At 27.9% G+C, this 57,671-nt stretch carries 59 protein-coding genes and 3 tRNA genes (1 of these 62 running past the window's edge); 51 read left to right on the top strand and 11 right to left on the bottom strand.

What is annotated here, in order from left to right:
• Window positions 1-177: 177 nt before the first annotated feature.
• Both AMN80_RS02265 and AMN80_RS02270 read left to right on the top strand, forming a co-directional pair.
• Window positions 178-825 (top strand): DUF3047 domain-containing protein, encoded by a 648-nt coding sequence (locus AMN80_RS02265; RefSeq protein ID WP_075520378.1) that lies wholly within the window; start codon window positions 178-180, stop codon window positions 823-825.
• An 11-nt stretch (window positions 826-836) separates the two neighbouring features.
• The gene (locus AMN80_RS02270; RefSeq protein ID WP_075520379.1) at window positions 837-1,232 is read left to right on the top strand and encodes a YbgC/FadM family acyl-CoA thioesterase; all 396 of its coding nucleotides are present in this window, start codon (window positions 837-839) and stop codon (window positions 1,230-1,232) included.
• On the opposite strand, the gene AMN80_RS02275 is transcribed toward AMN80_RS02270, so the two are convergent.
• Window positions 1,229-1,903, bottom strand: a complete 675-nt coding sequence (locus AMN80_RS02275) for a uracil-DNA glycosylase (protein ID WP_075520380.1) — start codon at window positions 1,901-1,903, stop codon at window positions 1,229-1,231. The genes AMN80_RS02270 and AMN80_RS02275 overlap by 4 nt on opposite strands.
• Window position 1,904: 1 nt before the next feature.
• Here AMN80_RS02275 and AMN80_RS02280 point away from each other — a divergent pair, with 1 nt between their 5' ends.
• On the top strand, window positions 1,905-2,456 hold the full coding sequence (locus AMN80_RS02280; RefSeq protein ID WP_075520738.1) for a histidine phosphatase family protein: 552 nt from the start codon (window positions 1,905-1,907) through the stop codon (window positions 2,454-2,456).
• Here the strand turns inward: AMN80_RS02280 and AMN80_RS02285 are convergent, their stop codons facing one another.
• From AMN80_RS02285 to AMN80_RS02290, 3 genes are read right to left on the bottom strand one after another with little or no spacing between them, the layout of a single operon-like run.
• Complete coding sequence (locus AMN80_RS02285; protein ID WP_075520381.1) at window positions 2,457-3,134, bottom strand: glycosyltransferase family 2 protein; 678 nt, start codon at window positions 3,132-3,134, stop codon at window positions 2,457-2,459.
• 25 nt (window positions 3,135-3,159) lie between these two features.
• Complete coding sequence (locus AMN80_RS05540; protein ID WP_179850274.1) at window positions 3,160-3,336, bottom strand: hypothetical protein; 177 nt, start codon at window positions 3,334-3,336, stop codon at window positions 3,160-3,162.
• Window positions 3,329-3,586 carry a DUF1289 domain-containing protein gene (locus AMN80_RS02290; protein ID WP_075520382.1) on the bottom strand — a complete coding sequence of 86 codons (258 nt, stop codon included), beginning with the start codon at window positions 3,584-3,586 and terminating at the stop codon, window positions 3,329-3,331. The genes AMN80_RS05540 and AMN80_RS02290 overlap by 8 nt, the downstream gene beginning before the upstream one ends.
• An 81-nt stretch (window positions 3,587-3,667) precedes the next feature.
• On the opposite strand from AMN80_RS02290, the gene AMN80_RS02295 reads away from it, so the two are divergent.
• From AMN80_RS02295 to lpxB, 42 genes are all read left to right on the top strand, one after another.
• A tRNA-Leu gene (locus AMN80_RS02295) sits at window positions 3,668-3,752 on the top strand.
• A gap of 6 nt (window positions 3,753-3,758) precedes the next feature.
• On the top strand, window positions 3,759-5,174 hold the full coding sequence (gene tig / locus AMN80_RS02300; RefSeq protein WP_075520383.1) for a trigger factor: 1,416 nt from the start codon (window positions 3,759-3,761) through the stop codon (window positions 5,172-5,174).
• A gap of 32 nt (window positions 5,175-5,206) precedes the next feature.
• Window positions 5,207-5,818: an ATP-dependent Clp endopeptidase proteolytic subunit ClpP gene (gene clpP, locus AMN80_RS02305; protein WP_075520384.1), complete on the top strand. Its 612-nt coding sequence runs from the start codon at window positions 5,207-5,209 to the stop codon at window positions 5,816-5,818.
• 92 nt (window positions 5,819-5,910) lie between these two features.
• Window positions 5,911-7,176 carry an ATP-dependent Clp protease ATP-binding subunit ClpX gene (gene clpX, locus AMN80_RS02310; RefSeq protein ID WP_075520385.1) on the top strand — a complete coding sequence of 422 codons (1,266 nt, stop codon included), beginning with the start codon at window positions 5,911-5,913 and terminating at the stop codon, window positions 7,174-7,176.
• Window positions 7,177-7,241: 65 nt separating this feature from the next.
• Window positions 7,242-9,629 (top strand): endopeptidase La, encoded by a 2,388-nt coding sequence (gene lon / locus AMN80_RS02315; protein WP_075520386.1) that lies wholly within the window; start codon window positions 7,242-7,244, stop codon window positions 9,627-9,629.
• A 50-nt stretch (window positions 9,630-9,679) separates the two neighbouring features.
• Window positions 9,680-9,755, top strand: a tRNA-Val gene (locus AMN80_RS02320).
• Between the two features lie 19 nt (window positions 9,756-9,774).
• Window positions 9,775-9,851: transfer RNA gene (locus AMN80_RS02325), tRNA-Asp, on the top strand.
• A gap of 104 nt (window positions 9,852-9,955) precedes the next feature.
• On the top strand, window positions 9,956-10,324 hold the full coding sequence (locus tag AMN80_RS02330; protein ID WP_075520387.1) for an NADH-quinone oxidoreductase subunit A: 369 nt from the start codon (window positions 9,956-9,958) through the stop codon (window positions 10,322-10,324).
• A 1-nt stretch (window position 10,325) separates the two neighbouring features.
• A complete protein-coding gene (locus AMN80_RS02335) occupies window positions 10,326-10,847 on the top strand; it encodes a NuoB/complex I 20 kDa subunit family protein (RefSeq protein ID WP_075520388.1) in 522 nt (173 codons plus the stop codon).
• Between the two features lies 1 nt (window position 10,848).
• Window positions 10,849-11,442: an NADH-quinone oxidoreductase subunit C gene (locus tag AMN80_RS02340; RefSeq protein WP_075520389.1), complete on the top strand. Its 594-nt coding sequence runs from the start codon at window positions 10,849-10,851 to the stop codon at window positions 11,440-11,442.
• Window positions 11,435-12,610, top strand: a complete 1,176-nt coding sequence (locus tag AMN80_RS02345) for an NADH-quinone oxidoreductase subunit D (RefSeq protein WP_075520390.1) — start codon at window positions 11,435-11,437, stop codon at window positions 12,608-12,610. Before AMN80_RS02340 ends, AMN80_RS02345 begins: the two co-directional genes overlap by 8 nt.
• Entirely contained in the window at window positions 12,607-13,215 is a 609-nt protein-coding gene (gene nuoE / locus AMN80_RS02350; RefSeq protein ID WP_075520391.1) for an NADH-quinone oxidoreductase subunit NuoE, read from the top strand. The genes AMN80_RS02345 and nuoE overlap by 4 nt, the downstream gene beginning before the upstream one ends.
• A complete protein-coding gene (gene nuoF, locus AMN80_RS02355; protein WP_075520392.1) occupies window positions 13,208-14,551 on the top strand; it encodes an NADH-quinone oxidoreductase subunit NuoF in 1,344 nt (447 codons plus the stop codon). Before nuoE ends, nuoF begins: the two co-directional genes overlap by 8 nt.
• A complete protein-coding gene (nuoG, locus tag AMN80_RS02360; protein WP_075520393.1) occupies window positions 14,538-16,559 on the top strand; it encodes an NADH-quinone oxidoreductase subunit NuoG in 2,022 nt (673 codons plus the stop codon). The genes nuoF and nuoG overlap by 14 nt, the downstream gene beginning before the upstream one ends.
• A gap of 1 nt (window position 16,560) precedes the next feature.
• Window positions 16,561-17,559 (top strand): NADH-quinone oxidoreductase subunit NuoH, encoded by a 999-nt coding sequence (gene nuoH / locus AMN80_RS02365; protein WP_075520394.1) that lies wholly within the window; start codon window positions 16,561-16,563, stop codon window positions 17,557-17,559.
• Window positions 17,560-17,561: 2 nt separating this feature from the next.
• A complete protein-coding gene (gene nuoI, locus AMN80_RS02370; RefSeq protein WP_075520395.1) occupies window positions 17,562-18,047 on the top strand; it encodes an NADH-quinone oxidoreductase subunit NuoI in 486 nt (161 codons plus the stop codon).
• Between the two features lie 8 nt (window positions 18,048-18,055).
• A complete protein-coding gene (locus AMN80_RS02375; RefSeq protein WP_075520396.1) occupies window positions 18,056-18,688 on the top strand; it encodes an NADH-quinone oxidoreductase subunit J in 633 nt (210 codons plus the stop codon).
• Window positions 18,681-18,992, top strand: coding sequence for an NADH-quinone oxidoreductase subunit NuoK (nuoK, locus tag AMN80_RS02380; protein ID WP_075520397.1), 312 nt, complete (start codon window positions 18,681-18,683; stop codon window positions 18,990-18,992). Before AMN80_RS02375 ends, nuoK begins: the two co-directional genes overlap by 8 nt.
• A 1-nt stretch (window position 18,993) precedes the next feature.
• Window positions 18,994-20,907, top strand: coding sequence for an NADH-quinone oxidoreductase subunit L (nuoL, locus tag AMN80_RS02385; RefSeq protein WP_075520398.1), 1,914 nt, complete (start codon window positions 18,994-18,996; stop codon window positions 20,905-20,907).
• Between the two features lie 2 nt (window positions 20,908-20,909).
• Entirely contained in the window at window positions 20,910-22,406 is a 1,497-nt protein-coding gene (locus tag AMN80_RS02390; RefSeq protein ID WP_075520399.1) for an NADH-quinone oxidoreductase subunit M, read from the top strand.
• Window positions 22,403-23,815 carry an NADH-quinone oxidoreductase subunit NuoN gene (gene nuoN, locus AMN80_RS02395; RefSeq protein WP_075520400.1) on the top strand — a complete coding sequence of 471 codons (1,413 nt, stop codon included), beginning with the start codon at window positions 22,403-22,405 and terminating at the stop codon, window positions 23,813-23,815. Before AMN80_RS02390 ends, nuoN begins: the two co-directional genes overlap by 4 nt.
• Window positions 23,815-24,327, top strand: a complete 513-nt coding sequence (locus tag AMN80_RS02400) for a biotin--[acetyl-CoA-carboxylase] ligase (protein WP_075520401.1) — start codon at window positions 23,815-23,817, stop codon at window positions 24,325-24,327. The genes nuoN and AMN80_RS02400 overlap by 1 nt, the downstream gene beginning before the upstream one ends.
• On the top strand, window positions 24,324-25,064 hold the full coding sequence (locus tag AMN80_RS02405; RefSeq protein ID WP_075520402.1) for a type III pantothenate kinase: 741 nt from the start codon (window positions 24,324-24,326) through the stop codon (window positions 25,062-25,064). The genes AMN80_RS02400 and AMN80_RS02405 overlap by 4 nt, the downstream gene beginning before the upstream one ends.
• The gene (locus tag AMN80_RS02410) at window positions 25,061-26,719 is read left to right on the top strand and encodes a ribonuclease J (RefSeq protein ID WP_075520403.1); all 1,659 of its coding nucleotides are present in this window, start codon (window positions 25,061-25,063) and stop codon (window positions 26,717-26,719) included. The genes AMN80_RS02405 and AMN80_RS02410 overlap by 4 nt, the downstream gene beginning before the upstream one ends.
• 1 nt (window position 26,720) lies before the next feature.
• On the top strand, window positions 26,721-26,966 hold the full coding sequence (locus AMN80_RS02415) for a DUF1467 family protein (RefSeq protein WP_075520404.1): 246 nt from the start codon (window positions 26,721-26,723) through the stop codon (window positions 26,964-26,966).
• Entirely contained in the window at window positions 26,966-28,294 is a 1,329-nt protein-coding gene (proS, locus tag AMN80_RS02420) for a proline--tRNA ligase (protein WP_075520405.1), read from the top strand. Before AMN80_RS02415 ends, proS begins: the two co-directional genes overlap by 1 nt.
• A complete protein-coding gene (locus tag AMN80_RS02425) occupies window positions 28,291-29,520 on the top strand; it encodes an FtsX-like permease family protein (RefSeq protein WP_075520406.1) in 1,230 nt (409 codons plus the stop codon). The genes proS and AMN80_RS02425 overlap by 4 nt, the downstream gene beginning before the upstream one ends.
• Entirely contained in the window at window positions 29,513-30,196 is a 684-nt protein-coding gene (locus AMN80_RS02430; protein ID WP_075520407.1) for an ABC transporter ATP-binding protein, read from the top strand. Before AMN80_RS02425 ends, AMN80_RS02430 begins: the two co-directional genes overlap by 8 nt.
• Entirely contained in the window at window positions 30,183-33,575 is a 3,393-nt protein-coding gene (gene dnaE / locus AMN80_RS02435; protein WP_075520408.1) for a DNA polymerase III subunit alpha, read from the top strand. The genes AMN80_RS02430 and dnaE overlap by 14 nt, the downstream gene beginning before the upstream one ends.
• Window positions 33,576-33,699: 124 nt before the next feature.
• Window positions 33,700-34,464: a 30S ribosomal protein S2 gene (gene rpsB / locus AMN80_RS02440; protein ID WP_075520409.1), complete on the top strand. Its 765-nt coding sequence runs from the start codon at window positions 33,700-33,702 to the stop codon at window positions 34,462-34,464.
• Between the two features lie 10 nt (window positions 34,465-34,474).
• Window positions 34,475-35,326 (top strand): translation elongation factor Ts, encoded by an 852-nt coding sequence (gene tsf, locus AMN80_RS02445; protein ID WP_075520410.1) that lies wholly within the window; start codon window positions 34,475-34,477, stop codon window positions 35,324-35,326.
• Window positions 35,327-35,878, top strand: coding sequence for a ribosome recycling factor (frr, locus tag AMN80_RS02450; protein WP_075520411.1), 552 nt, complete (start codon window positions 35,327-35,329; stop codon window positions 35,876-35,878).
• Window positions 35,875-36,549, top strand: coding sequence for a polyprenyl diphosphate synthase (gene uppS, locus AMN80_RS02455; RefSeq protein WP_075520412.1), 675 nt, complete (start codon window positions 35,875-35,877; stop codon window positions 36,547-36,549). The genes frr and uppS overlap by 4 nt, the downstream gene beginning before the upstream one ends.
• Window positions 36,546-37,190 carry a phosphatidate cytidylyltransferase gene (locus tag AMN80_RS02460; RefSeq protein ID WP_075520413.1) on the top strand — a complete coding sequence of 215 codons (645 nt, stop codon included), beginning with the start codon at window positions 36,546-36,548 and terminating at the stop codon, window positions 37,188-37,190. The genes uppS and AMN80_RS02460 overlap by 4 nt, the downstream gene beginning before the upstream one ends.
• Complete coding sequence (locus tag AMN80_RS02465; protein ID WP_075520414.1) at window positions 37,191-38,363, top strand: 1-deoxy-D-xylulose 5-phosphate reductoisomerase; 1,173 nt, start codon at window positions 37,191-37,193, stop codon at window positions 38,361-38,363.
• Complete coding sequence (gene bamA, locus AMN80_RS02470) at window positions 38,356-40,587, top strand: outer membrane protein assembly factor BamA (RefSeq protein ID WP_075520415.1); 2,232 nt, start codon at window positions 38,356-38,358, stop codon at window positions 40,585-40,587. The genes AMN80_RS02465 and bamA overlap by 8 nt, the downstream gene beginning before the upstream one ends.
• A complete protein-coding gene (locus tag AMN80_RS02475; protein WP_082256547.1) occupies window positions 40,587-41,108 on the top strand; it encodes an OmpH/Skp family outer membrane protein in 522 nt (173 codons plus the stop codon). The genes bamA and AMN80_RS02475 overlap by 1 nt, the downstream gene beginning before the upstream one ends.
• A gap of 3 nt (window positions 41,109-41,111) precedes the next feature.
• Window positions 41,112-41,558: a 3-hydroxyacyl-ACP dehydratase FabZ gene (fabZ, locus tag AMN80_RS02480; protein WP_075520416.1), complete on the top strand. Its 447-nt coding sequence runs from the start codon at window positions 41,112-41,114 to the stop codon at window positions 41,556-41,558.
• Between the two features lie 54 nt (window positions 41,559-41,612).
• On the top strand, window positions 41,613-42,590 hold the full coding sequence (gene lpxD / locus AMN80_RS02485) for a UDP-3-O-(3-hydroxymyristoyl)glucosamine N-acyltransferase (protein WP_075520417.1): 978 nt from the start codon (window positions 41,613-41,615) through the stop codon (window positions 42,588-42,590).
• The gene (gene lpxA / locus AMN80_RS02490; protein ID WP_075520418.1) at window positions 42,587-43,366 is read left to right on the top strand and encodes an acyl-ACP--UDP-N-acetylglucosamine O-acyltransferase; all 780 of its coding nucleotides are present in this window, start codon (window positions 42,587-42,589) and stop codon (window positions 43,364-43,366) included. The genes lpxD and lpxA overlap by 4 nt, the downstream gene beginning before the upstream one ends.
• A gap of 1 nt (window position 43,367) precedes the next feature.
• Window positions 43,368-44,162: an LpxI family protein gene (locus tag AMN80_RS02495; RefSeq protein ID WP_075520740.1), complete on the top strand. Its 795-nt coding sequence runs from the start codon at window positions 43,368-43,370 to the stop codon at window positions 44,160-44,162.
• Window positions 44,159-45,295, top strand: a complete 1,137-nt coding sequence (lpxB, locus tag AMN80_RS02500; protein WP_075520419.1) for a lipid-A-disaccharide synthase — start codon at window positions 44,159-44,161, stop codon at window positions 45,293-45,295. Before AMN80_RS02495 ends, lpxB begins: the two co-directional genes overlap by 4 nt.
• Here the strand turns inward: lpxB and gltX are convergent.
• From gltX to AMN80_RS02535, 7 genes are all read right to left on the bottom strand, one after another.
• Window positions 45,275-46,672, bottom strand: a complete 1,398-nt coding sequence (gene gltX / locus AMN80_RS02505) for a glutamate--tRNA ligase (RefSeq protein ID WP_075520420.1) — start codon at window positions 46,670-46,672, stop codon at window positions 45,275-45,277. The genes lpxB and gltX overlap by 21 nt on opposite strands.
• 22 nt (window positions 46,673-46,694) lie before the next feature.
• The gene (gene lexA / locus AMN80_RS02510; RefSeq protein WP_075520421.1) at window positions 46,695-47,366 is read right to left on the bottom strand and encodes a transcriptional repressor LexA; all 672 of its coding nucleotides are present in this window, start codon (window positions 47,364-47,366) and stop codon (window positions 46,695-46,697) included.
• A gap of 88 nt (window positions 47,367-47,454) precedes the next feature.
• Window positions 47,455-48,246 (bottom strand): indole-3-glycerol phosphate synthase TrpC, encoded by a 792-nt coding sequence (locus AMN80_RS02515; protein ID WP_075520422.1) that lies wholly within the window; start codon window positions 48,244-48,246, stop codon window positions 47,455-47,457.
• Window positions 48,239-49,231: an anthranilate phosphoribosyltransferase gene (gene trpD / locus AMN80_RS02520; protein ID WP_075520423.1), complete on the bottom strand. Its 993-nt coding sequence runs from the start codon at window positions 49,229-49,231 to the stop codon at window positions 48,239-48,241. The genes AMN80_RS02515 and trpD overlap by 8 nt, the downstream gene beginning before the upstream one ends.
• Window positions 49,228-49,803 carry an anthranilate synthase component II gene (locus AMN80_RS02525; protein WP_075520424.1) on the bottom strand — a complete coding sequence of 192 codons (576 nt, stop codon included), beginning with the start codon at window positions 49,801-49,803 and terminating at the stop codon, window positions 49,228-49,230. Before AMN80_RS02525 ends, trpD begins: the two co-directional genes overlap by 4 nt.
• Entirely contained in the window at window positions 49,804-51,255 is a 1,452-nt protein-coding gene (gene trpE / locus AMN80_RS02530; RefSeq protein WP_075520425.1) for an anthranilate synthase component I, read from the bottom strand.
• Window positions 51,255-52,670: a SurA N-terminal domain-containing protein gene (locus AMN80_RS02535; RefSeq protein WP_075520426.1), complete on the bottom strand. Its 1,416-nt coding sequence runs from the start codon at window positions 52,668-52,670 to the stop codon at window positions 51,255-51,257. The genes trpE and AMN80_RS02535 overlap by 1 nt, the downstream gene beginning before the upstream one ends.
• Before the next feature lie 56 nt (window positions 52,671-52,726).
• Between AMN80_RS02535 and AMN80_RS02540 the strand changes: the two genes are divergently transcribed.
• The 6 genes in view from AMN80_RS02540 to AMN80_RS02565 are tightly spaced (at most 44 nt apart) and all read left to right on the top strand, a layout consistent with a single transcriptional unit that may run on beyond the window.
• Window positions 52,727-53,476, top strand: coding sequence for a triose-phosphate isomerase (locus tag AMN80_RS02540; RefSeq protein WP_075520427.1), 750 nt, complete (start codon window positions 52,727-52,729; stop codon window positions 53,474-53,476).
• A 5-nt stretch (window positions 53,477-53,481) separates the two neighbouring features.
• A complete protein-coding gene (gene secG, locus AMN80_RS02545) occupies window positions 53,482-53,784 on the top strand; it encodes a preprotein translocase subunit SecG (protein ID WP_075520428.1) in 303 nt (100 codons plus the stop codon).
• Window positions 53,785-53,828: 44 nt separating this feature from the next.
• Window positions 53,829-55,463, top strand: coding sequence for a CTP synthase (locus AMN80_RS02550; RefSeq protein WP_075520429.1), 1,635 nt, complete (start codon window positions 53,829-53,831; stop codon window positions 55,461-55,463).
• Window positions 55,444-56,268 carry a 3-deoxy-8-phosphooctulonate synthase gene (gene kdsA, locus AMN80_RS02555; protein WP_075520741.1) on the top strand — a complete coding sequence of 275 codons (825 nt, stop codon included), beginning with the start codon at window positions 55,444-55,446 and terminating at the stop codon, window positions 56,266-56,268. The genes AMN80_RS02550 and kdsA overlap by 20 nt, the downstream gene beginning before the upstream one ends.
• Before the next feature lie 9 nt (window positions 56,269-56,277).
• A complete protein-coding gene (gene eno, locus AMN80_RS02560; RefSeq protein WP_075520430.1) occupies window positions 56,278-57,534 on the top strand; it encodes a phosphopyruvate hydratase in 1,257 nt (418 codons plus the stop codon).
• Window positions 57,531-57,671 carry the start of an FtsB family cell division protein gene (locus tag AMN80_RS02565; protein WP_075520431.1) on the top strand. Its footprint extends 156 nt past the window's final position, so 141 of the gene's 297 nt are visible here — the first part of the coding sequence; it begins with the start codon at window positions 57,531-57,533; its stop codon lies beyond the right edge, outside the window. The genes eno and AMN80_RS02565 overlap by 4 nt, the downstream gene beginning before the upstream one ends.

Below are 57,671 nucleotides of genomic sequence, written 5' to 3' on the forward strand. Positions count from 1 at the left end.
CAAGTTTAACTGAATGTGTTGAGCATCCAGTCAGAACTAATAGTAATATAAAGGGTATTAAAAGTTTCATGGGCAATAAATAGCCTTAAATAATGAATTTCGAATGTCTGAAAAATGTCAAAAGTAAGATTTTCAAATTATTTGAATTTTTTTTTTTTTAGTCTATAGCTTCCAAAAATGAAAAAAATTTTAATATTAATTATCTCAATTTTCTTTTTTAACAATGTATATGGGGATAATTTAGAAATATTTCAGTTTAATAATGAGGAGTTAGATACTTTAAAAGTAAGAAAAATTAGAGGCGCTAAAAATCTCACCAATTATAGCCTCGGTAATAATGAAAAAGGTAATTATCTGAGGGCTGAAGTTGAAGATGGGGGGTCAGGTTTAGGAAAAGAAGTTTTAGTGGATCTTAATAAAACCCCATTTTTAAATATTACCTGGAAAGTTGAAAAAGACTTAAGCGGCATTAATGAGAAAACAAAAAAAGGGCATGATTTTGCTGCGAGATTCTTCGTAGTTAAAAAAACTGGTCTAACACCACTTTCAAACAAAGCGATAAACTACGTTTTTTCAAGTAATGAAGAAATTGGAGACCATTGGACTAGCCCTTATACTAAAAGTTCGATTGATTATGTGTTATCATCTACGAAAAATAGCTTGAATGAGTGGGTTACAGTGAAAACTAATGTTAAAGAAGATTATAAAAAATTGCATAATTTAGATGTCGATATATTAGATGGGGTTGCGATAATGGCCGATACTGATCAGTCAAATAAGCAATCAATTTCTTACTTCCAAAGTATATATTTTTCAGCCGATTAATAACTTTATAGATGAGTGAATTTAGTTATAAATTAAAAGTTTTTTATGAGGATACTGACTCAGGTGGTGTGGTTTATTATGCAAATTATTTAAAGTTTTTTGAGAGAGCAAGAACCGAAGCAATTGCAGAAATTGGCTTGAGCAACAAAAAATTATTAGAGGAAAACGGAATTCTCATTATAGTAAAATCTTGTAATATCGAATACAAAAGACCTGCTAAACTTGAAGACCAACTTGAAATAAAATCTAGCATAATTTCAATATCTAATACATCCTTTAAGATGAGACAAAAGGCTTTCAGAGATAATGAATTAATAACTGATTGTGAAATACACTTAGTTATAGTTGATAAAAAAGGAAAACCATCCAAAATACCAGAAATGCTAAAACAAAAATTGGAGAATTAATTCAATTCAAGCGCCTTTTTAAAAAGGTGTTTCATTTTTTTTTCATTAATTCTTCCAGTATTAACGTTTCTTGGACTTGGGTGATAACATGCAACTAAATAAATATTTTCTGGTAGAGTATAAATTTTGCCATGAGAAAAATGTACTTTGTCTTTAAAGTTATAATTTTCTTTAAAAAACAATACACAACTATCGAAAGCAATTTTTCCTAATGCAATAATTGTTTTAAGATTTTTAAGATTTTTTATTTCATTACGAAAAAAACTAAAACAATTGTTCAATTCATCTCTATAGGGCTTATCTCCAGGAGGCACGCACTTAAGAGCTGTGGTTATATAAGCATTTTTTAATTCCAATCCATCTTTAATGTTATCTGAATATGGATGATTTGAAATTTTAACACCATACAGGCATTTATATAAAAAATCTGATGATCTATCTCCAGTAAAAACTCTGCCAGTTCTTGTTCCACCATGAGCAGCTGGTGCCAATCCCACAAAAAGTAATTTTCCATCAACATCACCAAATCCTGTTATAGGTTTGCCCCAATAGGTTTCATTTTGGTATTGTTTCCTTTTCTTATTTGATATTTTATTTCTAAATTTTACCAATCTTGGACATTTACTACATTTAATTATAGATTTATTTAGTTTAACAAAACCTAAATTCATGATGAAACATTTTAAAATAATATTTCTAATTTTTCTATTTCTTTTTAATCATAAAAGTTATGCCGATGAAAATATTGTGGAAATCTTAAAAAAAAACAATAATATAATTTTCATAAGGCATTCCATTGCACCAGGCTCAGGAGATCCAGAAAATATAAATTTAAAGGATTGCAAAACACAAAGAAATTTAAATAGCGAAGGAATTAAACAATCAAAAAAAATTGGTAATTTTTTTAAAAAAAATAATATTGAAGTTGAACATATTTTTTCAAGTGAATGGTGCAGATGTAAAGATACTGCTTTTCATGCATTCAATAGTTATAAAACATTTGATGCACTTAACTCATTTTATAGTGAAAAATTTTATAAAAATAAAAATAAACAAATAAAGAATCTTAAAAAATTTATTATTAATTGGGATAATAATTCGAATTTAGTTTTAGTGACACATTATGTTGTAATATCAGAAATATTAGGAATTGCAGCTGGATCGGGAGAAATTATAGTTTCTAACAAAAAATATGAAATAATAGATAGAATTGAAATCAATTAACTATTTAAAATAAATATAAAAAAAGCTTTTAATAATTTCGTAAGAAATCAATAGGCCATCTTTAATTACATTTACTTTTTTCTTACCGTCAAATCTTTTTCTCTCAAACATTTCTAAATCCACATAGGTATGATTATTTTTTTTTACTTTTACAGGTAGCTCAATACAAAGTTTAAAATCATTATTTTTTAAATTTAGATTGTTAAATTTATCTACATTACAAAGTACATAAGTATATAAAATATCTGATAAGTTTATTCTTAATATAAATCTTGTAATAAAAGTAAAAATTTTATTACCAATATAAGTAACGATATCATCATCGTCACTACCACCAGAACCCTTATATCTGCTTCCAAATATAAAATCGTAATTTTTTGATAATTTAATTAGCTCATCAAAATATTTTGGATCAAAAGAGTGATCTGCGTTATATATGCATCCAAAGTTATTTTTAGCGTTTTTAAATCCCTCTACAATAGCTGAGCCATATCCTTTACTTTTTTGGATTATCAATTTGCAGTTAAATTTTCGAGTAATAGGTATTGAATTATCTTGCTCACCATCAACAACTACAATAATTTCGTCAACAAACTTATTATCGTTAACTTCCTCAAGAACAGCCCCTAATGACTCTACCTCGTTTTTACAAGGAATTATTAAAGAAATCTTTTCCATCATTAAATATTTTTAAAAGAGTTGATTAGTTCTCTTCTTTATTTTTTTCTACAAATATTAAAGCAACTAAAAATAATGCAGTCCAAAACATTGCGATTAAACCTTTTTTGATGTTGGTTTCAGCTCCCCATATGTCTAGAAACACGGCACCAAATAATATTCCAAGAATATATAAGATTACAACATGTTTTATCTTAATCATTTAATTCCATTTTTCTTTTTTTTTCTAAAGAAATTCCATGTTTGCATTTATGGTTATATGACTTTTCAAAACTTTCTAATTGCCAACCCTTCATCCTAGATTTTATCTCTATTAAATTTTTTAATTTCCAATTATTTGAAGTATTTTTATCTTTCCACTGAAGTTTTTCCTCAGAATTTCTCGCACAACCGTAACAAAAATCTGTTACTGGGTCAGATTTACAAATACTAATACACGGTGAAACTATCATAAATTTAATGGATTATTTATTGCACAAATATTCTAATTGGACAATTTTAATCTATCATATATAAGTCTTTTTAAAATAAATGGGCGAGTGGCGGAATTGGTAGACGCGTTGGTCTTAGGAACCAATATGGCAACATGTGAAGGTTCGAGTCCTTTCTCGCCTACCATATATTATGAAAGTAACAGTAGAAAATAAAAAAAATTTAGAAAAGAATTTAAAAGTTCTAATTGATAAAACAATTATTAATAAAGAGCTTGAGCAAAGATATGAACAACTCAAAAAAGACGTCATTCTTAAAGGCTTTAGACCTGGAAAAGTGCCAACAGATATTATTAAAAAACAATTTGGAAAAGCAGTATACGGGGAGGTTATTGATAAGATATTAAAAGAGAGTTCGGCAAAAGCTCTTGACGAAAAAAAAATTAGACCAGCATTACAGCCAAAAATTGATCTTAAAAGCTTTGGAGAAGGAAAAGATTTAGAATACACAATAAGTATTACAGAATTTCCTGAGGTAAAATTAGATACTTTAGACAAAATTAAGTTTGATGAATATGAAATAAAAATTGAGGACTCAGATGCAAATAAAAGAATTAAGGAAATAGCAAAAAACCAAAAAAATTTTATTGAGGTTGATGCTGCTAAAGTGGCAAATGATGGAGATCTTATATCATTTGATTATAAGGCTACAGTTGACGGGAATGAATTTGAAGGTAACGAAGGAAAAAATACACAAATTGAAATTGGCAAAGATTTATTTATTAATGGATTTGATAAACAATTGCTGAAAGCCAAAAAAGGTGATGAGATTAATGTTGAAGTAATATTGCCAGAAAATTTTCCTAAGAAAGAACTTGTTGGAAAAAAAAGTATTTTTAAATGTAAAATCAATTATGTGAAAAAACCTAAGGAAGTAGAAATTAATGATGAATTTGCGAAAACTTTAGGAGCTAAAGATTTAAATGATTTGAAAAAAATTATGTCAAAACAAATTAACGATGAATTCAAAAATTCTCTGAATATGATTTCAAAAAATCAAATATTAAAAGGATTAGAGCAAATTAAAGTAGAAGATGTACCACAAGCGCTCATAGACGAAGAAATAAAAGTGTTAGGTCAAGGTCAAACAGAGGAAGATTTAAAAAAAAATAAAATAAGTTTAGAAAAAAATGCTTCTAAAAGAATTAAACTTGGATTAATTTTAAATGAAATAGGTGAAAAAAATAAAATTAGGGTTGACCCTAATGAAATACAAGCTGAGATTCAAAAACAATTAAGCATGATGCCTGGTCAAGAAAAAATAATTATGGATTATTATAAAAAAAATCCATCAGCCTCAGCTAGTTTAAGAGGAACACTTTATGAAGAAAAAATAATTGATTTCATAAAATCAAAAGCAAAATCAAAAAAAATTGTTTTAAATAAGTTTGAGGCTGAAAAAATCATAAAAGCAGAGAATGAAAAAAATTTAGAAGAACAAAACAAAACCATAAAGGCTTCAAGATTAAATAAAGATAAAAATAAAACTAAAAAAAAAGAAAATAAAGCTCCTCTCACAAAAAAAACAAAAAAAGTTAGCAAAAAGTAATTACAAGTTGTATAAGTAATTGATTCGCAAATATGAGCATTAAAATATCAGAGCATATGAACACACTTATTCCAATGGTTGTCGAGCAATCATCTAGAGGAGAACGAGCATATGACATATATTCAAGACTTTTAAAAGAGAGAATTATTTTTTTAGTAGGCGCTATAAATGACAATGTAGCATCGTTGGTCACAGCCCAATTGCTATTCTTAGAATCAGAGAATCCAAAAAAAGAAATTTTTTTGTATATTAATAGTCCGGGTGGTCTAGTTACAGCTGGATTAGGTATTTACGATACAATGCAATACATAAAACCAGATGTATCAACACTCTGTATTGGTCAAGCAGCTTCAATGGGTTCTTTTTTGTTAGCTGCTGGTAAAAAGGGAAAAAGATTTTCTTTACCCAACTCACGAATAATGGTCCATCAACCTTCCGCAGGATTTCAAGGGCAAGTTACAGATATAGAAATTCATGCTAATGAAGTTTTGTCATTAAAGAAAAGATTAAATGAAATATACTCTAAACACACAGGTAAAAATGTTGACCAAATAAAGGATGCTTTAGAAAGAGACAATTTCATGACACCTGATAATGCAAAAGATTTTGGTTTGATTGATCAAGTAGTAGAAAAAAGAATTTAGTTTTCTACTATATCTAGTTTTAGCATTATACTTAACTTGAAATGAGTACACTACTTATAATAAAGTATTAATATTGATTCGTTATAAATTCTATGAGTAATAACAAAAACATTTTGTACTGTTCTTTCTGTGGCAAGAGCCAACACGAAGTAAGAAAATTAATTGCAGGACCTACAGTTTTCATTTGTGATGAGTGTGTAGAACTCTGCATGGATATTATTAAAGAAGAAAATAAAGATACTTTCGTAAAACATCAGGATGGATTGCCTTCTCCAAAACACATTTGTTCAGTGTTAGATGATTATGTTATAGGCCAAGATTTGGCAAAAAAAGTTTTATCTGTTGCTGTTCATAATCACTACAAAAGATTGAATTATGAAAACAAAACATCAAAAAATGTTGAACTTGCTAAATCAAATATACTTTTAATAGGTCCAACTGGTTGTGGAAAAACTCTATTAGCGCAAACTTTAGCAAGAATTTTAGATGTTCCTTTTACAATGGCTGATGCAACCACTCTTACTGAAGCTGGATACGTAGGAGAGGATGTAGAAAACATTATACTAAAGTTATTACAGGCTGCAGATTATAATGTTGAGAAAGCTCAAAGAGGAATAGTTTATATAGATGAAGTGGACAAAATTAGTAGGAAATCTGAAAATCCCTCAATTACGCGAGATGTTTCTGGAGAAGGGGTTCAACAGGCATTACTTAAAATTATGGAAGGTACTGTTGCAAGTGTACCTCCACAAGGAGGAAGAAAACATCCTCAACAAGAATTTTTACAAGTGGATACAACAAACATTTTATTTATTTGTGGAGGAGCCTTCGCTGGATTAGATAAAATAATTTCACAAAGAGACAAAGGATCTTCTATCGGTTTTGGCGCTAAAGTAAAATCCATGGAAGATAAAAAAACTGGGGAGTGGATTAAAAGTTTAGAACCTGAGGACTTATTAAAATATGGCCTTATACCTGAATTTATTGGAAGACTTCCAATAACAGCTACATTAGATGATTTAGATGAAAAATCTTTGATTAAAATTTTACAGGAACCTAAAAATTCTTTAATAAAACAATATCAAGAATTATTCAAACTTGAAGGTGTAAAACTTAATTTTAAAGATAATGCAATAAAAGAAATTGCTATAAAAGCCATCAAGAAGAAAACTGGGGCGAGGGGTTTGAGATCAATACTTGAGAATGTTTTATTAAAAAGCATGTTTGAAATACCAAGTTTAGAAAATGTTAGTGAAGTTATTGTAGATGTTAACTCTGTAAGAGGAGAATCCCAGCCAATTATTGTTCATTCAAAGAATAAACAAGATAAAGACAAATCAAAAACCTCAGCTGCGTAATATTGCACTTAATAAAAGATAAAAAACTATTGCATTATTTACTTTAATATCCATATAATTAGAATATGGAAGTTAAATTTAATTCTGCATTATTGCCCTTAAGAGACATTGTCGTATTTCCGCACATGGTTATTCCTTTGTTTGTTGGAAGAGATAAGTCAATCACAGCTCTAAATGAAGTTATGAAAAAAGATAAAAAAATTGTTTTAATAACCCAAAAAAATTCGGAAGTTGATGATCCAAAGAAAAATGACATTTTTAATTATGGATGTGAGAGTACTATTTTACAATTACTTAAATTACCTGATGGAACTGTTAAAGTTTTAGTAGAAGGTCTTACTAGAGTAAAAATTAATGAATTCCATGATAATAATGAATTTTTATCTTGCTCTTATGAAAAACTTTCTGAAATTATCAACAAAGATGAAGATTTGTTAGAACTTGCATTAAATTCTATCAAAAAATTAGAAAAACTTACATCAATAAATAAAAAAATTTCTAATGAGACAATTAATAATATTAAACTTTTAAAAGATCCATCAAAAATTTCAGATAATATTGCATCGCATTTGAATGCAACAATTTCTGAAAAACAACAAGTATTCGAAACACTAGATTTAAAAAAAAGACTTAATTTAATTAATAAAATTATGGACAACGAAACTAGTATAATTGGTGTTGAAAAAAGAATACGTGGAAGAGTTAAAACTCAAATGGAAAAAACACAAAGAGAATATTATTTAAATGAACAACTTAAAGCTATCCAAAAAGAGTTAGGTGAAATTGAAGACGGTAAAGATGAAACATCAAGTTTAAATAAAGCCATAATAAGATCAAAAATGCCAAAAGAAGTTGAAAAAAAATGTATGTCTGAATTAAAAAAACTAAAAAATATGAGCCCAATGTCTGCCGAAGCGACAGTCGTGCGAAATTATTTAGATTGGATGGTTGACTTACCATGGTTTAAAAAAGACAAAGTGGACATTGATCTTAATAAAGCGCTCAAAATTTTAGATGAGGATCATTTTGGTCTAGAAAAAGTTAAAGAAAGGATCGTTGAATTTCTAGCAGTTCAAAAGAGAATGAATAAAATTAGAGGACCAATTTTATGTTTGGTGGGTCCTCCTGGCGTAGGAAAAACATCACTTGGAAAATCTATTGCAAAGGCAACTAATAGACAATTTGTAAGAATGTCATTAGGCGGTGTTAGAGACGAAGCAGAAATAAGAGGTCATAGGAGAACTTATATAGGATCGCTTCCAGGAAAAATAATTCAAATGATGAAAAAAGCTGGAACAAAAAATCCTTTGTTTTTACTTGATGAGATCGATAAAGTTGGCAATGATTACAGAGGCGATCCTTCTTCAGCATTGCTAGAGGCTTTAGACCCTGAACAGAACACAACATTTAATGATCATTATCTTGAGGTTGATTACGATCTTTCAGATGTATTATTTGTAACAACAGCAAATACATTAAACATACTTCCGCCTCTCCTTGATAGAATGGAAGTGATTAGAATACCTGGGTATACTGAAGATGAAAAAATTAATATTGCTAATAAATATTTATTACCAAAGCAAATCAAAGATAATGGTATTAAAGAAGGAGAAATGAATTTTGGAGATGATACAATTAAAGATGTAATTAGATATTATACAAAAGAGTCAGGTGTGAGAAACTTAGAAAGAGAAATATCTAAAATATCAAGAAAAGTTGTCAAAAAGGTTGTTAATAAAGAGACAGAAAAAGTTAAAGTTGATAATAATAATTTATCTGAATTTTTAGGTGTAAGAAAATATAAATTTGGTGAAATTGAGGATAAAAACAAAGTTGGCATTGTGACAGGTTTAGCTTGGACTGAGTTTGGAGGTGAGATTTTAAAAATTGAAACAGTCAATATGCCCGGTAAAGGGAGAATGCAAATTACTGGAAAACTTGGAGATGTAATGCAGGAATCTGTAAAAGCAGCCAAATCTTATGTAAGATCAAAATGTTTAGATTTTGGTATAATTCCACCAACTTTTGAAAAAAAAGATTTTCATATTCATGTCCCAGAGGGAGCAACACCAAAAGATGGACCATCTGCTGGTATAGCCATGGTAACATCAATAGTTTCTTCAATAAGTAAAATCCCAGTTAATAAAGACGTGGCGATGACAGGAGAAGTAACCATTACAGGTCAGGTTTTGCCAATTGGTGGTTTGAAGGAAAAACTCCTTGCAGCTCATAGAGCGGGCATTAAAGAAGTTTTAATTCCAAAAGATAACAAAAAAGATCTTGTTGATGTTCCTAAAAAAGTTAAAGATGATATAAAGATTACAACTGTAGAAACAGCTGATGAAGTTCTTAAAATAGCCTTAACAAAAGTTCTCAAACCTGCTGAGTGGGTTGAGGTTGACAGTATATCTGACAACAAAAAAAGTGAGAAAACACCTGCGAGCATTCAATAAATTATAATTTACATTGAACCAACACTGATGTAAAAGTACAGCTCTTTGGAGGGCGGTTAGCTCAGTTGGTAGAGCATCTCGTTTACACCGAGGGGGTCAAAGGTTCGAGTCCTTTACTGCCCACCAAAGATATTTTATTTAAAAAGGGGGTGTAGCTCAGTTGGTTAGAGCGATCGCCTGTCACGCGATAGGTCGCGGGTTCGAGTCCCGTCACTCCCGCCATAATGATAACTATTATCAATTAACGAAATCTTATAGCAAATAAGCCAATAAAAACGTGACGTAACTGCACTTTAATTTAGTGTTAAACATTATATATACACATTATGTCTTTAGAATTTTTAAATAATTATTTAACTATAGTAATTTTTTTGGCCATAGCCTTACTATTAAGCTTAGGTTTTGTGATATTAAATTTTGCTTTTTCACCAAAAAAGCCTGATCCAGAAAAATTATCTGCTTATGAGTGTGGTTTTGAACCATTTAATGACTCTAGAATGGAATTTGATATAAGATTTTATTTAGTTGCAATATTATTTATAATTTTTGATTTAGAAATTGCATTTTTATTCCCCTGGGCAATTACTTTAGGTAACATAGGTATTTTTGGTTTCTTTTCTATGATGTTATTTTTATTTATATTAACTATTGGTTTTATTTATGAATGGAAGAAGGGTGCTTTAGATTGGGAATAATATGAATTTGACACACAGAGAAAAACAAATACCTGAAGAATTTAAAGATCTTGCAAAAGAATTTGCTGACAAAGGTTTTATAACTACTTCAATGGATAATTTAATTAACTGGGCTCGTTCAGGTTCTTTACACTGGATGACATTTGGTCTTGCATGTTGCGCTGTAGAAATGATGCAAACATCTATGCCAAGATACGATCTTGAGAGATTTGGTGCAGCCCCAAGAGCTTCACCTAGACAATCAGACGTTATGATTGTTGCTGGAACGTTAACAAACAAAATGGCACCAGCACTAAGAAAGGTTTATGATCAAATGCCAGAGCCGAGATATGTGATTTCAATGGGAAGCTGTGCTAACGGTGGAGGATATTATCACTACTCTTATTCAGTTGTTAGAGGTTGCGATAGAATAGTTCCAGTCGATGTTTATGTACCTGGTTGTCCGCCTTCAGCAGAAGCATTGTTGTATGGAATATTACAACTGCAAAAAAAAATAAGAAATCGCGGATCTTTACAAAGATAAAATGTCATTATCAAACTTAGAAAAAAAAATTAATTCTGAATTAACAACAAAAATTAATTCATCTAGAATTAATCATAATCAACTTGAAATTCAGATAAATAAAGATTCACTGCTTGATGTTGTAATTTTTTTAAAAAAGAACAATTTTACTAAATTTAGACAATTAATAGATATTACTGCAGTAGACTATATTAATAGTGAAAATAGATTTAAGATGATTTATTTATTTTTAAGCCATGAATTAAATTCAAGATTAAACATAAATTTTAATATTAATGAAAATGAGGTTGTTAATTCCCTCACAAAAATTTTTCCCTCTGCTAACTGGATGGAAAGAGAAGTTTTTGATATGTACGGTATTAAGTTTAATGATCATCCAGACCTAAGACGAATACTTACAGACTATGGGTTTTCTGGACACCCTTTAAGAAAAGACTTTCCTATCACAGGTCATACAGAAGTTAGATATAGTGAGGAAAAGAAAAAAGTTATATATGAGCCGGTAAAACTTGAGCAAAATTATAGAAATTTCGATTATTCAAGTCCTTGGGAAGGAACAGAATATATTAAAGAATTGCAAAAAAAAAATGACTAAAGAAAAGAAAACACTAAATTTAAATTTTGGTCCTCAGCACCCTGCTGCGCATGGAGTTTTGAGATTAATATTAGAATTAGATGGTGAAGTAGTTGAAAAAGCTGATCCACATATAGGTTTGTTGCATAGGGGTACTGAAAAATTAATCGAAAATAAAACTTACTCACAAGCTATCCCATATTTTGATCGACTAGATTACGTGGCACCAATGAATCAAGAACATGCGTTTGCTTTGGCAATTGAAAAAATAATGGATATTGAAGTTCCGATTCGAGGTCAATACATTAGAGTTATATTCTGTGAGATTGGAAGAATTTTAAGTCATATTTTAAATATTACCACGCAAGCTTTAGATGTTGGTGCTTTAACTCCGTCTCTTTGGGGATTTGAAGAAAGAGAAAAACTGATGGGCTTTTACGAGAGAGTATCTGGTTCAAGACTACACGCAAACTATTTTAGACCGGGTGGAGTTCATAAAGATTTACCGAGAGGCTTAGAAAAAGACATATTTGATTTTTGCAAAACATTCCCAAAAATTATTGATGATTTAGAAACATTATTGACAGATAACAGGATATTTAAACAAAGAAATGTTGATATTGGAATAGTATCTAAGGAGGATGCATTAAATTACTCATTTTCAGGCGTAATGCTCAGGGGTTCAGGAATTCCGTGGGACTTAAGAAAATCAGAACCATACGATTGTTATGAACAAATTAATTTTAAAATACCAGTTGGAAAAAACGGAGATTGTTACGATAGATATTTATGTAGAATTGAAGAAATGAGGGAAAGTGTAAAAATCATTGAGCAATGTTTACAAAATTTACCTAGCGGGCCAGTAAAATCACTTGATAACAAGATAACCCCTCCTTCAAAAAAAGATATTAAACAATCTATGGAGGCTCTTATACATCATTTTAAATTGTTTACTGAGGGTTATCGGGTAAAAAAAGATGAAATTTATCAAGCTGTTGAGGCACCTAAGGGTGAGTTTGGTGTTTATTTAATTTCAGACGGCACTAATAGACCATATAAATGTAAAATAAGAGCACCTGGTTTTTCTCATCTTCAAGCTATGGACTATTTAATTAAAGGCCACATGTTAGCAGATGTACCTGCTGTTTTAGGCTCTTTAGATATCGTTTTTGGAGAGATAGATCGATGAGTATAAAAAAAGTTTCTAAGGACCAACCAGATAAATTTATATTCAATCAGGAAAATTTAAACATAGCTAATAAAATAGTTTTAAATTATCCAACAGGAAAAAAAAAAAGCGCTGTTATGGCTTTATTATACATTGCTCAAAAACAAAATGATAATTGGATACCTCTAGCAGCAATGAAGTATATAGCAAAATTTTTAGATATTTCTTATATAAATGTATATGAAGTCGCAACCTTCTATTCAATGTATAATCTAAAACCTGTTGGAAAATATTTTGTTCAAATTTGTACCACAACACCTTGTATGATAAGAGGCGCATATAAACTTGTCGATGTTTGTAAAAAAAATATTTCCGAAAAAGAAAGTGAACTCTCAAGTAATAAAAATTGCTCTTGGACCGAAGTGGAATGCCTTGGTGCCTGCATAAATGCTCCAATGGCTCAAATTAATGAGGATTATTATGAGGATTTAAATGTAAAACAGTTTGAAAACATAATTAAAGATATATTAAAAGATAAAAAACCTAAACCAGGGTCATATCGTGGTAGAGTAAATTCAGAACCTGAAAAAAATAGACAAACTTTAATAGAGAACAAAAATGCTTGAGGATAAAGATAGAATTTTTAAAAATTTATATAATGATTTAGGTGCTGACATAGGCTCGGCGAAAAATAGAGGAGATTGGTCTAATACAAAAGAAATCTGTTCTAAAGGACGAGACTGGATAATAGAAGAAGTAAAAAAATCAGAGTTGAGGGGTAGAGGAGGTGCGGGCTTTCCAACTGGTCTAAAATGGTCTTTTGCGCCAAAAAAAGTGGGAGCCAAACCTCATTACTTAGTAATTAATGCCGATGAGTCTGAACCTGGCACATGTAAAGATAGAGATATTTTAAGATTTGAACCTCATAAACTTATTGAGGGTTGCTTAATTGCTTCATACGCAGTCAATGCTCATAAATGTTACATTTATTTGAGAGGAGAATATTACAATGAGGGTTTAAAACTTCAAAACGCAATTGATGAGGCTTATAAAGCTAATCTTATTGGAAAAAATTCATCAGGCACTGGATGGGAACTTGATATTTATATACACTATGGTGCGGGTGCATATATCTGTGGAGAAGAAACTGCTCTTTTAGAAAGTATTGAAGGCAACAAAGGACAACCAAGGTTAAAACCACCTTTTCCCGCTTTAGTAGGATTATATGGATGTCCAACAATTATAAATAACGTTGAAACTATAGCTGTTATACCTACAATATTAAGAAAAGGATCAAAATGGTTTGCATCTTTGGGTAAACCAAAAAACACTGGAACTAAAATATTTTGTATTTCAGGCAATGTTAATAGCCCATGTAACGTTGAGGAAGAAATGGGCATTAAGTTAAAAGACTTAATAGAAAAACATGCAGGTGGAGTTGTTGGAGGGTGGGATAATTTACAAGCCGTTATTCCAGGCGGCTCGTCTATGCCAATGTTAAGCAAAGAAATAAGTGAAAATATAACTATGGACTTTGACTCATTAGTAGAAAATAACAGTGGATTAGGCACAGCAGGAATAATTGTTATAAATAAGGATCAAGATATTATTAAATGTATGGCTAGAATAGCTAGATTTTATAAACATGAAAGTTGTGGTCAATGCACACCATGCAGAGAAGGTTCAGGTTGGATGTGGAGAATTTTAGAAAGGATGGCAAGAGGAGAGGCTTCAAAAGATGAGATTAATATGCTTTCTGACGTTACTAAACAAATCGAAGGTCATACTATTTGTGCGTTTGGGGAAGGTTCAGCCTGGCCAGTACAAGGTTTATTGAGGCATTTCAAAAAAGAAATTATTGAGAGAAATAATTTTGACCCATTAATTAAAAATAAAAAAAATATTCCTTATTTAATTGACCAACATTTATTAGAGGAAGATATTAAAAATGTTAAAAGTTAAAGTTAACGATATTGATCTTGAGGTAGAAGAAGGTCTAACAGTTTTGCAAGCTTGCGAACTAGCGGGTGCTGAAATACCTAGATTTTGTTATCATGAAAAACTATCGATTGCTGGAAACTGCAGAATGTGCCTAGTAGAAATTGAAAAATCAAAAAAACCTGTTGCCTCATGTGCAATGCCAGTTGCAGATGGAATGAATATCAAAACAAATACAAAATTAGTTGAAAAGGCTAGAAAAGGAGTAATGGAATTTCTTTTGGCAAATCATCCTTTAGATTGTCCCGTTTGTGACCAAGGTGGAGAATGTGATTTGCAAGATCAATCAATGTTTTATGGAATTGATAAATCAAGATTTAAGGAAAATAAAAGATTTGTGCCAGAAAAATATATGGGCCCATTAATAAAGACTCAGATGACTAGGTGTATACACTGTACAAGGTGTGTAAGATTTGCAACTGAGGTAGCTGGTGTTCCAGAAATTGGCGCCATTGGCAGAGGTGAAGATATGCAAATCACAACTTATTTAGAAAAATCAATGGAGTCTGAACTATCAGCAAATGTTATTGATTTATGTCCAGTGGGAGCACTTACTTCTAAACCATATGTATTTGAAGCAAGACCTTGGGAGTTAAAAAAAACTGAAACTGTAGATGTTATGGATGCAGTTGGTTCTAATATACGTGTTGATACTTACGGGTGGGAAGTAAAAAGAATTTTACCAAAAATAAATGAAGATATTAATGAAGAATGGATATCAGATAAAACTAGATATGCATGTGATGGTTTAAAGTATCAAAGATTAGATACCCCTTATATTAAAAAAGAAAATAGTTTTAAAAAAATTAATTGGTCAGATGCATTTCAAATTTTAAAAGATAAAATAAATGTCACAAAACCTGAAAAAATAGCAGGTTTAACTGGTGATCTTACAAATATGGAAACATTATTTGCATGCAAAGAATTGTTTCAAAAAGTTCTAAAATCTAAAAATTTAGAATCTAGAGAGAAAAATATTTATATAAATTTAAATGATAGAAAAAACTACATTTTTAATTCTGAAATAAAAGGTATTGAAAAAAGTGATTTCATTTTATTAATTGGCACCAATCCAAGATATGAAGCCACAATGTTGAATGCTAGAATAAGAAAGTCTTTTTTAAAAAATAATACAGAAATCTTTTCTTTAGAGGATTTGGGTAATCTGACATACGATTATAAAGTACTTTCAAATACGACAGAGGAATTAAAAAAAATTATCAAAAGTAATAGTGATATCTCAGATAAAATTAAAAATGCAAAATATCCTTTAATAATATTTGGTGAGTCAGCTCTTACATTGAACTCATCTAAATATTTGTTTGAAGGTTTTAAAAAATTTTTAAATGAAAATAATAAAATTACCGAGGAATGGAATTCATTAAATATACTAAATACCAATGCTTCAGCTGTTGGTTCTTATGACCTTGATATTGTTTGTAAAACTAACGACACATTAGAAAAAATAAACAAAAACTTTTTTGAAATAATCTTTCTAATTGGCCAAGATAATATCTCAATAAATAAAAAAAATGAATTTATAGTTTATATAGGAAGTCATGGAGACAAAGGTGCTGAAATAGCTGATCTTGTACTTCCAGGTGCTGCATTTACAGAACAAAATGGATATTTTACAAATTTAGAAGGAAAGTTGCAGATGGCATTTAAAGCTTCTTACCCCCCTGGAGAAGCAAAAGAAGATTGGGTTATAATCAATGAAATATCTAAATTGATCTCCGGAAATAGTTTGTTTAAAGATAAAAATGAACTTTTAAATGCGATGAACAGTTATATTAACTCAAATAAAAAAAATGAATTTTCAAATTTGTTCAAAGAAGAATATATAAATGAAAAGATTCTAACTTTGCCCATAGATTATTATCATTCAAATGTTATTGCTAGATCATCAAAAACTATGAATGAATGTAGAAATATTAGATTCAAATTAAAAAAAACAGGTACCGAAGGCTAGTATGGAGTATTTAAATATTTTATTATCAGAGACTTACAAAATTTTGTTTCTTTTGTTACCAGTTTTAGTTTCAGTCGCTATGATCGTATGGCTAGATAGACGTATTTGGGCTTTTGTTCAAAAAAGAAAAGGACCAAACGTTGTTGGACCTTTTGGATTACTCCAATCTTTAGCGGATGCTTTAAAATACATATTTAAGGAAATAATAATTCCTGCAAGCTCAAACAAAATTATTTTTATTCTTGCTCCCATAGTTACAATGACACTTGCTTTAGTGGCTTGGGCAGTAATTCCATTTAGTGAAGATTTTGTGCTAGCAGACATTAATGTTGGAATATTATATATTTTTGCAATTTCATCGTTAGGTGTTTATGGAATTATAATGGGAGGTTGGGCCTCAAACTCAAAATATCCTTTTTTAGGTTCGATTAGATCTGCTGCACAAATGGTTTCTTATGAAGTTTCAATAGGTGTAATAATAATAAATGTTTTGCTATGTGTAGGTTCTTTAAAATTAAGTGACATTGTATTAGCTCAAGAAAACATATGGTTTGTAGTTCCGCTTTTTCCTATGTTTGTAATTTTTTTTATTTCTGCGTTAGCAGAGACAAATCGACCACCATTTGATTTGCCCGAAGCAGAGGCAGAGTTAGTATCTGGATACCAAACAGAATATTCAGGAATGATGTATGCAATGTTTTGGTTAGGCGAATATGCAAATATTTTATTAATGTGTGCATTAGGTTCTATATTGTTTTTAGGTGGTTGGCTCTCTCCTTTAGATATTTTTCCCTTTACAATGGTACCAGATCCACTGTGGCTAGTTATAAAAATACTTTTTTTATTTATTTTATTTGCTTTAGTTAAAGCTATTGTACCAAGATATAGATATGATCAATTGATGAGACTAGGATGGAAAGTATTTTTACCAATTTCATTAATTTGGGTTGTTTTAACTTCTGGCTACTTATTGTATTTTGATCTATTACCAAAAAGCTAATAATGAAAATATCTAGATTTATAAAAACTGTTTTTATGTTTGACTTTTTAAGAGGTTTAATGATCGCGATAAAAGAAATGTTTAAACCAAAAAAAACTATCAACTATCCTTTTGAAAAGGGTAAAATAAGTCCAAGGTTTAGAGGAGAGCACGCATTAAGAAGATATCCTAATGGAGAAGAAAGATGTATCGCATGTAAGTTATGTGAGGCTGTTTGTCCAGCGCAAGCAATTACAATAGAATCTAGCGAAAGAGAAGATGGTAGCAGAAAAACTACTAGATATGATATCGATATGTTAAAGTGTATTTATTGTGGTTTATGCGAAGAGTCTTGTCCTGTAGATGCGATTGTGCAGGGCCCAAATTTTGAGTTCGCAACAGAAACCAGAGAAGAGCTTTATTATACAAAAGAAAAACTTCTTGAAAATGGAGATAGATGGGAAAGTGTTTTAGCCGCAAATATTAAGGCAGATAATCCACATAGATAATTATTTACATGCCAGCTCACGCATTTTTTTTTTATATATTTTCATTAATTGCAATTGTATCAGCAATAATGGTAACAACATCAAAAAACACAGTTCACTCAGTTTTTTTTTTAATCTTAGATTTTATTAGTATTTCTTGCTTATTCATTTTAATAGGCGCAGAATTTCTTGGAATGATAATGTTGATTGTATATGTGGGCGCTGTAGCTGTATTGTTTTTATTTGTGGTTATGATGTTGAACGTTGCTCAGCAAAAAAACCAATGGTTTGGTGCTGCCACAGGAAGCAAACATATTCCAGTAGGAATGATTGTAAGTTTAATAATTTTCTTTGAATTATTAATTGTGATTGGTGGATGGAAATTAAAACCTGATTTAAGTAATGACTTTATAAATCTTTCGACTACTAATATTACTAATACACATTCTATTGGCAATGTCCTTTATACTGATTATATACACTTGTTTCAATTATCAGGAATGATTTTGCTAGTTGCAATGATTGGTGCAATAGTTTTAACGTTTAGACAACGATCTGGCTTAAAAAGACAAAGTTATATTAGGCAAATCTCAAGAGAAAAAAATGATGGAGTAGAATTAGTAGATGTTAAAAATAAAGAAGGGGTCAAAATAGATGTTTGATATTGGTATAGGACATTATTTAACCCTTGGTGCAGTAATTTTTACAATTGGAGTTGTTGGAATTTTTTTAAATAGAAAAAATGTAATAGTAATTCTAATGAGCATTGAATTGATATTACTAGCAGTAAATATAAATTTAGTATCTTTTTCTATTTTTTTGAATGATTTGAGTGGTCAAATTTTTACTCTATTTATATTAACTGTTGCTGCGGCAGAAGCTGCAATAGGTTTAGCTATAATAGTTGTTTACTATAGAAATTCAGGCACAATTAGGGTTGAGGAAATAGACAACCTTAAAGGATAAAATGGAAATTTTAATAGTTTTTCTTCCACTGTTAGCAGCAATTATCTCTGGATTTTTTGGAAATAAATTAGGTAACAGATTTTCGGAAATTTTGACAAGTTTATTTGTTTCAATTTCTGCAATTTTTTCAATCTATATTTTTTACAATGTGATGATCAATGATTATAATTCAAATATAATTATTTCGTCGTGGATTAGCTCTGGAACACTAGAAGTAAACTGGTCAATTAAAATTGATCCATTATCATCTGTAATGTTAGTAGTTGTTACTTTTATATCCTCGCTTGTTCACATCTATTCAATTGGATATATGCATCACGACCCTCATAAACCAAGATTTATGTCATATTTGTCTTTGTTTACTTTCTCAATGTTGATGTTGGTAACGTCAGACAATTTTTTACAACTCTTTTTTGGTTGGGAGGGAGTTGGTGTATGCTCTTATTTTTTGATTGGTTTTTGGTTTAAAAAACAAAGCGCAAATAATGCAGCAATAAAGGCTTTTCTTGTTAACAGAGTAGGAGACTTTGGGTTAGCATTAGGTATTTTTTTGATATTTTATTATTTTGGTACCATCAATTACAACGAGGTATTCAATTTAATTCCAACTCTAATATCAGAAAAAATTAATTTTCTTGGGTTTAATTTCGTTGTTATAGATTTAATTTGTATTCTATTGTTCATTGGAGCAATGGGTAAATCTGCTCAAATTTTCCTCCACACATGGTTACCAGATGCTATGGAAGGTCCAACTCCAGTTTCTGCATTAATTCATGCAGCAACTATGGTAACAGCTGGAGTTTTTTTAGTTGTGAGGTGTTCACCAATTTATGAGTTATCTCCATTAGGTTTAGAAATTGTTACATTAATAGGAATGTCAACTGCATTCTTTGCAGCTACTGTAGCCTTAGTACAAAATGATATTAAAAAAATAATTGCCTATTCAACATGTAGTCAACTAGGATATATGTTTTTTGCAGCTGGAGTTGGTGCGTACAATGTAGCAATGTTTCATTTATTTACTCACGCATTTTTTAAGGCTTTATTATTTCTAGGAGCCGGTTCTGTGATCCACTCATTTCAAAATGAACAAGATATTAAAAATATGGGTGGTGTTTGGAGAAAATTACCTTTTACATATTTAATGATGATTATAGGCACACTAGCATTAACTGGCTTTCCCTTTTTGTCAGGCTTTTATTCAAAGGATGCAATTATCGAATTTGCTTATCTTGAGAAAGGAAGTTTAAGTAATTATGCAGCAGTAATAGGTGTAATCACTGCAATTTTTACCTCAATTTATTCTTGGAGATTAATATTTTTAACTTTCCACGGTAGTTTTAATAATAAGAAACTAGATATAAAAGATCTGCATGAGTCACCTTTAGTTATGTTGATACCACTGGTTTTATTATCTGTTGGGGCTTTATTTTCTGGAATGTTTTTTAAAGAAATATTTATCGGTACTGAAAGTAGTCAATTATTTTGGAAAGACTCAATAATGTTTTTAGAACCATTGAGCAAAGACCATCCACCTTTATGGTTTTTATTACTAACGCCATCATTTGTGGTTATTTCTATTCCCTTTTCTTATTATTTATTTCTAAAGAAAAATTTAATTATTGAGCAAATTGTAAAAATTAACTACCCATTATATGTTTTCTTGAAAAAAAAATGGTACTTCGATGAACTTTATGATTTTATATTTGTTAAATCATTTAAAAGTTTAGGTAATTTTTTTTGGAGAAAAATTGATAATTTAATTATTGATAGATTTGGTCCTGATGGTATCTCTAATATCATAAAAAAATTTTCCTTATATGCGGTAAAATTCCAAAGTGGATTTATTTATCAATATGCCTTCATAATGTTGTTGGGTTTTTCAATTTTACTAACATTTTTAATTATTAAATAAACATGTTTCCGATTCTTTCATCTTTAATAATTTTACCACTTATTGGTTCTTTATTTTTAATATTTATTAGATCTTCCGAAAAAAATACTAGCCTTAAATACGTTGCATTATTTATTACTTTTACAAATTTTTTTTTATCACTTTATCTTTGGAAAATTTTTGATCCATCAATATCGACATTTCAGTTTGTAGAAAATAGAATTTGGATTGAAGGTTTTATAAATTATAAAGTTGGTATAGATGGCATATCAATTTTATTTGTAATTCTTACAACCTTTATAACACCACTTTGTATAATTTCAGTTAATTCAACAATAACTTACCGATTAAAGGAGTTTTTAATAGCAATTTTAATCATGGAAACTTTAATGATTGGAGTATTTTGTTCATTAGACTTAGTAATTTTTTATTTATTCTTTGAAGGCGGGCTTATTCCAATGTTTTTAATTATTGGAATATGGGGCGGAAATAGAAGAGTTTACTCTGCATTTAAATTTTTCCTTTTTACATTAGTTGGATCTGTTTTAATGCTAGTTGCAATTATTGCAATTTATTGGATAAGTGGAACAACGGATATCGAAAAATTATATGAATTAGGGATTCAAGAAGAATATCAAAAATTATTATGGCTAGCATTTTTTTCATCTTTTGCAGTGAAAACTCCAATGTGGCCTGTGCACACATGGCTACCTGATGCACACGTAGAGGCACCTACCGCTGGTTCAGTTTTACTTGCTGCTATCCTACTTAAAATGGCTGGTTATGGTTTTATAAGGTTTTCAGTGGGTTTATTTCCTTTAGCATCAATTTATTTTGTACCATTGGTCTACTCATTAAGTTTAATAGCAATAATTTACACCTCTTTAGTTGCCTTAATGCAGGAAGATATGAAAAAGCTTATTGCATATTCATCTGTTGCACATATGGGTTTTGTAACGCTTGGTATTTTTACATTTACGCAACAAGGGATTGAAGGAAGTATTTTTCAGATGATTAGTCATGGTTTAATTTCAGCTGCTTTATTTTTATCTGTTGGAGTTGTTTACGACAGATTAAAAACTAGACAAATTAAAGATTTCTCTGGGCTTGTAAATATAATGCCTAAATACGCAATAGTGATGATGATATTTACTCTTGGAGCTTTAGGATTACCTGGAACAAGCGGATTTATTGGTGAATTTTTAGTTTTAATGGGAACGTTTAAAAAAAGTATTATAACGGCTGCTATTGCAAGTATCGGAGTAATACTTGGTGCTGCTTATATGTTATGGCTATACAAAAGAGTTGTTTTCGGAAATTTATTAAAAACAATTGATATAAAAAAAATGGTAGATCTAAATAAATATGAAACATTAATTTTATCTTCGCTAGCAATTTTAATAATAGTTTTTGGTTTTTATCCAGAGCCTTTAATTAAAACATATGCTACATCAATAGATAATTTTATAAATACTATTAATGTAACCACAGAATTAAGTTTAATAGAAAAAATCAAATGAGTAACTTATATTTTATAATCCCTGAACTATTTATTTCATTAAGCGTGATGGCTCTTTTAGTTTTAGGAGTTTTCAAAAACAATAGTTCTAAAATTATTTTTTACTTGTCTTGCTTAATTATATTGGTATCTCTTGCGATTAATTTAAACATAAACATAACGCAAACAATCTTTCTTTTTAATAATAGTTATTTAGTAGATCAGCTATCATTATTTATAAAATCAATAATTATGATTTCAGCTTTCTTTGTAATGTTTTGTTCATATAACTATGTCAGAGTTAACAATATACTTAAAATTGAATACCCAATATTAATTCTATGTTCATTACTTGGAATGTTAGTAATGATAAGCTCAAATGATCTCATTGTATTTTATATAGGTTTAGAATTACAATCTCTTGCATTATATGTGTTAGCATCTTTTAATAGGGATAATATTTTGTCCTCAGAGTCCGGATTAAAATATTTTGTTTTAAGTGCTTTATCATCAGGTTTGCTTTTATATGGTTGCTCATTAATTTATGGTTTTTCTAATTCAACTAATTTTAATGAAATTTCTCAGAATTTTAATTTTGAATACGGAGTTATTTTCGGCATGGTTTTTGTAATTGTTGGATTAGCATTTAAAATTTCTGCTGTCCCTTTTCATATGTGGGCTCCAGATGTTTATCAAGGTTCACCAACTTCTGTGACTGTATTATTTGCAATTTTACCAAAAATAGCAGCTCTTACAGTTTTTATAAAATTTTTATACGGTCCATTTATAAATCTCTTCGAAGAGTGGCAGGCCATAATTATATTTTTATCAGTTGCTTCAATGATTTTAGGCGCAGTTGCTGCTATTGGTCAGAAAAATCTTAAAAGACTTATAGCTTACAGCTCAATCAGTCATATGGGTTATGCGTTAGCAGGATTAACTACAGGTACTAACCAGGGTATTCAAAGTTCAATAATTTATTTAATTATTTATTTAATTATGAATCTTGCATTCTTTAGCTGCCTTTTTATGTTGAAAAGAAAAGACAAATTTTACGAAAACATAGAGGATTTATCAGGTCTTTCAAAAAAACATCCTATTCTAGCATTAAGTTTTTTAATAATATTATTTTCACTTGCCGGAATACCGCCACTTGCAGGATTCTTTGCAAAATTTTATATTTTTATGGCAGTAATACAAAAAGAAATGTATTTTTTAGCTATTGTAGGATTACTGGCAACTGTAATAGCTGCTTTTTATTATTTAAGAGTTATAAAAATAATTTACTTTGACCCAGAACAAGAAAAATTTGACACTGCAATGAGCTTAGGATTAAAGCTTACATTAATTTTGTCAACATCCGCAATATTAATGTATTTTTTAAATCCAAATTTCTTAAACAAATATATAACAAATATTTTAGTTATTTGATGGTTTTAAAAAAATTTAAATATAAAAAAGTTTCAAGTACAAATGAAATTGCGATGCAAAAAATTAGACAAGGTTATAAGTCAGGTGTTATTATTTCTGATAAACAAACACGTGGTAGGGGTCAACATGGTAAAAAATGGATTTCTAACAAGGGAAATTTATTTTTTAGTATATTTTTTATTATTAACAAAAAAATACAAATCTCTAGATTAGTTATAAGCAATTTAAGAATAATAAAAAAAATATTGTCCAATTATATTAAATCAAAAATAAAAATTAAAAGGCCTAATGATATTACAGTAAATAAAAAAAAGATTTGTGGGATTTTAAATGAAACTCTATTTTATAATGATTTAAAATTTTTAGTTATCGGAATTGGAATAAATATAGTTAGTTCACCTAATATAAGAGGTTATCCAACTACAAATTTGAATGAGGTAACTAATAGAAGAGTTAGTAAAACTAAATTATTAAATAAAATTATCAAAGCTTTTGATATAAAAATAAAATGATTATTGTAGGTGATATAGGAAATACAGAAATAAAAATATGTTTTTTTTATAATGGTTTAAAAAAAAAATATTTATTCAAAACAGATTCACTTAACAAAAAAATTATAAGAAATAAGTTTAATTTTTTACGCAAAAAAATTTATCTTAAGAATGCGATTATAAGCAGTGTAGTGCCAAAAACTTTTAGTCAAATTAAAAAGATTTTTTTTAATCTATATAAAGTTAATTGTATCGAATTAAAGAAATTAAATTTAACAAGACTAATAAACATTAAAGTCAACAAGAAAGAAATTGGATCTGATCGTTTAGCAAACGCAATAAGTGTAATGAGTAAAAAAAAAAATTTTATTGTTGTTGATTTTGGAACTGCTACAACTTTTGATGTAATTAAGAAAAATAATTACTTAGGGGGAGTGATCGCTCCGGGTGTAAATTTGTCACTAGATAACTTGATTAAAAAAGCAAGTTTAATACCAAATGTTAAATTAAATAAATCAAAATCTATAATTGGAAAAAATACAGAACAAGCAGTCCTGTCTGGTTTTTTTTGGGGATATAATGGTTTAATTAATGGCATAATTTCAAAAATTAAAAAAAAAACCAATCAAAAATATAAAATAGTTTTTACAGGTGGTCTTGCGCACTTATTTAATAAAGATATAAAAGATAAAGTTACTATAGATAAAAATCTAACAATTAATGGTTTAATTAAAGTTTCAAAACATTTTAATTTATGAAAGATGAATTAATTTTTTGTCCTCTTGGTGGATCAGGTGAAATAGGCATGAATATGAATTTGTTTGGCTTCGGTAAACCTGGTGAGCACAAATGGATTATAGTTGACATTGGTGTTACTTTTGCAGATGAGAGTATTCCAGGTATAGATTTAATATATCCAGATCCTGGATTTATCATTGATAAAAAAGAGTCCTTACTAGCTATAGTTCTAACACATGCTCACGAAGATCATATAGGTGCCATTACTCAAATATGGCCAAAATTAAATTGTAAAATTTTTGCAACTCCCTTTACTGCAGCTCTTGTAGTAGAAAAATTCAGAGAAAAAAATATTGATATAACAACTTATCTTAACATTGTTCAACTTAATGGAAAAATTAATTTAGAGAATTTTGAAATCGATTTTATAACATTAACACACTCAATTCTTGAACCAAATGGATTAAGAATAAAAACACCTTTAGGAAATGTTCTACACACTGGCGATTGGAAGTGTGATCCAGATCCTTTGATAGGAAAAAAAATAGACTCAGATAAGTTAAAATTAATTGGAAAAGAAGGTGTGTTAACAATGATTTGTGACTCTACAAACGTCTTTAGCATTGGTAGATCAGGATCCGAGTTAAGTGTAAGAAAAAGTTTATTTAAAATAATTGGAAGACTTAAAAAAAGAGTCATTGTAACCTCTTTTGCATCTAACGTAGCAAGGATGGAAACAATATTTTATTGTGCAGAAAAAACTGGTAGACAAATTTCATTAGTTGGGAGATCAATGCACCGTATTTATAAAGCAGCAAGACAATGTGGATATTTAAAAAATGTGATTGATCCAATTGATCCAAGAGATGCAAAAAAAATATCAAGAGACAAAATAATTTATCTTTGCACAGGTAGCCAAGGTGAGCCAATGGGAGCTATGAATAGAATATCAAATTATACTCATCCAGATGTATTTATTGAAAAAGATGATACTGTAATATTTTCTTCAAAAATAATACCTGGTAATGAAAAAAAACTTTCAAAATTACACAATACTTTAGTTTTAGAAGGCGTAGAAGTTATTAATGAAGAAAATGAGTTTGTACATGTATCAGGCCATCCAAATAGAGAAGATCTTAAAGATATGTATAATTGGATTAAACCGAGATCTGTAATACCGGTTCACGGAGAACATAGACATATTCTTGAACATCTTTCGTTTGCTAAAGAAATGAATGTTCCATACCCGATAAAAGTAAAAAACGGAGATATAATTAAAATTGCGCCATGTGAAAAACCTGAAGTATTTGATAAAGCACCATCAGGCAAACTTTATGTAGACGGTGATATAAGTGTTTTTGAGGACTCCAGATCAATAAAAGAAAGAAAAAATTTATCTATTAATGGTAGTCTTGAGGTAACAATTTTAGTGAATAACGAAGGGAATATATACGACTCACCTGTTATATCTGCAAAGGGACTACCAATAGAAAATTTAGAAGAATTTAAATTCGGACTGGAAAAAGAGATAAATAAAACAGCAAGATCATTCGCATTGAATAATACAAAACAAGAGGAAAATGCGATTAATGCATTAAAAACAGTTTGCCGAAAGTTTACGAAAGAGCAATTGGGAAAAAGACCATTTACTAATATAAATTTAGTTAATATTTAATATGAGTATTACTGGTTCGCTCATAATTTTTGTTTTAATTTGGTGGATCATTTTTTTTTCATTATTACCAATAGATGTTGATAGAAAACACAAGGAATTGGTTGAAGGTGTAGATAAAGGATCGCCTGAAAATCCTAGAATTATAAAAAAATTAATTTATACAACCATAATAACCTTAATTATTTTTATAGGTATATTTATGTTAGTGAAGTATGATTACCTTAATTTAAGAAGGTTTATTTCATAATGTTTTTTTCTACTTTATTAATTCCTATTTTAAAAAATTATCCCTCTGAGGCAAAAATTAAATCACACAAATTAATGTTAAGAACAGGAATGATAAAACAATCTTCTGCAGGCATATACTCTTGGTTACCTTTGGGTTTCAAAGTGATGAAAAAAATAGAAAATATTGTAAGGGAGGAGCAAAATAAAATTTTTGCACAAGAAATATTAATGCCAACTATACAATCCAGTGAAATTTGGAAAGAGAGTGGTAGATATGAAGATTATGGTGAGGAAATGTTAAGAATTACAGATAGACAAAAAAGAGAAATGTTATATGGCCCAACTAACGAAGAATTAATAACCGAAATTTTTAGAACTAGTATAAAGTCATATAAATCTTTACCACAACTTTTGTATCATATTCAATGGAAGTTCAGAGATGAATTGCGACCAAGATTTGGGATAATGCGTTGTAGAGAGTTTTATATGAAGGATGCATATTCTTTTGATCTTAATGACGATTTAGGCGAACATTCTTATAATAAATTTTTTTTATCATATCTTAAAACTTTCAAAAGGCTAGATTTAAAGGCAATCCCAATGTCAGCAGACACAGGTCCTATAGGGGGGAATTTATCACATGAATTTATTATTTTAGCTGAAACAGGTGAAAGTAAAATTTATACTGATAAAAATATATTTGAAGTTGATCATTCAGATTGTACTTTAGAAAAAAAATCATTAACAAATTTAAGAAAAAAATTTGAAAATTTTTATGCAGTTACGGACGAAAAATTTAATAAAGCTGAATTTGACAAATTAGTTACAAAAGAAAATCAATTAGAGACAAAAGGTATAGAAGTTGGCCATATATTTTATTTTGGTGATAAATATTCCAAACCAATGAATGCATCTGTAGACCACAATGGTAAAAAAGTCTTCGTAAAAATGGGATCTTACGGTGTTGGAGTTTCAAGATTAGTTGGTGCCATAATAGAGGCTAAATTTGATGAGAAAAATGAAAACATGAATTGGCCAATAAATGTAGCACCATATGAATGTGCAATTTTACCATTAGTTTCTAAGAATGATAAAACAAATTTGGAAAAATCCATTAATATATTTAAAAAACTCAAAGATAGCAATATAGATGCAATCATTGATGATACAGACGAAAACTTTTCATCAAAAATGAAAAAGTTTAATCTTATTGGTGTTCCCTTTCAAATACTTTTAGGGAATAAATCTGATAATGAAATGCTTGAATTTAAAAAAGTTGGTGAATCTTCATCAAAATTAAAAATAGACGATATAATAAAGACTATAAATTCAAAAAAAGAAAATTGATCTCTAAACTAGAAAAAGAAATAACATTTAGATATTTAAAAACCAGAAAAAAGGACGGTTTTTTAAATATTATTACAATATTCTCATTTATTGGTATTAGTCTGGGTGTAGCAGTTTTAATTATTGTAATGTCCGTAATGAACGGTTTTAGGTCTGATCTAATAAAAAAAATAAATGGATTTAATTCTCATGCTACGATTCAAAATTATGATGGTCTATTTGATCTAAAAAAAATTAATAGTTCTAATTTAAAAAGTCAGATTGATGGGTTCTTGATTAGTAACAATGGTGAAGGTATTATAATTAATGAAAAAATTACAAAAGGAGTTTTATTAAGGGGATATAAAAAAGAAGAATTTCAAACCCTAAATATAGTAAAAAACCAAGATTTTTCAGGTTCTAAAGTTTTAGGTAATAGTGAAATTTCAATCAGTCGAGAACTTGGTTATGACTTAGATTTAAAGATAGGTGATAAACTAAGTTTAGTTTTTTCCTCTTTTGAAGAAACACTTATCGGATCATTACCAAAACAAAAAACTTTTAAAATTAGCTCTTTTTATAATAGCGGTTTTAATGATTTTGATAAAAATATTGCTTTCGTAAATATTGAGGATTTAGAAAACCAATTAAATTTGACACCAGACACCAGGTTTCTAGAAATTTATTTTAAAGATCCAACAGATATAAGTAAAATAAAAAAGGATTTAATTAAATTTTTTCCTAATGATTTAATTTATACTTGGTCAGATTTAAATAAACCACTGTTTTCAGCATTAAAAGTAGAGAGAAATGTAATGTTTATTATTTTGTCCCTTATAATAATTGTTGCCGCATTTAATATAATCTCAGGATTGACAATTTTAGTAAAAAATAAAACTAGAGAAATTGCAATTATGAAGTCTATTGGAGTTAAAAACGGATCTATTAGAAAAATTTTTTTTATGGTTGGATTTATCATTGGTTGTAGCGCTACAATTTTTGGTGTTATTTTAGGAATAATTTTTTCAGTATATATAGAAAATATTAGACAATTTATAAGTAATTTATTTAATATAACTTTATTCCCAGAGGAAATTTATTTTCTTAGTACAATGCCTTATGAATTAGATTATAAATCAATTATTTTAATTTCGATTTGTTCAATTATTTCAACTTGTTTAGTATCTTTGTTTCCAGCGATTAAAGCATCTAATTTAGACACCATTAAATCTCTTAAATATGAATAATTTAATTCAATTAAAAAATGTATCGAAAAATTATATTTCCTCAAAAAAAATTGAAGTTTTAAAAAATATTAATTATACATTTAAATCAGGTAAAATATATTCTTTAACTGGCCCCTCAGGCTCTGGAAAGTCTACATTGCTTAATTTAATATCCTTAATAGACAAACCATCTAGTGGTTTTATAAAACTTAATGATCTAAAAATTAACGATAATGATAATGATCAAAGAGATATGATAAGGTCAAGAAAAATAGGAATTATTTACCAAGATAAAAATTTATTAGCTGATTTTAGTACTTTAGAGAATGTCTATTTGGCAAGATTATCTTTAAGTAATAATAAAAAAAAAGCTATCACAGATGCTAAAAACTTATTGAAAAAAGTTGGGTTAGATAAAAGACTAGACCATTACCCTAGTGAATTATCTGGGGGTGAGTCGCAGAGAGTTGCAATATCGAGAGCTTTAATAAATTCACCCGATATAATTTTAGCAGATGAACCAACAGGAAATTTAGATGTCAAAAATGCAAGAGATATATTCAAGCTATTATTTAGCCTAAGAAATAAAAATAGAATAATAATATTTGCAACTCATAATAGATATTTTGCAGATATGTCCGACTGTAAATTGAGTTTAATTGATGGTAAAGTATTTACCGTCAATGCAAGAAACTAAAAAGTCTTTTAATCATTACAAATTGCATACGCAATATTCTATCTGTGAAGGCGCTATAAAGATAGAGGATCTTGAAAAATTTTGCAAAAATAATAAAATCAACTCAATAGGTATTTCTGACACATCTAACCTATGCGGTGCTTTACAGTTCTCTGAGACTGTCTCAAAATCAAAAACTCAACCAATCATTGGTTCTCAAATAAAATTTAAACATAAAGATTTAATAGGACTAATACCAATAATTGTTAAAAACGATATTGGATACAAGAATATTGTAAAACTATCATCAAATTCATATTTAAATCATGAAAACTTTAATGAACCATTTTGTGATTTTAGGGATTTATCTCAACGTAGCGATGGTTTAATAGTTACTCTTGGAGGCTTAAATAGTCTGGCCGGAATTTTATTTAAAAAAGATAGATTAATTGAACTCAAGGAAATTTATATCTTTTTAAAAAAACTATTCAAAGAAAATTTCTACATTGAAATACAAAGACATGGTGACATAAATGAAAAAAATTTAGAGGCTTATAACTTAAAAATATCTAAAGAATTGAATATACCAATAATAGCCTCACATGAAGTTTATTATCTAGATAAAAATATTTATGATGCTCATGATGCTTTAATGTGCATTGGATCAAAAAATTATATTAATGACAAAAACCGTCCAAAGCTCTCAAGTAATCACTATTTTAAGAGTAATAATGAAATGATTGAATTATTTTCTGATTTACCTGAGGCTTTAGAAAACAACTTTAATTTACATCTAAGGTGTAGTTATAGACTCTCAAGTTCAAAACCACTACTTCCTAATATAAGTTCAAAAAAAGATCTTTCTCCTGATGATATACTTAAAAAAGAAGCAGAAGATGGTCTGAAATTAAGACTTGAGGCAGATTTAGAAAAAAAAAACAATATTAAAATTGACGAATATGAGAAAAGGCTTAGTCATGAAATAAATATAATATGCAAAATGAATTATGCTAGCTATTTTTTAATTGTTTCAGATTACATAAAATGGGCAAAAAAAAACGATATACCTGTTGGACCAGGCAGAGGTTCGGGTGCTGGTTCATTAGTTGCGTGGTGTTTATCTATTACTGATGTAGACCCTTTGAAGTTCGATTTGATTTTCGAAAGATTTCTTAATCCTGATAGAATATCCATGCCTGATTTTGATATTGATTTTTGTGAGGAAAAAAGAGATTTGGTTTTTGAATATTTAAAAAAAAAATACCCAGACTCTGTAGCACATATAATAACATTTGGAAAACTTAAGGCTCGAATGGTCATTAGAGATGTTGGAAGAGTTATGGGTTTACCTTATGGTTTTGTTGATAGTATCTGCAAAATGATACCATTTGATCCTTCCAGACCAATGAATTTAAATCAATGTATCAACTCTGAACCTAAACTTCAAAAATTGATAAAAGAAGATAAAAGAGTAGAAAGATTAATAAACTTATCTTTAAAACTTGAGGGTTTAAATAGAAATTTTGCTACTCATGCAGCTGGGGTTGTTATTGCAGATAAGAAACTCTCAGAAACAGTGCCACTTTACAAAGACCCATCCTCAGATCTTTTATTACCATCCACTCAATTTGATATGTATTCTGCTGAAAATGCTGGTCTAATAAAATTTGATTTTTTAGGTTTAAAAACTTTAACTGTTATAAATAAAACACAAAATTTAGTTAAAAATAAATTAAAAAATTTTAAAATCAGGAACATAAAATATAATGACCAAAAGGTTTATGACCTTTTGTCTACAGGTAAGACAGTAGGGTTATTTCAATTAGAGAGCTCTGGAATGCGTGAAGCATTAATTCAAATGAAACCAAATCAGTTAGAAGATATAATAGCATTAGTTGCACTATATAGACCGGGTCCTATGAGCAATATTTCAATTTATAATGACTGCAAACATGGAAGACGAGAACCTGATTATTTGCATCCAAAATTAGAAAAAATATTGAAACCAACATATGGAGTAATAATTTATCAGGAACAAGTAATGCAAATTGCACAAATTTTATCTGGTTTTTCACCTGGAGAAGCAGATTTACTAAGAAGAGCCATGGGTAAAAAAAAAAGAGCAGAATTAGAAAGACAAAAAACTAGATTTATAGAAGGAGCTTTTAAAAACGGTATAAGCAAAGATGTAGCTGCAGGTATATTTTTAAAAATAGAACCTTTCGCCGAGTATGGTTTCAATAAAAGTCATGCAGCAGCTTATGCAATTATTGCTTATCAAACTGCATTTCTGAAAACTTATTATCCCGAAGAATTTTTTGCTGCATCAATGTCTATGGAATTATCCAATCAAAAAAAACTTAGTGAGTTTTGTGAAGAAATAAAAAGGTTAAAAATAAATATTATAAGTCCAGACATAAACACATGTTTTACTGATTTTAGTTCTAAAAATAATGACTTCTATTATGCATTAGGAGCTATAAAAAATGTAGGTTATGAGGCTATATCAAATATAATAAATGAGAGAAATAAAAATGGTAAATTCAAATCAGTTTTAGATTTTTTAAACAGAGTAAACCCTAAAGATATAAATAAATTACAATTAGAAGGTCTTACCAAAGCAGGTGCTTTTGATAGTATTATAAACAATAGAAGGTCATTCTTTGACTCAATTCCAAATTTAATTCAAAAATCTAAAAATATATTCGAAAATAAAACTCAAAATCAAATAGATCTATTCTCTAAAAATGATAATAGTGAAAAAATCATAGTAGAAAAACCTGAGTGGAACTTTCAAGAAAAAATGTTAAAAGAGTTTGAAACAATAGGCTTTTACCTATCCGATCATCCACTAAATCAATATAAAAATATTTACGATGAATACAATATAACCAAATACTCTGAATTTATAACTAACAAAAACCAATCAGAAAGTATGGTGGCATCAACAATTTTAAAAATTCAAGAAAAAAAAACCCAAAAAGGAACATCATATGCAATTATAAAATTTTCTGATTTAGGAGGTGTATTTGAGCTTTTTGTTTTTTCTGATCTATTTGAATTAAATAGAGATAACATAAAAGAAGGCAAATCTGTAATAGTAACTCTTTATAAAAATTTCAATGACAGCGAACAAAGAATGAGAATTAATGTAAAAAAGATTGTACCTTTAGATGAAATTATTAATAAACCAATTAATGGTTTAAAAATTAAAATATCAAACACAAAGGAATTTGAATTATTATCAAAAATTTTAATAAACCAGGGTAATGTAGAGGTTGAATTTGAAATATTAGATAGTGATAAGAAATATACACTTAAATTAAAAAAAAAACGATTAGTTGACAAAAACATTTTAAATTCTATTAAAAATCAAGGTATTTCAGCTTCAATTTTTTAAAAAATTACTTGCGTTTAATTAATAAAATTATTAAAAGCCAAAATAATAAAACTCACACAGTTAATGGTTTAAAACCTCCGGTGCTTTAATGCTAATAACTGTGGCGGAATAACCGGGAAAATTTATGAAGATACCAAATTTAACTATAGAACAATTACTAGAAGCTGGCGTTCACTTAGGTCACAAAACTTTAAGATGGAATCCAAAAATGAAAAAATATATTTTTGGCAAAAGAGACTCCGTTCATATAATTGATCTTACACAAACATTAGAATTAACAAATAAAGCTTTAGAAAAAATTTATGAGACAATATCTAATAACGGTAAAATTTTATTTATATCGACAAAAAAACAAGCATCCGAGTCAATTGCTGAATTAGCAAAATCTACAGATCAATATTTTGTAAATTACAGATGGCTTGGTGGAATGTTAACAAATTGGGGCACAATTTCGAACTCAATTAAAAAACTTAACAAGATTGAGATAGATCTAAAATCTGAAAATAGAGGTTTCACAAAAAAAGAACTTTTAAAAATGGGTATTCAAAGAGATAAACTACAAAGATCTCTTGGTGGAATTTCAGAAATGAAAAAAATACCAGACTTAGTTTTTATTATTGATACAAATTACGAATCATTAGCTATAAAAGAATCTATTAAGTTAAATATACCAATTATCGCAATTTTAGACACAAATTCAAATCCTGAAGGTATTGATTTCCCAATACCTGGAAATGACGACGCTAGAAGATCTATTGATTTGTATTGTAATTTAATAAAAGAGACAATAGAAAATGCCAAAAAGGAAGCCCCAAAAGTTGAAGAAAAAAAAATAATAGAAAATCCTAATAAACAAGAAAATTCTTCTCCAAAAAAAAAATTAAATTAATTTTTTAAAAATGGCTGATATCGAAAAAGTTAAGAAATTAAGATTTTTAAGTGGCGCTGGCTTTAAAGATTGTAGTTCTGCTTTAGATGAGTCTAACGGTGATATAGATAAAGCTATAGAAATACTCAGAGTTAAAGGTATATCAAAAGCCTCAAAAAAAATGTCAAGATCAGCAAATGAGGGCTTAATAGCTATAACAGAAGACAATCAAACGTCATCTATTCTAGAAATAAATTGTGAAACAGATTTTGTAGCAAAAAATGAGGATTTTGTTGTTTTTGTTAAAGAATTAAGCGAGATTAATAATAAGATTGGGTCAAACAGGGAAAGTTTACTATTATCAAAAATGAAAAATGGTAAGACTGTAGATGAAAATTTATTAACTTTAATTTCTAAAATCGGTGAAAAAATTACAATTGGAAGATCGAGAAGTTTTAATTGCAAAGAATTTAAAGTCTTTAAATATCATCATACAACAGTTAAAGATAATCTTTCTAAACTTGGTGTTCTAGTATCATTAAAAACATCTGATAACTCCGAAAAATTAAAAACTTTTGGCAAACAACTAAGTATGCATATTGCTGCTTTAAACCCATTAGCAATTAACATAGATGACATAGATCCTGAAATTTTAAAAAAAGAAGAGGAATTAATTTCAGAAGAATTAAAAAATTTGGGAAAACCAGAGGATATTGTTAAAAAAATTAGCATAGGCAAGATCAATAAATTTAAAGAGGAAAACTCGTTGTTAAATCAACAGTGGGTGATGGAGCCTAAAAAAAAAGTGAAGGATATTTTAAAAGAATTGAATTTAGGCAGTATTGAAATAAAAGAATTTTACAGGGTTAAGATTGGAGAATAAATGTTTAATACGCAAAGTTATAATCAAAAAATGAATAAAACTATTGAAATTTTTGACAAAGAGTTAGGTTCATTAAGAACAGGTAGAGCAAATGCAAGCATGTTAGATTTAGTTAAGGTTGACGTGTACGGTCAAAAAATGCCAATTAATCAATTGGGCACGATTACAACACCAGAGCCTAGAATGATAAATATTCAAGTATGGGATTTAAATAACGTTAATTTAATAGACTCTTCTATTAAAAAATCAGAGCTGGGTTTAAATCCTCAAATTGACGGACAACTAATTAGACTGCCAATACCTGATTTAAGTGAGGAAAGAAGAAATGAAATGAAAAAAATCGTTAAAACTATGGGTGAAAAATGCAAGGTTTCAATTAGAAATATAAGGAGAGAAGGAAAAGACAGTTTGAAAAACTTACTAAAAAAAAAAGAAATTTCTGAAGACGAGGAAAAAAAAAATGAAAAAGAAATTCAAGTTATAACAGACAAGTTCATAAAATTAATTGATGACAAAGTATCATCTAAAGAAAAAGAAATAATGACTATATGAACCCGATTAAACATGTTGCCATTATCATGGATGGTAATGGTCGTTGGGGTATAAAAAAAAGAAAATCTAGAAATTTTGGACACAAACAGGGTTTAAAGTCTGTAGAAAAAATTATTAAAGAAACACTAAAAAAAAAAATTAGATTCTTAACATTATATGCTTTTTCCACAGAGAATTGGAAAAGGCCTAAAAATGAAGTTAATTATTTATTTTCTTTATTAGACAACTTTCTATCAAATAAAATAAAAGAATTACATAGCCAAAAAATTAAGTTTGTAGTACTTGGAAAAAAAAAATTTAATAAGAAATTAAACAATCTTCTAAATTATTCAGAAAAACTGACCTCAAATAACAAAAAATTGCAAATCAATTTAGCTTTAAATTATGGATCTAAAAGTGAAATAATTAATGCTATCAATAATTTAAAAAAAAAGAAATTACAAATAAATGAAAGCAATATTACAAGAAATCTTTACACAAAAAATACACCTGATCCAGATATTTTAATTAGAACAGGGGATAGAAAACGTTTAAGTAATTTTTTATTATGGCAATTAGCTTATTCAGAAATTTTTTTTGAAAAAAAACTTTGGCCAGATTTTAATGAAAAAGATTATAATAATATTTTAAATAAATTCAAAAAAACAAAAAGAAATTTTGGAAAAATATGATCTATAATGAATTATTAAAAAGAATAATCAGTTCATTAATTATAATACCCATAGCTCTTTTTTTTATAATTAAGGGAAGTTTTTTATTCATCTTTTTCATCTTAATTTGTTTTTTAATCACATCATATGAATGGCATAAGATGAGCAATAAAAAACCATATTATTTACCCGGATTTCTTTTTCTAATGTTGTCTTTTTACTCTGCATACATAATTAGAGCCAATGACAGCAATAGTTTAAAATTTTTTTTGTATATTTTAATTGTTTGTGTTTCTACTGATATAGGAGGATATATTTTTGGAAAAATTTTTAAAGGACCTAAGTTAATTAAAATTAGTCCAAAAAAAACTTATTCAGGAGTAATAGGTGGATATTTAATGTCAATTATACTTTATTATTTGTTTATAAATTTGAATTATGGAGATGAAATAAATTCTAAGGACTTTATATTTATATTATTAATTTCAACTATTAGTCAATTAGGAGATATCACTATCTCTTACTTTAAAAGATTGTCCAAAATAAAAGATACTGGAAAAATCCTTCCTGGTCACGGTGGTCTTTTAGATAGAATAGATGGAATGATTTTCGCATTCCCGGCTGCATACATAATTTTTAAAATAATAAACATAAATTTTTAAATGAAAAAAAAAATTGCTATTTTAGGTTCTACAGGCTCAATAGGTAGACAAACTTTAGATATTATAAGAAAAAATAAAAAAAATTTTAAAATAATGCTACTTACAGCGAATAAAAATCATAATTTACTTTCAAAACAAATAGTTGAATTCAAGGTTAAAAATATAATTGTCACAAATAATAAAAGTTATTTGGTTCTTAAAAAAAAATTCAAAAAAATTAATGTTTTTAATAATTTAGAAAAAATCGATAATATTATCAAATCAAAACTAGATTATACAATGAGTTCAATATCTGGCTTTGATGGATTAAAGCCTACAATAAAAATAATAAAAAAAACTAAAACAATTGCAATAGCAAATAAAGAATCCATCATTTGTGGGTGGAGGTTAATTAAAAAACAGCTAGATAAACATAAAACGAAATTTATACCAGTCGACTCGGAACATTTCTCTATTTGGTCAGTCATTAAAGATGTTGATACTAAAATAATTGATAAAATTATTATAACAGCATCTGGTGGACCATTTCTAAATTTAAAAAGTCAAAATATTAAAAAAACACCCAAACTCGCAACAAATCATCCCAATTGGAAGATGGGTAAAAAAATTTCTACTGACTCAGCAACATTAATGAATAAAGTTTTTGAAGTTATAGAAGCAAAAAAAATATTTAATATTGATTTAAATAAATTTGAAATATTGATCCATCCTAAATCTTATATTCATGCTATTATAAAATTTAAAAACGGTTTGATTAAACTAGTAGCGCATGACACAGATATGAAAATACCTATTTTTAATTCAATATATTGCAATGATTATAATTATTTTAAATCAAAAAAAATTAATATTAACTTATTAAATAATTTGAATTTAAATAAAGTTGATCCAAAAAAATATCCATTGTTTAACATTTTGAAAATAGTTCCAAAAAAAGATACTTTATTTGAAACTTTATTAGTATCAATCAATGACGAACTAGTGAGTTTATTTCTTCATAATAAAATAAATTTTGAAGATATTTCAAATAATCTTAAACAAATTATTACCCATAAAATATTCGTTAAATACAGGCATAAAAAGCTTCAAAATTTAACCCAAATTGAAAAATTAAATCAGTTTGTAAGATTGAAAACAAAATCTTTAAGTGTAATATCCAAATCAAATGAATAGAATTCTTTTATCATTACTATTTTTTGCATTTTTTATTTCAGTTAGAGCCGAGATAATTAATGATATAAAATTAGAAAATAATATTAGAGTAAGCAAGGAAAGTATTATTTCATTTGGTAATATAAAACTTGGAACAGATTACTCGGAATCTGATGTAAATCAAATTTTGTTAGATCTATATGAAACAAATTTTTTTTCAGATATAAAATTGAAAATTGAAAATAATATTCTAATAATAAGTGTAAAAGAAAAAAAAATTATTCAAACTGTATCAATAGAGGGGGTTAAGTCCAAAGAAAATACAGAAAAGATTCTAAAAAATTTAAGATTAAAAGATAAAAGTCCATTTGATAAATTCACCGCAGAACAAGATTTAAACAGAATAAAAGATTCTTTAAGTAGATCTGGATACTATTTTGCTAAAGTTGATGTCACAATTAAAGAAAATAGTAATGACACTGTAGATCTTATTTATAATATCGATACTGGAGAAAAAGCTTTAATCAAAAATATTAAATTTACAGGAGATAAATTTTATAAAGACAAAAAACTAAGAAGTGTCATTGTAAGTGAAGAAAATAAATTTTGGAAATTTATAAGTAATAAAAAATATTTAGATGTTGATAGAATTGAATTAGATAAGAGATTATTAAAAAATTTTTATTTAAATAAGGGTTATTATAATGTCGAGATAGAAAGTTCGTCTGCTATATTTAATAATAATTTTTTTGAATTGATTTATAATATTAATTCTGGCAATAAATATTTCATAAAAAATGCAAAACTAAATATTCCACTTGACTATAAACCAAAAGATTTTTCAGAGATTAAGAAAACAATTGATAAACTTAAAGGTCGAAAATATTCCTTAAATGAAATAAATAAAGTTATAAAAGAAATTGATAAAATTTCTGTATCTAGGCTTTACGATTTTATAGATGCAACAATTGAGGTTGATGAAATAGACGAAAATAAATTAGATTTAGTATTCACAATTATAGAAAGCGATAAATTTTTTGTAAATAGGATTAATATTTTCGGCAATAACATAACTGAGGAAAAAGTTATTAGAAACCAACTTGAGGTTGATGAAGGTGATCCTTTTAATAAATTGTTACACGCGAAATCTATCAATAATCTAAAGGCTTTAAGAATATTTGCTGATGTTAAGGATGAAGTTGTCTCAATTGAAAACTCACAACAAAAAAATATCAAAATTACAGTAGAGGAAAAACCAACAGGAGAGATTTTAGCCTCTGCCGGAGTTGGAAATGATGGAGGAACAGTTGGATTTTCAGTATCAGAAAAAAATTTTATGGGAAGAGGTATTGGTTTAGTATCATCTTTGTCTTTGAGTGAAGAACGTATAAAAGGTGAATTTACAGTTAATAATCCCAATTTTAATTATACTGATAAATCATTATCAACTAGTATTTTTGCTATAGATACTGATAAAATGACAGAGAGTGGCTATCAGTCAGGAGAAGTTGGTTTTAGTTTTGGAACATCTTTTGAACAATATGATAATTTATTTTTTAGTCCTTCATTCAAAACTGTTGCAGAAAAACTAGAGACAAACTCATTAGCCAGCACGTCAATTAAAAAACAAGAGGGTAATTATTTTACATCAACAATTGGATATGCATTTGATTATGATTTAAGAAACCAAAAATATCAAACATCAGACGGTTTTAGAAGCAAATTTTTTCAAACTTTACCAGTAATATCGGATAGCAACACAATAACATCGGGATATTTTTTTGACAAATATTTAACTATTTCAGAAACAACAGCTAGTGTAGGATTTTTCTTAAAAAATGCCGTTGGATTATCTGACGATGTAAGGGTTTCCGAAAGAGTAGGTTTACCAAGAAAAAGATTAAGAGGTTTTAAATCAGGAAGAATTGGGCCAGTAGATGCTGGAGATGACCACGTAGGCGGGAATTATGCTGCAGCATTAAGTATAACAACCAATTTACCTTACATCGCTCCAACTTTACAAAATTTCGAATTTAATTATTTTTTAGATTTTGGAAATGTTTGGGGAACAGATTATAGAGCCTCCAATTTTGATGACTCGAATTTTTTGAGGATTTCAACTGGCGCAGGTATTGAATGGTTCACACCTGTAGGACCGTTAAATTTGACTTTCTCTCATGCACTTCAAAAAAAAGATACAGATGAATTTGAAGGTTTCCAATTTAATATTGGAACAACTTTTTAATGTTTAAAAAATTATTTATTATAAATTTTTTTTTTTTAATTTTTACTTTATGCTATGCAGAGGAGCAAAAGATAGTCTACTTAAATATTGAAAAAATTATGCAAAATTCTATCGCCGGAAAATCTATAAAAAAACAGCTTGAAAATTTATATAATAAAGATTTAGAAAAATTTAAAAAAAATGACGAAATACTTAAAAATAAAGAAAAAAAACTTATTACTCAAAAAAATATATTAAGTCAGGAAGATTTTCAAAAAGAATTAACTAATCTAAGATCAGAAATAATAAATTTTCAAAAAGAGCAAATGAGGGCTAGAGAAAATATTAATAAATTAAGAATAGAGGCTACTAGCAAGCTTATTTCTAAATTGTCACCGATATTACAAGAATATGCAAAAAAGAATTCAATAAGTTTAATATTACAAAAAAAGAATATCATTATGGGAAAAAAAGAAATTGAAATTACTGAAGAAATACTTTCAATTACAAATAATGAAATAAAAGATATTAAGATAAATTAATTAATGGACACTCTAAATAAAAAAGATATTGAAAACTTATTACCGCATAGAGAACCAATGCTTTTAATCGATAAGTTAATTAATATAAAAAAACTGTTTTCAGCAACCGCAATTGTTAATGTTAAAAAGGATAGTTTTTTTGTTCAGGGACATTTTCCAGGACAGCCAGTTATGCCCGGTGTTCTGATTGTTGAAGCTTTTGGTCAAGCTGCCGCTGCTTTGACAGCTCATGGATTAGATAAAGAAACATACGAGAATAAACTCGTTTATTTAATGAATGTTGAAAAAGCAAGATTTAGAAATCCTGTATTGCCTGATTGTAAACTTGAACTTTATATTGAAGCAGTGAGATCACATGGACGTGTTTGGAAATATAAAGGGGAGGCTTCAGTTAACAATAAAAAAATGGCTGATGCTGTATGGTCTGCAACAATTGTTGATAGGAAATAATTAGCAATAAATCTTGATAAGTATTTAAAGTAAGTTTTGATATTAAACTTACTAATGACAAATCCTTTTTTTAAAAATACTGGACCTTATGAAATTAATGATTTGCTAAAATTAACATCTATAAAAAACCAGTCTATTTTAAACGAAAAGATAAATGATATAAAAGATTTAGGCTCGTCAAAAAAAGGTGACATAACTTTTTTACATTCAAAAAAGTATGGTGAACACGCCAAATCTACAAATGCATCATTTTGTATAACTAGTGAAAGTTTAAAATTATTTTTACCTACTACTTGTAAAACAATAATTTCAGATAAAATTTTATTAGATGTTGCTAAAATAACTAAAAAATTTTACCCAAATTCTGTTACAGATGATTTCGATAATAATGCTGAAAAAATCGAAGGTACACAATTTAAAGATACAGTAAAATTTGGAACAAATGTCTTAGTTGGTAAAAATGTTAAAATTGGATCTAATTGCTTGATTGGACATAACTCTATTATTGAAAGCAATGTATCAATTGGTGATAACTGTACAATCGGTTCAAATGTTATAATTAGAAACTCATTAATTAAAAATAACGTTCATATCTTAGATGGGTGCATAATAGGAAAAAAGGGTTTTGGTTTTTTCCCTGACAAAAAAGCTAATTTTAGATACCCGCAAATTGGTGTTGTTATTATTGAGGATAATGTTGAAATAGGTTGTAGTTCAACAATTGACCGAGGATCACTCTCTAATACAGTGATTGGAAAAAATACTTTTTTAGACAACCAAATCCATATAGCTCACAATGTAAAAATAGGTGAAAACTGTATAATAGCTGGTCAAGTAGGATTTGCTGGAAGTTCAGTTATAGGGAATAATGTTATGATAGGCGGCCAAGCTGGAATTTCAGGTCATCTTAAAATAGGTAACAATGTTCAAATCGGTGGAGGTAGTGGAGTGATAAAAGATATTCCTGACAATACTAAAGTAATGGGGTATCCAGCAAAAAACTTAAAAAATTTTTTAAGAGAAAATAGATGATACATGAAACTGCAATAGTAGATAAAAATGCTAAAGTTCATTCGAGTGTTAGCATTGGTCCTTTTAGTGTGATTGGTCCAAATGTTGAAATAGGTGAAAACGTTGTTGTTCACTCTCATGTAAAAATTACTGGAAATACAATAATTGGAAGTGGAAATAAATTCTATCCTTTTGCATCTATAGGTAATGATCCACAAGATTTAAAATATAATGGTGAAGATACCAAATTAATTATTGGAAATAATAATAAATTTAGAGAATATGTAACCGTAAATCCAGGTACAATTGGTGGAGGAGGATTAACAAAAATTGGAGATAATTGTCTTTTTATGATTTCTTCTCATGTTGCTCACGACTGTATGGTAGGTAATAATGTTATCATAGCAAACAATGTACCATTAGGAGGACATGTTATTATTGATGATAATGTCGTTATAGGAGGAAATTCCGCAGTCCAACAATTCACAAGAATTGGTAAAATGGCAATGATAGGAGGTATGACAGGAGTTCTAAATGATGTTATTCCTTATGGACTTTCAACTGGAAATAGGAATATTTTACAAGGATTAAACTTAATTGGTTTAAGAAGAGCAAAATTTGAAAATAAAACAATAATGGAACTGTCGGAGGCTTATAAAAAAATATTTGCATCAAAAAACATTAATGAAAATATCGATAAATTAAATGGCGTCTTTAAAGAAAATCCTTTGGTAAAAGATGTGATTGAATTTATTACTAAAGACAAAAGAAGATCTATTTGTACACCTTTTTCATAAAATGATAGGATTAATTTTTGGTGATACTGATTTTCCAAAGGAAATTCTTAAAACTGTAAAAAAAAGAAAAATAAAATATTTGATAATTGATCTATCAAAATCAAAGAAATTTAGACAAGATAGAAAATCTTATTCAGTTTCCATAGGTCAATTTGGTAAAATTATTAATATTCTTAAAGAAAATAGCTGTAAAAATGTCTTATTCGCAGGAAAAGTAAATAAACCCAACTTTTCTAAGTTAAGATTAGATTTTAAGGGTATTTATTATATTCCTAGAATTATCAAAGCATCAAAACTTGGAGATGCTGCAATTCTTAAGGAAATTATAAAAATGTTAGCACAAAATAAAATTAAAACTGAAAATTCACTTAAATTTAATCCGGAGTTAACACTTAAAAGAGGCAATTATTCAAAAATTAAACCAGGTGAACAAGATAAATTGGATATCAAAAAGGCAATTAAAACATTAAATAGTTTAAAACAATATAATTTTAGTCAGGGTGTTGTAGTTAGAAACAATAAAGTTGTTTCAATAGAAAGCAAAGGTGGCACTAAAAAAATGTTAGAAAAAAGCAGAAACAAAAAATTCAAAAATCATGGAGTTATGGTTAAATTTCCAAAGAAAAAACAAGACCTTAGAATTGATCTACCTACAGTTGGTTTAAAAACAATGAAACAAAGCAAAGCTGCTGGGTTAAAAGGAATTGTTGTAAAAAACAAGCAACACATTTTTTTAGATAAAAACAAATGTATTAGCTTTGCCAATAAAAATAGGATGTTTATCTCTGTAAAATGAAAAAAATTTTTATCTTAACTGGCGAACCTTCGGGAGATAAATTAGCATCAACGGTAGTTGCTAAACTTAAACTAAATCATTCCGATATAGAATATTTAAGTGTTGGTGGTTTTCATTTAAATTCACAAGGTGTCAAATCTATATATGATCTTAAAGAAATAACTTATATTGGTTTTACTAGTGTTATTTTAAATATATTAAAAATCAGAAACAAGATTAATACAACCGTTAAAAAAATAATTGAATTTAATCCTGACATATTACTAAGTGTGGATAGTCCTGATTTTACTTTAAGAGTTGCTGAAAAAGTTAAAAAAAATAATCCTAAGATAAAAACCATTCACTATGTTGCTCCTCAAGTATGGGTTTGGAGAGAGGGAAGGGTTAAAAAATTTAAAAAATTTTTAGACCATATTCTTTTACTATTCAATTTTGAAAAAAAATACTTTGACAAAGAAAATATAAAAAACACTTTTGTGGGCCATCCTTTACTCGAAAATAAAGAAAATATTAAGACTGATTTATCAAATTTATTAAAAAATGATAAAAAAATAATATCCTTATTTGCAGGAAGCCGAACTTCTGAAACAAATATATTATTACCAATACTATTAAATTTTATCAAATTAATGAATGAAAAATTTAATCAATATTGTTTTATTTTTCATGCAACCGATCAAAATAAAGATTTAATAAAAGATGAATTAAAAAAAAAAAATTTAATTAATGTTGATGTTATATCGGATGAAGGTATTAAATCTCAAATATTATCAAAATCTGTATTTGCAGTCGCAAAATCTGGTACTGTTTCTTTAGAGATTTGTAATTTAAAGGTACCATCAATTATTATCTATAAAATGAATTTAATAAATTTTTTTATTGTAAAATTTTTAATCAAAGTAAAATTTGCTAACATAATTAATATTATTAACCAAAAAGAAATAATACCTGAATTAATTCAAAATGAATGTAATTCAAAAGAAATCTTTAGATCTGTCGTTTATTTTTTAAAAAACCCAGAACTTATGAAAAAACAAATTCATGATGTTAGTAATACATTAGATGAAATCAAATCTAAAACCTCTTCCTCTGCTGAAGCTGCTGCCGTAGTTTCAAGCTATCTTGGTGTCTAATCTTTTTTGAACCTCTTTTTTTCCTAAAGACAATATAATATCATATATTCCGGGTCCAAATTTTGAACCAGTTAATACTATTCTTAAAGGTTGGCCAACACCCTTAAAATTTGTGTTATTAGATTTTATAAGACCATTAATAACTGGTTCTAAAATTTCTCTGCTAGGTTGATCTATCTTTTCAAATTGTACTTTAAAGTCATTAATTACCTTTTTTGCCCTTTCATCAATTAATTTAATATCATCTTGATTAAAAATTACTTCGTCAGCAATTATATACTGACCATTGATAAATATATCTTCCAAAGTTTTAGCTTTATTTTTTAAAAACGATAGAGATTTTCTTATTTTATCTTCTTTATCAGTTTTTATTTCTTTCTTAAATTTATTACAATATTCAATCAGCTGATCGAATAAGTCATTTTCATTCATGTTCTTAATGTAGTGTTCGTTCATAGACAAAATTCTACTCATATCTAGCTTAGACGGAGATTTACCTATACCTTCAAGGTTAAAATATTTAATACTCTCTTCTATTGTAAATATTTCCTTATCTTTGTAAGACCATCCTAATCTTAAGAGATAATTTCTAAGAGCATCAGGCATAATACCAATCTTAGAATAATCGTCTAAAGTTGAGGCCTTGTCTCGTTTAGATAGTTTTTTTCCATCAATTGTATGTATTAAGGGTATATGAGCAAAAGAAGGTATTTCCCATTCCATGGCTTGGTAAATTTGAATTTGTTTAAAAGTATTTATCTTATGATCATCCCCCCTAATTATGTGTGACATATTCATTTGATGGTCATCCACTGCTGCTGATAAATTATATGTTGGAGTACCATCATTTCTTAAGATTACAAAATCTTCTATTGTATTATTTTCAATTTCAACGTCACCTTGGACCAAATCTTTTAATATAGATGTTCCATCTATTTTACTTTTAAATCTTATTACGGGTTTTATATCTTTAGGAGCATCAGTTTCTTTTTTTTCTCTCCACTTTCTATCGTAAATATATGGAATTTTTTTTTGTTTAGCTCTCTTTTTTTGTTCCTCAATTTCCTCAGATGAACAATAACATTTATAAGCGTTACCTTTTTTTAATAATTCATGGGCAACTTTAATATGATCATCTATTTTTTTTGATTGTACATATTCCTCCCCATCAAAGTTTATACCTATCCATTCTAATGAATTAATAATTTGTTTTCTATATTCCTCTTTGGATCTTTCTTTATCAGTATCTTCAATTCTTAAAAAAAAATTACCATTTTGATTTTTTGAATATAGCCAGTTAAATAAAGCTGTTCGAACTCCACCTATATGTAATGGCCCAGTTGGCGATGGAGCAAATCTAGTTGCTACTTTTGACATTTAATATTAGTAAACTATTTTTTTAGAAGTTTCTATACAAAGATACTAGAACACCCTGGACTTTTACTCTATCTGGACCAAAGATTTTGGTCTCGTAATTTTTGTTTGCACTCTCAAGTGCTATTGTTTTTCCTTTTCTTCTTATTCTTTTAAGCATAGCTTCATGGTCATCAATTAAAGCAACAACAATTTTTCCATTTTCTGCTGTATCTGTTTTTTTAACAATTACCGTGTCACCCTCGCTAATACCCGCTTCAATCATTGAGTCGCCTTGAACTTTTAAACCAAAGTACTCTCCATTTTTTTCAATATTATTAGGTAAAGGAACTCTCGATACTTCATTTTGTATTGCTTCAACTGGCGTTCCTGCAGCTATTTTACCGAGGACAGGAACTTCATTTTTTTCTATACCTTCTTCATCTAAACCACCTTTTATTACACTAGGTGAAAAAGAGTTATAAATATCATTTGCAGAAGCGGTTTCAGGTAGCTTAACAACCTCTAATGCTCTAGCTTTATGTGCCAATCTTTTTATAAAACCTCTTTCTTCTAATGCGCTTATTAAACGATGAATTCCAGATTTTGACTTCAAATTTAACGATTCTTTCATCTCCTCATAAGAAGGAGATACACCAGAACTTCTCAACTTCTTGTTGATAAACATTAATAAATTTTTTTGTTTTTTTGTTAGCATAAGAACAAATATCGTACAAATAATGTTCTATAAAAGTTCTCTACAATTAACAATAGTAAAAAAGTCAAGAAATTTAGGGATTATTTACCTAGAGAACTGAGAAAATAGAATTATTATCTAAATTTTTTAAAAGTGATTCACCAATTAAAAAAGTTTTAATCGATGTTTTGTTAGATAGTTCTAACAGCTCTTCTTTTGTTTTTATACCACTCTCAGATATTAGTGGCCCAGTATGATTTTTCAAAACATCATGAATATCAAAAGTTGTATTTATGTCAGTTTTCAAAGTTTTTAGGTTTCTATTGTTAATTCCTATGAGAGCACTTTTAAACTTAAGTGCTTTTTTAGCTTCCTCAACAGTATGAACCTCAACAATTACAGTCATATTTAATTTTATTGCTTCTTCATATAACTCATTTGCTAAAGTTTCACTAACACCAGCCATTATAATTAGTATTGCATCAGCTCCATAACTTTTAGCTAAAGGAACTTGAAATTTATCAACGAAGAAATCTTTACAGAGAATTGGTAATTTAATTTTTTCTTTAATTTTACTAATATGTATTAGATTTCCTAAAAAAAATTCTTCTTCAGTTAAAACAGACAAACACGTTACTTTATTTTGATTGTAAGTATTAGCTATTTCTACTGGATTATAATCTTTAATAATTATACCAGCAGATGGGCTTGCTTTCTTTATTTCAGCAATAATAGATAATTTTCTATTATTTATATTTTTTTGAATTTTATCTTTAAAGTCTATAAAAGATTTATTTTTATCTATAAGTTCGTTTAAAGTATCTAATTTTGTAGTTTTTTTTAGATTTTCAATTTTTTCGACTTTCTTTTTAATTATTTTTTCAAGAATATTTTCAGCCATTTTGAATTTTCATTAAATGTTTATAAGACTTTCCTGACCTTATAAAATCTCTGGCGTAGTTATAGGCCAATTTAAAATCATCATATTTTTCTGATACAATTAAACCTGCGGCCGCATTTAGACACACAGCCTTAGAAAAATCATTGTCTTCGCCTTTAAATATATTAATTAGCTTATCTGCATTAAATTTTGCATCATCTCCAACAAGGTTTTCAAACTTATCTCCTTTTATATTTAATTCTCTTGGATCAATAGTAATTTCAGAAATTTCGTTATCTTTTAATTGAACAACATTTGTTTTTGTGTATGGTGAAATCTCATCCAAACCGTCTTCACTATTTACAATCCATGCAAATTTAATATCTAAATTATTTAAAGCATTCGCAAAAATTTTTAGAAGCTTTTTTTCAAAAACTCCAATTACTTGTCTTTTTACTAAAGCAGGGCTGCTTAAAGGACCAATCATATTAAATATAGTTCTTTTGCCTATTTTTTTCCTAGTAGGACCTACAAACTTCATTGCACTATGATAATTAGGCGCGAACATGAAACCAAAATTGTTTTCATTTATTTGACGTTCAATATCTTTTGGTTCAAAATTAATGTTTATATTTAATGCCTCTAAAACATCTCCTGAACCACATTTAGAGGACACAGCTTTATTACCATGTTTTGCAACTTTAATTCCCATACTTGCAAGTAATAATGCAGATGCTGTTGATATATTTAGCGTATTCATACCATCACCACCAGTTCCGCAAGTATCAACACAATTACTAATATTAACTCTTTTGGACTTATCTCTAAGAACGTAAACGCCACCAGCAATCTCATCTGAAGACTCACCTTTTACTGATAAAAATGTTAAAAAATCAAAAATATCTTGTTCATTGACTTTACCTTCCATTAATAGATTAAATGCTGCTTTGCTTTCTTCAAAAGATAAATTTTCGTTATTCTTTATTTTTTCTATAAAATGTTTCATAAATTTTTTAAATTAATAAAATTTTTCAATATTTTAATACCTAATTTTGTTTTAATACTTTCAGGATGAAATTGTACACCATGTATATTAAATTTTTTATGTTGAATACCCATTATTAAACCATCTTTTGTTTCCGCTGTGATTTCAAGCTCGTTTGACAAGGTCTTTTTATCTACAATTAAACTATGATATCTTGTGGCTTCAAAATTCTTGGGTAAATTTTTCAAAATTCCTTTTTGTTTTGAAACTATAAGACTTGTCTTACCATGCATAAGTTTTCTTGCCTGTACTATTTTTGAACCGAAAACCTGACCAATTATCTGGTGACCTAAACAAACACCTAATATGGGTATTTTTTTATAAATTGATTTAACTATCTTTAGACAGTTACCTGATTGACTTGGATTACCAGGTCCAGGTGATATAACAATTTTTTCAAATTTTTTTCTTAAAATTGTTTTTGCATCAATTTTATCGTTTCTGTAAACCTCAACTTTACAATTTAATTGAGAAATATAATGGTAAAGATTATAAGTAAAGCTATCGTAATTATCTATTAATACAATCTTCATTTAATCGAGAGCCTTAATTAAAGCTTTAGATTTATTCACTGTTTCCTGAAATTCTTTTTCTGGAATACTGTCAGCAACAATACCTGCACCAGCTTGTACATAATATTTTCCATTTTTAGCTAGAGCTGTTCTTAAGGCAATACAAGTATCAAAGTCACCATTAGCAGAAAAATAACCAATTCCTCCTGCATAAATTTTTCTTTTATTTTTTTCTAATTCATCAATAATTTCCATAGCCCTTATTTTTGGCGCACCTGATACAGTGCCTGCTGGAAACCCTGCCATCAGTGTGTCATATTTAGATTTTTTTTTATCAAATTCACCTGTTACATTTGAAACAATATGCATTACATGAGAATATTTCTCAATTTTAAACTGCTCAGTTACTTTTACAGTATTTATTTTAGAAATTTTTCCAATATCATTTCTCCCTAAATCTAACAGCATAAGGTGTTCAGAAATTTCTTTTTTGTCTGATAAAAGGTCCTTTTTATAAAAATTATCTTCACTAAGATTTTTTCCACGAGGCCTTGTTCCCGCTATTGGCCTAATTGTAACTTTATTATCTCTTAGTCTAACCAAGATCTCAGGACTCGCACCAATAATTTGAAAATCGTTAAAGTTAAAGTAAAACATAAAAGGGGACGGATTTGTCAATCTTAGCCTTTTATAAATGCTAAGAGGTTTTTTTGTCAACTTTGTTTCAAAACGTTGACTTAAAACAACTTGAAATATGTCACCAATTTGAATGTATTTTTTTGCTTTTTTAACATTATCCAAAAACTGTTTTTTTGAAATATTTGACTTAATTTTTTTTTTTACCAATTTTTTATCGCTGTAACTTGTAGAAATTTTAGATTGAATAATTATATTATTAAGCTCATCCTGTATATCTGTATATTTTTTTTCGTAGTTTGAAATTTTTTTATCTGAAAAACAATTTTTAATAAAAAAAATTTTTTTTTGGAGGTTATCGTGTATTACTAGAGTAGTTGGTCTTATAATTCTAATATCAGGTATTTTAAGATCATCGATACAATTATCTTTGATTTTTTCAAAATATCTTATTGTATCATAGGAAAAATAACCTGCTAATAAACTACATAAAGGCGGCAATTTTTTCGGAGTTTTGAAGTTAAAATTTTTAATAATATTATTAATGACTTTAACAGGATCACCATTAATTTTTTTTTTTTTATTTTTGTTTAAGTAATAAATATTTTCATTGTTAAATTCCCATATTTTATCCGGATTTTTTCCAAATATTGTATATCTGCCTTTTATTACCCCTTTTTCTACTGACTCAAAGACAAAGCTATTTTTATCTTGTAAAAAATTATTTATTAAGTTTTCAACCTCCTTGGAATTGTTTGACTTTAACTCATAATATAAAACCTGGTTAATTTTTTTTTTATGAGTTTTTTTAAACTTTTCAAAACTAATATTAAGCATTATTTAAAATAATTTTCTGTTCGTTCTAGAGTATTATAATTTATTTCAACTTTATAATTTTGATTTAAAAATTGGTCATATGATGAGTATATCTCGTTCTTAATTTTATCCTCAGTTTTTAAAAATATTTCTTTGTCACCACTTTTAAAATCATTATTCTTTATTCCTAAAATTTTTAGAAGATATACTTTTTCCTTATCATCAGTTACAAGCATAAAACTATTGACTGGCATTGAATAAATTAATTCTACTGAATTTATTTCAAAGGTGTTGTTATCTCTTATAGATTTAATTTGAACTTTTTTAAACTCATTTTTATCTTTAACTGAATTATTAAAATCATCATCACTAAATTTATTAGTGCTAATTTTTGAAAATATTTTCTGATTGTAATTGTATCTATTTTCCTCGTATAAAATTTCTTTTATTTCAGATGAAAAATCTTTGTCTAATTTAGGTATTTCTTTTCTATAATTTTCATTTTTAAAAATTAAGAAATAATCCTCTTTATCTAAAATTTGTATTTGGTTACTTTCTTTATAATTAAAAACGTCCTGTAAATCTGTGCTTACTTTTTTTTGACTTAGTTCTTTTATTTCATTTATTTTAATTCCTTCATATTCACTAAGAAGTTCTTCCAAACTGTTTTTATTAAATATTTCATTCTCTATTTGATCTATTATTTCATAATAAGCTTCATTATAATCAGAGGAGCCTGTTAAATCTTCAGGCTTTAATTTTACGTATTTAACATCAATAAAATCTATTTTTAAATTATCTTTATTCGTTTCAATATAATTTTTAATATCTGTTTCATTGAATTCTTCTTTTTTTTTGTAATTACTTTCTAAAGATACATATGTAACATCAATGCTTCTGTTTTTGCTAAAATTAAAATAATTCACCAGATATTCAGGTATATGTAAGCCTGAGCTATAATAACTAAAAAGTATTTTTTCTAATTCTCTTTTTCTTAATTTTTTTTCAAATTCTGAAGCGGTAATATTATTCTCCAAAAGAAATTTTTCGTACTTAAGTCTACTAAATCTTTTATTTTCATCTAAAAAGTTTTTGTTATTTTTGATAATCAAAAGTAAATTTTCATCATTTATATTAATACCGAGTTTTTTAATTTCTAATTCAATAAATTTTTTTGCTAAAAGATCATTTAAAATTTCTGTGAGAATACCATTTTCAATATTTTTACTAATGATTTCCTCATTAATTCCAAGAGATCTTATGTGATCAAAAAAATCTTCAGTTGAAATATTTACGTTTTTAATCTTTGCTATATTGTTCGTATTGCCACCTTGGAAAACTCCACCCATACCCCAAAAGACAAAAGGAATTATTATTATACCTATTAATACTGTAGCCAGTTTAGTTTTAGTGAAATTTCTAAGTTTATTTAACATAACATATGATAAAATATTGAACTATAAAAACAAATCTATAAATTATAATTAATATTATGACAAACAAAATATTATTCATAGCAAACTGGAAAATGTTTGGAGATTTAAATTCAGTAAAATCTATACAAAGTGTCATAAATTTAAGCAAAAAAAAGAATTATAAAAACGCAAAAATTATTTATTGTCCTCCTTATACACTTTTAAACAACTTTGTAATTAAAACCAGAAAAACCAATTTAGATGTTGGTGCTCAAAATTGTCATTACGAGATAAATAATGGACCTTTCACAGGATCAATCAGCTCTACCATGATAAAAAAATTAGGTGCTAAGTATGTTATAATTGGTCATTCTGAAAATAGATCTAATGGTGAAACTAATAATTTAATCAATAAAAAAATTCATAGTGCAATTTTGAATAACTTAAATGTAATTTTTTGTATTGGAGAAAATTTATTTGAAAAAAAAAATAAGAAAACTAATAAAATTTTAAAAAAACAAATTGGCATGGGATTAAAAAAAATCAAAAAAATCGATAAAATTATCTTTGCATATGAGCCTGTTTGGTCTATTGGCACTGGAAAAGTTTTAAAAAATAAAGAATTAATAAAACAAGTAATTATTATTAAAAATATTATTGAAAATAAATTTAAAAACCAGAAAGCAAAAATTATTTATGGAGGATCAGTAAACAACCAAAACATAAATAATTTAAAACAAATTAATGAAATAAATGGTTTTTTGATAGGTGGAGCATCTCAAAATTCGAAAAAATTTATTGATATAATTAAAAAAACAATTAATTAAACTTCATGGAAAATATTTTACTCACAATAAATATAATACTTGCTTTAATATTAGTTATACTTGTCCTATTCCAACAATCAGAGGGAGGAGCATTAGGTATTGGAGTTAATCAAGAAAACTACATGTTTTCAAGAGCAAGTGGTAATTTTTTCACTAAAGCAACTGCCATAGTAGCCACTTTATTTATAATTTGTAGTTTGTGTTTAACTATTCTCTCAAATAAAGAATTAGAGCCTGAGAAATCTTTATTAGATAAAATTGAGCAAAATACTGATAGTGACGCTCCTAGGATTCCCCAAAATAATTAATTAATACTTTCAATTTTTAATAATAAAAGCTATAACATAATTCCATGGCGCGATTCATTTTTGTCACTGGCGGCGTGGTTTCTTCACTTGGAAAAGGATTATCGTCTGCTTCACTAGGATATTTACTTAAATCTCAAGGTTACAAAGTAAGAATTAGAAAAATGGATCCTTATTTAAATGTTGATCCTGGTACAATGAGCCCATTCCAGCATGGTGAAGTATTCGTCACTGACGATGGGGCTGAAACCGACTTAGATCTTGGGCATTATGAAAGGTTTACAAATATATCTGCAAAAAAAAGTGATAATATTACGACTGGAAAAATTTATAGTGATATAATTTCTAAAGAGCGTAGGGGAGATTATTTAGGAAAAACTGTTCAGGTTATACCGCATGTTACAGAAAGAATTAAACAGTTTATTAAAAAAGATATTAAGAATGAGGATTTTGTTATTTGTGAAATAGGTGGGACTGTAGGTGACATAGAGAGTTTGCCTTTTTTAGAAGCTATTAGACAATTTTCTAACGATATAGGAAAAGAGAAAACTTTATTTGTTCATTTAACACTAGTGCCATTTTTGAAATCTTCAGATGAAATTAAAACAAAACCAACTCAACATTCAGTAAAAGAATTAAGAAGCATAGGTATACAACCAGATATTATCATTTGTAGATCGCAACAATCAATACCATTAGATCAAAGAAAAAAAATATCTTTATTTTGTAATATTCCAATAGAAAGAGTTATAGAAACAGTTGATGTAAAAACTATTTATGAAGCACCAATAAGTTTTTTTAATGAGGGTTTGGATAAACAAGTTTTAAAATTCTTTAAAATAAAACCAAAAAAAAAAATTAATCTCTCTCCATGGAAAAATGTAACAAAAATTGTAACTGATAAAAATTTAAAAGTAATAAATATTGCAATTGTTGGTAAATACGTGGACTTAAAAGATGCATATAAATCCCTAGATGAAGCCTTAGTTCATGGTGGAATTAAAAATAACGTAAAAATAAAAATAATAAGAATAGAGTCTGATAAACTTAGAATATCGGAAATTAGAAAGAAATTAATTGATGCTTCTGGAATTTTGATACCCGGTGGCTTTGGTAAAAGAGGCACTGAAGGTAAAATAGCGTGTATTAATTATGCAAGAAAAAATAATATACCTTTTCTTGGTATCTGTTTTGGGATGCAAATGGCCGTAATAGAATTTGCTAGAAATGTTTTAAAAATAAAAAAAGCAGGATCTAGTGAATTAGATAATAAATGTTTTTCAGTTGTTGGCTTAATTGAAGAATGGAGCAAAAATGGTAAAATTGTTAAAGGCACTTCTACTAAATTAGGTGGGACTATGCGTCTAGGTTTATATAAAGCAAAATTACAACACAATTCAAAAATAAAAGATATTTATAAATCTAAAATTATTCATGAGAGACATAGACACAGATATGAGGTAAATATTAAGATGAAAAAGAAATTTGAAAAAAAAGGCATGTTATTTTCAGGCTTGTCTCCAGATAATAATTTACCGGAAATAATTGAATTAAGAAATCATCCTTGGTTTATTGGAGTTCAATTTCATCCTGAATTTAAATCTAGACCTTTAGATCCACATCCATTATTCTCATCTTTTATCGGTGCAGCAAAAAAAAATAATGAAAAACCTAACAATTAATTGTAACAATATTCAAATATCAAACGACAAACAGATTTGTCTTATTGCAGGTCCTTGCCAACTGGAAACTGAGCAGCATGCGATAGATATGGCTGGCAAAATAGGGGAGATTGCAAAAAAATACAATTTAGGATTTGTTTATAAAACCTCTTTTGATAAGGCTAATAGGACCAGTTTAAAAGGGAAAAGAGGCGCAGGTCTAGAAAACTCATTACCAGTTTTTGATAAAATTAAAAAAGAATTAGGAGTGCCAATTTTAACAGATGTTCATAGTGCTGAACAATGTTCAGCTGTAGCTAACCATGTTGATATAATTCAAATTCCTGCTTTTCTATGCAGACAAACTGATTTGTTAGTATCTGCAGCTAAAACAAATAAAATTATAAATGTTAAAAAAGGACAATTTTTAGCTCCATGGGATATGATTAATGTTACGAAAAAAATTTCTGACTCTGGAAATAGTAATATTTTAATAACAGAAAGAGGTGCAAGCTTTGGTTATAACACTTTAGTATCAGACATGAGATCTTTGCCTATAATGTCAAAACTAGGTTATCCTATAGTTTTTGACGCAACTCATTCAGTACAACAACCTGGTGGTTTAGGAAATAAAAGCGGTGGTGAAAGAGAGTTTGTTTCACATTTATCAAGAGCTGCAGTTGCAGTTGGAGTTGCTGCTGTGTTTATAGAGACGCACCAAGATCCAGATAATGCTCCATCAGATGGACCAAATATGATTCCCTTAAATGAATTAGATACTTTATTAGATAAATTAGTTCAAATAGATAAACTAATAAAAAATTAAAAAAGAATTATGGCTAAAATCACGAAAGTTGTAGCAAGACAAGTTTTCGATAGCCGTGGATTTCCGACAATCGAAACTGAAGTTTTTTGTAGAAATATTTCTTCCAAAGCAATATGTCCATCTGGTGCATCAACTGGAACTTATGAAGCTTATGAAAAAAGGGACAAAAACAATAAAAAATATTTAGGAAAAAGTGTTTTTAAAGCTGTTTATTTTGTTAATAAAATAATATCAAAAAAAATTTTGAAAAAAAATGTACATAATCAAGAATTAATAGACTCAATATTAATCAAATTAGATGGCACAAAACAAAAAACCAAACTAGGTGCAAACTCTATACTTTCAGTATCTATGGCTGTTAAAAAATTATCAGCAAAAATCAAAAATATTCCCTTATATAAAAATTTTTTTATAAAAAAAAATTTTAAACTACCATTTCCACTAATGAACATAATTAATGGTGGCGCTCATGCTAATAATGGGCTTAGAATTCAAGAATTTATGATTAGACCAGATAAGGCAAAAACTTTTTCCGAAGCAATGAATATCTGTTTTTTGGTAATTCAAAATCTCAAAAAATTGATTAAATATAAAAATTTTTCTACAGCGGTCGGTGATGAAGGTGGATTTGCGCCAATGATTAATAAAAATGAAGATGCTTTAAATTTAATAATAAAGTCAATTAAAAAGTCAGGTTATGTCAATGGGAGGGATGTTTCTATATGTTTAGACGTTGCTGCTAATGAACTATATAAAAATGGTAATTATTCAATACATTCTAATAAATATACCTCTGTAAGAAAGTCTATAGAAAATTATGTAAAAATTATTAGGAAATTTAAATTAAAATCAATTGAGGATCCATTTGCTGAAAATGATTGGAAAGCATGGTCCGAGTTAACAAAAAGAGAAAATTCTATTCAGATAGTTGGTGATGACTTATATGTTACAAACTTACAAAGGTTGAAAAAAGGTTTTTTAAGTCAATCCTCCAATTCAATTTTAATAAAACTTAATCAAATAGGCACTGTAACAGAAACATTAGAAGTAATTAAATTTGCTCAAAAAATTGGATATCAAACAATTATTTCTCACAGATCAGGGGATTCTGAAGATACTTTTATATCAGATTTAGCAGTCGGAACAAATTCCTCTCAAATTAAAACAGGTTCTTTATGCAGATCAGAAAGAGTTGCAAAATACAATCAATTGTTAAGAATAGAACAAGAGTTATCTAATAAAAATAATATGGCGAGATTAAAATGATAAAAAAAATTAAAAACAAACTTATATTTATTCTTCCCATTTTATTAATCTTATACTTCATTTTGAATCTTTTTGGTGGAAATAGAGGTTTATTTTCATATTTTGAAAAAAGAAATTATTTAAATAACCTTAAAAAT

The organism is Candidatus Pelagibacter communis (genome assembly GCF_001179985.1).
Taxonomy (GTDB): Bacteria; Pseudomonadota; Alphaproteobacteria; order Pelagibacterales; family Pelagibacteraceae; genus Pelagibacter; species Pelagibacter ubique_J.

Coding starts and splice junctions, on each gene's coding strand:
- AMN80_RS02550 (WP_075520429.1), top strand. CDS start 53,829: ATGGCGCGATTCATTTTTGTCACTGGCGGCGTGGTTTCTTCACTTGGA.
- fabZ (WP_075520416.1), top strand. CDS start 41,112: ATGGACACTCTAAATAAAAAAGATATTGAAAACTTATTACCGCATAGA.
- AMN80_RS02465 (WP_075520414.1), top strand. CDS start 37,191: ATGAAAAAAAAAATTGCTATTTTAGGTTCTACAGGCTCAATAGGTAGA.
- AMN80_RS02265 (WP_075520378.1), top strand. CDS start 178: ATGAAAAAAATTTTAATATTAATTATCTCAATTTTCTTTTTTAACAAT.
- trpE (WP_075520425.1), bottom strand. CDS start 51,255: ATGCTTAATATTAGTTTTGAAAAGTTTAAAAAAACTCATAAAAAAAAA.
- nuoG (WP_075520393.1), top strand. CDS start 14,538: ATGTTAAAAGTTAAAGTTAACGATATTGATCTTGAGGTAGAAGAAGGT.
- nuoK (WP_075520397.1), top strand. CDS start 18,681: ATGTTTGATATTGGTATAGGACATTATTTAACCCTTGGTGCAGTAATT.
- lon (WP_075520386.1), top strand. CDS start 7,242: ATGGAAGTTAAATTTAATTCTGCATTATTGCCCTTAAGAGACATTGTC.
- bamA (WP_075520415.1), top strand. CDS start 38,356: ATGAATAGAATTCTTTTATCATTACTATTTTTTGCATTTTTTATTTCA.
- AMN80_RS02340 (WP_075520389.1), top strand. CDS start 10,849: ATGTCATTATCAAACTTAGAAAAAAAAATTAATTCTGAATTAACAACA.
- nuoN (WP_075520400.1), top strand. CDS start 22,403: ATGAGTAACTTATATTTTATAATCCCTGAACTATTTATTTCATTAAGC.
- lpxB (WP_075520419.1), top strand. CDS start 44,159: ATGAAAAAAATTTTTATCTTAACTGGCGAACCTTCGGGAGATAAATTA.
- tig (WP_075520383.1), top strand. CDS start 3,759: ATGAAAGTAACAGTAGAAAATAAAAAAAATTTAGAAAAGAATTTAAAA.
- nuoI (WP_075520395.1), top strand. CDS start 17,562: ATGAAAATATCTAGATTTATAAAAACTGTTTTTATGTTTGACTTTTTA.
- dnaE (WP_075520408.1), top strand. CDS start 30,183: ATGCAAGAAACTAAAAAGTCTTTTAATCATTACAAATTGCATACGCAA.
- AMN80_RS02460 (WP_075520413.1), top strand. CDS start 36,546: ATGATCTATAATGAATTATTAAAAAGAATAATCAGTTCATTAATTATA.
- AMN80_RS05540 (WP_179850274.1), bottom strand. CDS start 3,336: ATGATTAAGATAAAACATGTTGTAATCTTATATATTCTTGGAATATTA.
- AMN80_RS02345 (WP_075520390.1), top strand. CDS start 11,435: ATGACTAAAGAAAAGAAAACACTAAATTTAAATTTTGGTCCTCAGCAC.
- AMN80_RS02290 (WP_075520382.1), bottom strand. CDS start 3,586: ATGATAGTTTCACCGTGTATTAGTATTTGTAAATCTGACCCAGTAACA.
- AMN80_RS02390 (WP_075520399.1), top strand. CDS start 20,910: ATGTTTCCGATTCTTTCATCTTTAATAATTTTACCACTTATTGGTTCT.
- tsf (WP_075520410.1), top strand. CDS start 34,475: ATGGCTGATATCGAAAAAGTTAAGAAATTAAGATTTTTAAGTGGCGCT.
- uppS (WP_075520412.1), top strand. CDS start 35,875: ATGAACCCGATTAAACATGTTGCCATTATCATGGATGGTAATGGTCGT.
- nuoH (WP_075520394.1), top strand. CDS start 16,561: ATGGAGTATTTAAATATTTTATTATCAGAGACTTACAAAATTTTGTTT.
- AMN80_RS02275 (WP_075520380.1), bottom strand. CDS start 1,903: ATGAATTTAGGTTTTGTTAAACTAAATAAATCTATAATTAAATGTAGT.
- AMN80_RS02285 (WP_075520381.1), bottom strand. CDS start 3,134: ATGGAAAAGATTTCTTTAATAATTCCTTGTAAAAACGAGGTAGAGTCA.
- AMN80_RS02410 (WP_075520403.1), top strand. CDS start 25,061: ATGAAAGATGAATTAATTTTTTGTCCTCTTGGTGGATCAGGTGAAATA.
- proS (WP_075520405.1), top strand. CDS start 26,966: ATGTTTTTTTCTACTTTATTAATTCCTATTTTAAAAAATTATCCCTCT.
- eno (WP_075520430.1), top strand. CDS start 56,278: ATGGCTAAAATCACGAAAGTTGTAGCAAGACAAGTTTTCGATAGCCGT.
- AMN80_RS02280 (WP_075520738.1), top strand. CDS start 1,905: ATGAAACATTTTAAAATAATATTTCTAATTTTTCTATTTCTTTTTAAT.
- AMN80_RS02375 (WP_075520396.1), top strand. CDS start 18,056: ATGCCAGCTCACGCATTTTTTTTTTATATATTTTCATTAATTGCAATT.
- AMN80_RS02540 (WP_075520427.1), top strand. CDS start 52,727: ATGACAAACAAAATATTATTCATAGCAAACTGGAAAATGTTTGGAGAT.
- kdsA (WP_075520741.1), top strand. CDS start 55,444: ATGAAAAACCTAACAATTAATTGTAACAATATTCAAATATCAAACGAC.
- lexA (WP_075520421.1), bottom strand. CDS start 47,366: ATGCTAACAAAAAAACAAAAAAATTTATTAATGTTTATCAACAAGAAG.
- lpxD (WP_075520417.1), top strand. CDS start 41,613: ATGACAAATCCTTTTTTTAAAAATACTGGACCTTATGAAATTAATGAT.
- nuoL (WP_075520398.1), top strand. CDS start 18,994: ATGGAAATTTTAATAGTTTTTCTTCCACTGTTAGCAGCAATTATCTCT.
- AMN80_RS02430 (WP_075520407.1), top strand. CDS start 29,513: ATGAATAATTTAATTCAATTAAAAAATGTATCGAAAAATTATATTTCC.
- AMN80_RS02330 (WP_075520387.1), top strand. CDS start 9,956: ATGTCTTTAGAATTTTTAAATAATTATTTAACTATAGTAATTTTTTTG.
- AMN80_RS02495 (WP_075520740.1), top strand. CDS start 43,368: ATGATAGGATTAATTTTTGGTGATACTGATTTTCCAAAGGAAATTCTT.
- AMN80_RS02415 (WP_075520404.1), top strand. CDS start 26,721: ATGAGTATTACTGGTTCGCTCATAATTTTTGTTTTAATTTGGTGGATC.
- AMN80_RS02515 (WP_075520422.1), bottom strand. CDS start 48,246: ATGGCTGAAAATATTCTTGAAAAAATAATTAAAAAGAAAGTCGAAAAA.
- secG (WP_075520428.1), top strand. CDS start 53,482: ATGGAAAATATTTTACTCACAATAAATATAATACTTGCTTTAATATTA.
- clpP (WP_075520384.1), top strand. CDS start 5,207: ATGAGCATTAAAATATCAGAGCATATGAACACACTTATTCCAATGGTT.
- gltX (WP_075520420.1), bottom strand. CDS start 46,672: ATGTCAAAAGTAGCAACTAGATTTGCTCCATCGCCAACTGGGCCATTA.
- nuoF (WP_075520392.1), top strand. CDS start 13,208: ATGCTTGAGGATAAAGATAGAATTTTTAAAAATTTATATAATGATTTA.
- frr (WP_075520411.1), top strand. CDS start 35,327: ATGTTTAATACGCAAAGTTATAATCAAAAAATGAATAAAACTATTGAA.
- trpD (WP_075520423.1), bottom strand. CDS start 49,231: ATGAAACATTTTATAGAAAAAATAAAGAATAACGAAAATTTATCTTTT.
- AMN80_RS02405 (WP_075520402.1), top strand. CDS start 24,324: ATGATTATTGTAGGTGATATAGGAAATACAGAAATAAAAATATGTTTT.
- AMN80_RS02475 (WP_082256547.1), top strand. CDS start 40,587: ATGTTTAAAAAATTATTTATTATAAATTTTTTTTTTTTAATTTTTACT.
- AMN80_RS02270 (WP_075520379.1), top strand. CDS start 837: ATGAGTGAATTTAGTTATAAATTAAAAGTTTTTTATGAGGATACTGAC.
- nuoE (WP_075520391.1), top strand. CDS start 12,607: ATGAGTATAAAAAAAGTTTCTAAGGACCAACCAGATAAATTTATATTC.
- AMN80_RS02535 (WP_075520426.1), bottom strand. CDS start 52,670: ATGTTAAATAAACTTAGAAATTTCACTAAAACTAAACTGGCTACAGTA.
- AMN80_RS02400 (WP_075520401.1), top strand. CDS start 23,815: ATGGTTTTAAAAAAATTTAAATATAAAAAAGTTTCAAGTACAAATGAA.
- AMN80_RS02525 (WP_075520424.1), bottom strand. CDS start 49,803: ATGAAGATTGTATTAATAGATAATTACGATAGCTTTACTTATAATCTT.
- rpsB (WP_075520409.1), top strand. CDS start 33,700: ATGAAGATACCAAATTTAACTATAGAACAATTACTAGAAGCTGGCGTT.
- lpxA (WP_075520418.1), top strand. CDS start 42,587: ATGATACATGAAACTGCAATAGTAGATAAAAATGCTAAAGTTCATTCG.
- clpX (WP_075520385.1), top strand. CDS start 5,911: ATGAGTAATAACAAAAACATTTTGTACTGTTCTTTCTGTGGCAAGAGC.
- AMN80_RS02335 (WP_075520388.1), top strand. CDS start 10,326: ATGAATTTGACACACAGAGAAAAACAAATACCTGAAGAATTTAAAGAT.